This is a genomic window from Flavobacterium sp. FlaQc-52 (genome assembly GCF_044007495.1).
Classification (GTDB): domain Bacteria; phylum Bacteroidota; class Bacteroidia; order Flavobacteriales; family Flavobacteriaceae; genus Flavobacterium; species Flavobacterium cupriresistens.
The window spans coordinates 115343-173013 of record NZ_JBIPCV010000011.1; the positions used below are offsets into that span (position 1 = coordinate 115343).

Genomic DNA, 57671 nt, shown 5'->3' on the forward strand with positions numbered 1-57671 from the left:
AATACGATCTTCAGGATAATCCGGATCGATTGGCACATAAGCACCTCCTGATTTCAAGATTCCTAAAATACCAACCAACATCTCCAAACCACGCTCTATGCAGATCCCCACAAGGGTATCAGGCTGAACGCCTTGTTCTCTTAAATAAGATCCTAGTTGGTTCGACCTTTCATTTAATTCTTTATAACTTAATTTGGCTCCTTCATAAACCACCGCAATAGCATCAGGAGTATTTTTAACCTGCTCTTCAAATAAAGCAACTATAGTTTTATCCTTTGGATACTCAACTGCTGTATTATTGAAAACATTCAACAATTGGTATTCTTCCTTCGCAGTAAGCATTGAAAGACTATCTATTGACTGGTTGATATTATTCACAATACCTGCCAATAACTCTTGGTAATGCAACAACATATAATCAATTGTAACTTTATCAAACAAAGCAGTGCAATAATTAATATCAAGTGCAATACTATTATTATCTTCAACTACATTCAGCGTTAAATCAAATTGAGAAGTAACAGCGTCAAACTCATAACTTTTCAGTGTTATATTCTCTAAGGCCAATTCACGTGAGTCTTCCGGTGTATTCTGTAAGACGAACATTACCTGAAACAGAGGAGTCATACTCATATCCCGGGCAGTAACCACTTGGTCTACAACCCTCTCAAATGGAACCAACTGATGGTCATAACCATCCAGTGTAGTCTTCTTTATTCTGAATAAAAGCTCACTGAAACTTGGATTGCCTCCCAAATCACTGCGAAGGGCCAACGTATTGACAAAAAAGCCAATCATACCCTCTAACTCTGACTGGGTACGGTTTGCAATTGGTGTTCCCACACAAATATCGTCCTGACCACTATAACGAGATAACAATACTTTAAAAGCAGATAACAGCAACATAAACAAGGTAACACCTTCTTTTTGGCATAACGCTCTTAACGAAGCACTAAGCTCTTTATCCAAAACTAGTGAAACATTCGATCCTGCTGTACTTTGCACAGAAGGACGAGCATAATCTGTTGGTAAGGATAAGGTAGCTACTCCTTGCAGCTTCTCCTGCCAATACGTTAACTGGGACTTTAAAATAGCTCCTTCGAGATACTTTCGTTGCCAGATTGCATAATCCGAATATTGCAAAGTAAGTTCCGGTAAAACAGCAGTTCTTCCTGATTGTAAGGCATTGTAGATCTCCGTAAATTCATTGACCAAAATACCACTTGACCAACCATCGCTGGCAATGTGATGAAATACACAAGTCAATACATAGTTCTGATTCCCTAAATCAAACAGACCACTTCTTAGCTTATAGTCTTTTGACAAATCAAAAGGAATCTTTAAATAATCCTGCAGATTACTGTCTAATACACTTTTATTTGTTATTTCAAATTGATCCAGTCTCCAATCCTCAGGACTTATAATTTCCTGATAACCTTGACCGTCCTCTGACAACAGCATGGTACGAAGAACCTCATGACGAGATACAATAGTCTGCAGGGTTTGTTCTAAAATCAATACATCTAATTCTCCTTCCAAACGCAATGCAATAGAAATATGATATTCTGTACTACCTTGCAATTGATCTAAAAACCATAAACGTTCCTGACTGAAAGACAACGGAATTCGTTTTGGTCGATCCTCTACAACAACAGTTGCAAGCGTCAGCTCTGCTTCCTTTGATTGAGCTGAAACATAAGCCCCTAAAGCAGCTATGGTGGTACTCTCAAATACTTCTCTTATAGACACTTCTGTAGACAATTCTTTACGTATCATTGATACCAATCGGGTAGCCAGTAAACTATGACCGCCCAATTCGAAGAAATTATCATAAATCCCTACTTTTTCAATAGCCAGCAAATTCTGCCAGATGGCTGCCAATTGTCTCTCTGTGTCTGTGCGTGGCGCAACATACTTTTGCGTAGACAGATCTGAACTATCCGGATTCGGTAACGCTTTCTTGTCCAATTTACCATTAGAAGTTAAAGGCATTTTATCCAGTTCAATCCAAATCATCGGAACCATGTATTCCGGTAAACTTAATTTTAATTGTTCTTGTAGTATCTCTTTGTTCAATGAACCTTCCAACACTACATAACCAACCAAACGTTTATTACCTGCTGTATCTTCTTTGGCCAATACACAACATTGAGTAACTGTTTCTAATAAGGACAAAGCATTCTCGATCTCTCCCAATTCTATACGATAACCACGGATCTTAACCTGATTGTCTTTTCTTCCAATATATTCTATACTACCGTCAGCTAGCCAGCGTCCTAAGTCACCTGATCTATACAAGCGGTCTCCTGCTACAAAAGGATTCGCTATAAACTTCTCTTGCGTTAATTCTTCTCTGTTTAAATATCCTCTTGCAACTCCTGCTCCTCCAACACATAACTCTCCAATAACCCCTACCGGTACTAAATTTAGATTGGCATCTAAAATATAACATCCTAAAGTAGGAATCGCTGAACCAATAGCACTAACCGAACTTAACAGATCTGAACTTGTAAGTTCTTTATAGGTAACGTGAACCGTAGTCTCGGTAATACCATACATGTTTATCATTTTACAAGACGGATATAATGCTTTCCAATTTTGTAAATAAACAGGGTTTAATGCCTCTCCTCCAAAAATCACATATCTGATCGCATGATCAAAATTCTCGGATAAGAATGCTTCCTGAAGTGCATAAAAAGATCCCGGAGTTTGGTTTAAAACCGTTACCCCTTGACTGATCAATAATTCTTTAAAGGAAATAGCGTCTTTGGTTACTGCTTTTGGAACCACTACCAAACGGCCTCCATGAAGCAAGGCTCCATACATTTCCCATACCGAGAAATCAAAACAAAACGAATGAAACAGCGTCCAGACATCATGAGTTCCGAAATCAAACAAACAGGATTCATTTTTAAACAAACGAACAACATTACTATGGGTAATCAAAACTCCTTTTGGATTACCTGTACTTCCTGAAGTATAAATCACATAAGCCAGATGATCCGGTGCCACTACAACACTTAAGTTTTCTGTTAAATAGTTTGAAATCTTATTCCAATCTGTATCTAACAATACAACATTGATGTCTGCGTATTCCTCCAGTACTTTATGACTTGCTGCACTGCTCAATACTAAATTAATTCCGGCATCACCTATCATATAAGCAATACGATCCTCTGGATAATCCGGATCGATTGGCACATAAGCCCCTCCTGATTTTAAGATTCCCAAGATTCCAACCAGCATCTCCAAACCACGTTCTACGCAGATCCCCACAAGAGTGTCTGGCTGAACACCTTGTTCTCTTAAATAAGATCCTAGTTGGTTCGACTTTTCATTTAATTCTTTATAACTTAATTTGGCTCCCTCATAAACTACCGCAATGGCATCAGGAGTATTTTTAACTTGTTCTTCAAATAAGGTTACTATGGTTTTATCTTTTGGATAAGCAACTGCCACATTATTGAAAATATCCAATAATTGATGCTCTTCACCTTTTGATAAAATATTTAAGGTATTTATATTTAATTCTTCTCTTTTTAAACCTTCTAAAAGTTCCGTTAAAGCGTTTTCCATATAAACCAGGATACGCTTAGCACCTATACTCCCATCAACCTGAGCATTTAAACTAAAATCATCTCCATAATCATTTATACTCAATGTAAATGGATAATTAGTGCGCTCGTGACCTCCAAGAACAGTTATGCCGGAATCAAATTTATTGGTTTGATTGTCTTGTGATAAAGAAGATGTCGAGTGACGGTAATTTAATAAGGCACTAAAAAAAGCTTTATCATTACCTATACCACTCCAATCCTGAATATGCGATAAAGGCGTTTGCTCATAAGACAATAAATCCTGCAACAAAACTTTAACCTCATTCACATACGCTGACACACCACCTTTTAACGTTACTATTACCGGCAATGTATTGATAAACAACCCTAAGGAATCTGCTGCTCCTACAGCCCCTTGAAGTCTTCCGGAAAACAAGGATCCAAAAATCGCATAGTCCTTATTACTACACTTAGCCACTACCAATCCGTACGCGGCATGGAACAGAACTGCAGGGCTTATGGCGTGCAGTACACTTAATTTACGCAATTCTGTGCTTAAATCTTTGGAGAGCACTACATGAGATTCTTCAATTCCCTTACCATCTCCTAAAACATTCACTAAATCAAAAGGATAGGTAGGTTCTTCGATCGCTCCCAATAAAGACTTAAAATAAGATGCTCCGTTATTAACCGATTTCGCATGCAAAGTATGACCTATAAAATCACGGTACAAAACAGGAACTCCTAAACTATCGCCATTACCTGATAAATACGTCGTAATTTCAGATATGATTTTCTCCATACCATAAAAATCTGATATGAGGTGGTGTTGGTATACAATCAAATAATAACAGCCATTCTGAGTATCATCTGCTGATTTCAACTGCAGTAATGGTGCTTTTGTAACATCCATCCAATATCCTCCAGGGGCTATCAGAAGTTCTAATTGTGGTAAAACTGCTTTTGAATGATCCAATTCTAAATGCTCAATCCATAAAGGTGCTTCACGTAAAACAACCTGAACTGCGACTGGTAAACCCGAACTCAAAATACAGGTACGTAAAACATCATGACGGTTCACCACAAATTGTAAGGCCTCAATGAAAGAATTTCGTTTACTCTGATCTGAAAAAGAAAGCAAATTAGGTAAAACATATGGATCTCCCTCTTTAGAATCACTCATCAGATGATGAAAATGAATTCCCTCCTGTAACGGCGATAAAGGGTAGATATCCTCAATATTAGAGACACCTCCCCTTACAGTATCTATTATCTTGTCTAAATCACTTTGGCTCAAATCTACCAAAGGAACCATTGACGGAGTAATAACATCACTACCAACTGTTATACCATTGGTTGGGACACGATAGGCTAATGATAAAGAAGATAACTTCTCACTCATCGATACTATTGTAGGGCCTGCAAAAATATCTTTTACCTCAATATGAAAATCTAACTTCTGTAAACGAGAAATTAATTGAACAGCCAATAAACTATGACCACCCAACTCAAAGAAGTTATCATAAACTCCCACTTTTTCTATGCCTAATAAATTCTGCCAGATGGCTGCTAATTGTTCCTCAATCTCTGTACGAGGCGCAACATAGGCCTGACTAGATAAATCTGAATTATCCGGATCCGGTAACGCTTTCTTGTCCAATTTACCATTAGAAGTTAAAGGCATTTTATCCAGTTCAACCCAAATCATCGGAACCATATATTCCGGTAAACTTACCTTTAATTGATCCTGTAAAGCGGTTTTATTTAGCTTGCCTTCTGCCACTACATAAGCAACCAAACGTTTATTACCTCCTACATCTTCTTTAGCTAAAACACAACACTGAATCACAGCTTCTAATGAAGATAAAATGTTCTCTATCTCCCCCAGTTCAATACGATAACCACGAATCTTAACCTGATCGTCTTTTCTTCCGATATATTCTATGTTTCCGTCAGCTAACCAACGTACTAAATCTCCTGTTCTATAAATTCTGTCTCCTTCAACAAAAGGATTTCTGATAAACTTCTCCTGAGTTAACTCATCCTGGTTTAAATAACCACGAGCCACTCCTGAACCTCCTACACATAACTCTCCAATAACGCCAACCGGAACTAAATCTAACGAAGTATTTAAAATATAAATTCCCGTATTACCTATAGGTCGTCCTATGCTAATTTCTTTAGAAGCAAAACTACCTTTATTATAAAAAGATATCGTAGAAGTTACGGTTGTTTCTGTTGGTCCATATTCATTATAAAATGCATATCCCTTGTTCCAGTCCTCCATTAAATCTTTACTGCAAGTCTCTCCTCCAACCACTACTCTTCGCAATGATTTTAAATCTGTCCTTACAGCTAAAGTACTTAACATACTTGGAGTAGTATGAAAATGTGTTACATCTTGACTATCAATAAAATCAAGTAAATTTTCGGTATCTAGTATTGTTTCTTTGTTGATAAGAACCAACTTACTGCCACTGCACAAAGCCATAAAAATTTGTTCTACTGAAGCATCAAATACAAAGTTTGAAAACTGTAAAACAACATCGCTTGAATCAATACTAAATAGGGCAATTTGTGAAGCAACTAAATTTACAACATTAGTATGTTCAATCATCACTCCCTTAGGTCTGCCAGTACTTCCTGACGTATAAATAACATAAGCCAAATGACTTGATGCTACTTCAACACTTAAATTTTCTTTAGCATACCCAGAGATCAAATCCCAATCCCTATCTAACAGCAAAACATTAATACCAGTAGGGTTTCTCAATGCCTTATGACTCGCTGCACTACTTAGTACCAGCTCCATACCTGCATCACTCACCATATGAGCAATGCGATCTTCCGGATAATCAGGATCTATTGGAACATAAGCTGCTCCTGATTTCAAGATACCTAAGATTCCCACCAGCATCTCTAAACTACGCTCCAGACAAATCCCCACAAGGGTATCTGCCTCAACACCCTGTTCTTTTAAATAATGTCCTAATTGATTGGACTTTTCATTTACTTCTTTATAACTTAATTCTTTTCCTTCATAAACCACCGCAGTGGCATCAGGAGTTTTTTTAACCTGCTCTTCAAATAAATCAACTATTGTTTTATCCTTTGGATATTCAACCGTGGTGTTATTGAAAACATCCAATAACTGATACTCTTCCTGTGTGGTAAGAATAGACAGATCAGCAACAGATTGATCTAATCCAAACTCAAACTGTCTTATAATATGAAGTAGTCTTGTAACGAGTACTTCTATTTCATTACTATTAAAATATTCTTTTTGATAGTCGACATTTAATTCCATAGGAAGATCTTGCCCGTAATCACACCATCGAATAGACAGCGGATATTCAACCAAGCTACTGGATAAATGTTTTATCTCTATACTAAGATCCGGAGATAATGATTTTGGAAAAGGAAGAGGCTCATAGTTTACTGCCACATCAAAAACCTGCAATCGGTTTTCTGACAATAATTTTAAAGATCTGTTCAAAAACGAAATAGGATACAAACGATGTCTGTAATCATTTCGTTGCGTTTGACTAATCTCTGACAGAAGATCTGACAAGACTTGATCTTTAGCGTAATTTCCTTTATAAGGAAGCATTCCGGCAAACATTCCTAATGTTTTTCTTTCCTGTCTTCCTACTCTATTGTGAATAGGGATTCCAAAACTAAAACTTTCCTCATCTGTTGTTTTTCCGAAATACAACAACAAGGCTGCTATCGTAAGTTGTGGGATATTTGCCTTTGTTGACTCAGATAAACGATTAAACAATGCTTTATCTGAGTCTGAAACAGTAAGTGAAAATCGCCCACCTCCTACTTCGTTTATGTATTTTTCATTTACTGTTTTTTTAGGAACAGCGTTATATTTTTCTTCCCAATAAATCTTGTCTTTACTACATTGTTCTGAATTAATATACTCAAAACTTTTTTGTGTAGCATCAAGATAAGAAGGATACTGTACCTCAGATCCTTCTTCTCCTTTTATAAAATTTTCATATTGATTAATTACATAATCAACTTTTATTGCAAAACCAAATCCATCTGTTATTAAATGATGAAAACAAACAAACCACCAATATTCATCTTTTCCAATTTTGATCAGTGTGTATTTATATAATTTTTCTTCTTTTAAGTCAAAAGCAATGTTAAACTGGTTTTGCATCCATTCGCTTGCCTTTTTTCTTGGCTCCAATTCTGACGAAAAATCCAATTCATCGATAAAAACTTTCTCTGGAAAATCACTAATATAAAATGCCGGTTCATTTTCTGTAAAATCAAATTTGATATTAAAAACATCAAAAACATCAGACAAACCTTCTATTACTTGCTTAAATTGAGAGACATCAAAAGACCCTTTAAAAATTGTATAACCACCAATATTATATAATGGACTTTCCGGATTCATCAATTGCCCGTAATAGACTTCTTGCTGTGCTATATGTAATTTTGATTTTATATTCATTATAGTATTTAAAGGATTAAACCAGAGCTTGTGATAAATTCTTTTCTTCACAAACAACAAACGCCTCTTTCATTATTATTATGGCAGCGTCAACTATTTCTTTAGTTGTAATTAAAGGCGGAACTAATCGCAATACGTTGTTATAATGACCTCCTACCTCAAACAATAATCCTCTGTGAAAACATTCTGTTCTAAACTCTTTCAAATACTCCGGGAAAGGTTTTTTAGAAGTTTTATTTTTCACAAACTCTACCCCTATCATCATTCCTCTTCCACGTACTTCTCCTATAAACGGATGATCCAATGCCAACAAATTCAATTCCTCTTTCAAATAGTCCCCGATAAAGTTTGCATAATCTTCAATTTTATATTTTTCTATAAAATCAAACGCCCCTCTGGCTGCAGCTATACTCACTTGATTACCTCTAAAAGTTCCAATATGTTCTGCTGTTTCCCAAGCCTCAATATCTCTTTTATAAATTAGTCCGGAAATTGGAAATCCGATTCCTCCAAAACCTTTTGAGAATGTAATTATATCCGGAACTGCTTTTGTATTCATAAATTCCAAAAATTTTCCTGTTCTGTAGAAACCACTTTGAATCTCATCAAAAATTACAATTACGCCATGCTTATTTGCTATTTTGACGATACGCTCCAAAAATCCTTTTCTTGGAACAATATTTCCACCTTCTCCTTGTATTGGTTCTAATATAATCGCTGCAGGAAGTGTTATACCGGAATGTCCTGTTTCCAAGATCCATTCAAAATGATTTGCACAATCATAATTACAAGTACTCTCTTCTTTATTAAATGGACAACGATAGCAATAACTATAGGGTACAAAATGCACATTTGGAATAAGTGAGGATATTTTTTTTCTGAAAAAAGTATCTGAGGTCACCGCCAAAGCACCGGAAGTCATTCCGTGGTATCCACCTGAGAAAGCAATAATACCATCACGACCTGTTTTTATTTTCGCCAATTTTATTGCAGCTTCAACTGCATCAGAACCTGTTGGTCCACCAAAACTAACTTTGTAATCTTCGCGAATCTCTTCCGGTAAATTGTTTAATATTTTTTGAATTAAAAAAAGTTTGTTTTCTGTTGGAAAATCCAATGCATGAACTAATTCTTCCTGTTGTTCTTTAACATATTCCATTACAAAGGCATTACTGTGCCCTACATTTAATACGCCACAACCTCCAAAAAAATCAATAAATTGATTTCCGTCTACATCTTCTACAATACTACCTTTTGCACGTTTTAAAGCAATGGGCATTTTCTTAGGATATGAAACAACACTACCTTCAATGTTTTTCTGTAATTCTAATAAAACTTTTGATTTTTCTCCAGGTAATGAAGATGAAATGATTTTTGCCCCTTGAGACAAATGATAATCCTTAAGTAATTCCATAATAATAAGTGGTTGTAATAATGAGTGGTTGTATTTAAATTATAAACATAGAATTACATCCAATGATCTGGTGAATCATTGAACTAATTCTAAAAAAATTAAAGAATGATTTTAAAAACGAAATAATTAATTCAAAAATAAAAGTATAGTCCAAAAATAAAGAGAAACAAATATTATTTAATTGTAATGTTATGCCAGAACCGAAGAAAATAAAATTTCCTGATCTACTATTTTGCCATAATTAAATTTTACTAATCGATCACAAAATTTATAATAAGCATCGTCATGTGTAATCGCAATTACGGTTTTTCCCTTACTCTTAAGCTCCGGAATTATACTTTCATAAAAATATTTTCGGAACTCCGGATCTTGTTCAGCAGCCCATTCATCAAAAATAAAAATCTCTTTATCTTCTAATAATGAATAGATCAATGCCATCCTTTTCTTTTGACCGCTGGACAAATTTTGAAATATTTTATTATTCGCCACATCTACCCGAATCACTTCTTCCAGTTTCATTTTATTCAGGAGTTCTGTCAGGTTTTCATTAGACGGAAGCAAATCAAAACCATCATAATTTTCAGAAAACAAATAATTATCTGAAAAAATACATGATATCATATCTCTGTAATCAGATCGATTCTCTCGATCAATAAGATTGGTATTGTTCAACAATATCTCACCTGATTTAGGTATATAAAGTCCGGATAATAAGTTGATAAAAGTACTTTTTCCACTTCCGTTTCCTCCGGAAATAAAAATGACTTCGCCTTTTGTTATTTCCAGATTGATCGGTTGAAGTTCAAACGTAACTACACCGTTAGGATCAATGTGTTTATAACTCAAGTTTTTTATCACTAAATTTTCAAAAACAGGTAATGGATTAGTCGAACTTGTACTTAAATCCGAGTCTTTTATACTTCCACTGGTAATTTCATTAAATTCATTAATCCTGTCAAATGCAATTTTAAATCCAATAATGTTTTTCATAAGATTTATAAAAATAGTTATTGGCCCCATTAAAAATAGAAAAGCAACCATGAAACCGGAAATAACAATTTGATCTAACTCAAAAATCAAAGGCAGCACAAAAAGCACGACACCGATTATCACATAAAAAAAATACTGCCCTATTAATTCATTTCCAAACGCTGCCAACTCAGCCTTAATGCTTAATTTGATTGCATTGTTACGATTTTTAACAATGTGATTAAAATAGATCGAATGACTTCTCTTACTGCTCATCTTAATGCTATTAAAACCATGCAAAAAATCGTTATAATTAGCCATAAAACTATCATCAAGATCTCGTTCTTCAGTCATACTATTCTCAATGGCTTCATTTCTCTTAACATAAACTAAAGCTAAAGCTATAATAATAATTATCATCATTACAGCTCCTTTCGGATAAAGCCAAAACATATATCCTATCCCTGCAATTATCATGATTATTGCATTAAAAAAAACGATAAAAGATTCCGGTAACGCTTCTAATGTACCTACATCCTGCATCGCAGTTCTAACTCTTGCTTCTCCGATTCGCAAATAGGATTCATAATTACATAACCTAAGTTTGTCTATAATTTGAAGTACCATTTCTTTACCAAAATTCAAAGTAACCTTAATCATGTACCTTTTAAAATAATAAGTCAGGACAAACGAAACAATAACTAAAACCAAATAAATCAACCAATCATAATCACTTAAAAACGGTAAAGGAGTACCGGCAACTTTATTACTGACAAGCATTAACAAACTACTACTCCACAATCCGTTTATTAAAGCAAATAATCCTAACAGTGGCAGGGCTACATTTAATTTTAATTTTAATACTTTCAGCAAAGTTATTCTTTCCAATGTTTGAATTTTAAATGGTTAATCTGGGTTTTATGCGATATTCCTGATCACAAATATATATCATAAAACAAGAAAAAACTCAATAAAAAACCAAAAAACCTACATGTTTTGACAATAATTAAAAAATAAAGCCAAAATACTGAATAATATTAATTATTAATAAAAAACAATACGTATTTAATTAATAAAATTGTTAATTAAAACATATTTCATATTTTTTTTAACATAATAATTCTGATTAAAAATTATTTTTATACATAAAAAATTACAAATAACACACTATTCTTACATATTTTTAAAAAATAACTCATAAATCCGCAACGAGAAACATAACAAACTCGCAATCAACAAAATGATTATTATTACCCAATATTTCTTTCTTTTTGATACATAAAACTCCCGATTTTTTTCATTCGTACGACTACTTAAAAATAGTTAACAATTACTAAATCTTAATGAATTTGGCTTTTACTTAAACCCTATTTTAATGCTATTGATCTTAGAATTGAAGTACTAAAAAGTTTAAACATTGCAGGGAAAAAATCCGAACTTTTTACGACTATAACGTTTGTTCTAAACTAGCAAATGTGACTATATTTCTAAAGATAATAATACAAATACTATATTTGCAAAACTCTCCCTAAAACATTCTTTTTTTGATACATCTTTTTTTTACAAGATTTGACAAACCAATTTCTTCTGATAATTGGTCCCGTTTACAAGAATATCTATCGCCGGAATTACGTAAAAAAAGTAATTCATACCGAAAATGGGAAGACCAACATGCGTTTGTCCTTGGAAGACTGCTGCTAATGGAATGTTTAAACGAAATAGGTATAAGTAAAAACGCCATACTTGATATAAAATACAACGAATTTGGAAAGCCTTTTTTAAATAACGATATTGATTTTAATATCTCTCATTCAGGTAATTTTGTGATTTGCGCCATTGCACAAAAAGCAAAATTAGGCATTGACATTGAAGTGATAACTCCTATTGATTTTAAAGATTACAACTATATTTTGACAGCAGAAGAATGGCAAAAAATTCATCTATCAGAAGATCCTCTGAAATCCTTTTTCAGACTTTGGACTATGAAAGAGAGTTTGATCAAAGCAGTAGGAAACGGTCTGTCCATTCCATTATTAGATATCACTATACATAACAATAAAGTACTATACGATAACAAGTCATGGAATCTGACTGAGTTAGTCTTAAGCGAAAATAGTTGCGCTAGTGTAGCAACAACCATTGCAAACCCAAATTTCCTTTTTTTTGAGGTTGATTATTCTACCGGTTTTAAAGAGAAGAAAATAATACAGACCAACATTAAGAAAGTCGAGTCGCCATTTTAAGCCACTAAAAACACAAAACGCTCTAGAGCTATGTACTATTTAATTGTTTTTTTAGTTACCATTTTCAATAAAAAAACTTTTTTACAAGACCTGAATTATTTTAAAACAATTTTTTAAAAAAAAGCCACTTATTTTTCAATAAATGGCATTAGTGCTAAATCTTTTAAAGTACCATCAAATATTAGTACGCATTTATTCTGACACCATGAGCCATATGAGCTATTTTTTGTGCCATTACTTCCGGATGTTTAAGAATAAAAAAGTGATCGCCTTCCAGTAACTCAAACGTACAAGGCGAAGATGTTTCATCTTTCCATGCTTTCATGTCGGTTAAAGTTGTTTTTTCTTCTCCTTCGCCGATTTCCTCTTTTCCCATGCAGATATGAATAGGAAAGGTAAACGGCTCCTCCATCACTTTAAAATTATAATCTTCAATAGCTTGAAAATCTGATTTCATTATGGGATAATACAACTCTAAAAGCTCTTTACATTCTAAGATCTCTTTTGGTAATCCTCCAATTTTTTCAACTTCCTGCCAAAACTCCTCTTCTTGTAATAAAGATTTTTTATTAGTAAACCGATTAAAGCCCGGTGCTCCCCTACCTGTAAAGAAAAGACATGTTGGCTGTTTTAACCCCAGCAGAATTATTTTTTTTGCTAATTCATATCCCAATAACGTTCCCATACTATGTCCATAAATTACATAACTGCAATCTTCGATAAGCGGAATGATTTGTTTGATAAGATCGTCTACTAATTCATCAACATCCACTAATAAATTCTCTTTAAAACGACCACCTCTTCCTGGTAATTCCAAGGTTACCCAATTTAAACTTTTAGGTATGTGTTTTTCAATACTGCTAAAACTATATTTATTACCTCCGGCAAAAGGAAGTGCAATAATTTTATTTCTATTATCTTTCATAATTTACAAACAGATGGGAATTTATTAAAATGAAGTTGGAATTTTCCTTTTATTTCTGTTTCGCAAAAATATAGTAAAACTTACAAATTATCCAATACAATTTATAAGATTTTGAATCTGTCCTTAATTTAGATTTAGTTTTCCAGCACCAAAGACAAAAGCTGTGAAGCAGAACAAAATTGAATGTGGAAATTTAGTTTATTAAAAAAACGTACAAGACATTTTTCATTTGAAATGACAAAATTGCAAGAAACAGGACTTGATGAATTGATACTATAAATGCACACCACTTTTGGCCTTGATACTTTCTTATTTTGCCACAGATTTGCTTCGAATGTCCGCTATAACAAAATGTCATTAAATTAAGATATTTTTCACGCAGATTCTGCTGATTCTACGGATTTTTTTATTCTATTCCGCTAAAATCAATGTGAGACTTTTTTTGACATTCCATAACTTAATGGAATTACGCTATAGCTCGAAAAACAGATTTTCGAAGAAAACAACGAAAAAAACTGCTAAATCTACTTGAAATGAAAAGAATAAAATGATTTTAGCTTTATGATTTTAATTTCACAATCACCTCAACATCAATATATTTAAAAATAAATCTTAGCTTGAAATATACTACACGAAGAATAAACACTCAAGAAAAAAATCCTTTAGTATTCATTCACAGCACAATTCGAGAACTACTGAGAAATACCACACAGCCAAAATTTAAATCATTAATTACGATACTCCTTAATCATTAAACACAATTTTAAATATCGTCCCTACTCCTACCTTACTTTCTACCATAATCTTTCCATTCATAGACTCGATTTGGTTTTTTGTAATGTACAAGCCTAAACCGTTTGCTTTTTCGTTTTTATGAAATGTTTTATACATTCCGAAAATCAAATTTCCATATTTCTCCAGGTCGATTCCTAAACCATTGTCTTTTACTGTGAATGTTTTTTTTCCGTTTTCAATGAAAAAATTAAATTCAACGATTAGTGGTTTTTCAGGATCTGCATATTTAATAGCATTGGTACTCAAATTTTGCAATACACTTTCAAGATATGCCGGATTAAAACGGACAACTGCCTCGGGGGAAACGTTATTTAGTATCGTAACATTATTACTCTCGCTATAGGCATTAACAATATTGAGTACCCTGCTTAAATAACTGTTCAAATTCAGCGTCTCAACATTGATTTCGGTATTGTTCTGAACATTTACAATTTGAGACAAATCTTCAATTGTTTTACTAAGATCTCCCGAAACCGCACGCAGGTATTTTATGGTTTCAACTTTATCATCAAAACTTTCTTCGGAATCGATCAGGTCCAGAAGTACTTTAAAATTACCTGCGTGCGCATTTAGATTATGAGATACGATATGCGAAAAATTCAACAATCTGTTGTTTTTCTCCTTGTATACTTCCAGCTCTCTCTTCAACTCCAGCTCTTTTTCTTTTTGAAAAGAAACATCACTGTGAGTTCCTATTATTTTTAAGGATCTCCCGGCAGCATCACGTTCTACTACCATTCCTTTACTAAGAATCCATTTGTATTTTTGATCAGAAGTCAGTACGCGCATAAAGTTTTCGAAGAAAGGAGTTTTATTATTAAAATGATCCTTCAGTGCTTCAGTGTATGCTTCACGATCATCCGGATGCATTATTTTATTCCATCCCTCTTGTGTATTAGAAATATCGGAAGCTTTCCATTCTAATATATTCAATGACTGTGGTGAGTAGCAAAACCTGTTCGTTTTCAGATCCCAATCCCAAATACCGGCATTTGAAGTCTCTAACATAAACTTAAAACGTTCTTCAGTTCTTTTAAGTCTTAATTCTTGCTCTTTAAACTCTGTAATATCTCTTATTCGGCCGCAAAATTCTGAACTTCCATCTTTATTGACCATTCGTTTTGAGGTCACTTTAAACCAGCTTAATCCGTTCAAAGGCAATTCTGCCCGAAACTCCACACTCCATTTTCTTCTTTTTTTAATTGCGTCAAACAAAGAGTTCACAACTAGTTTTTTATCCTCTTTATGAATTCGGTCGTAAATAGAAAATACGGTATCGGTAAACATCACATTCGATAAGACTTCAAACATTTCATAAGTTACATCATTTATAAAAGGTATGTCATAGTCGTTATCTGCCGAAATCGTAAATACGAAAAGAGCGTCCTGAATCTCATCAAATACTTTAGATTTAAAAATATTTGTGTTTGCTTTTTTCTTTGTATTGTAAAAATCAAATTCCATAACTTTACTTCTTTACGTTCTCTTTTCTCTTTCTGTTGATTGTAGTTTTTGCTTATGCAAAATTAGTACCGGACTTTAAAATTGTTGCTCAGACGGACATCTTCCAAAAAAAAATAAAAAATGACATGGCGTGTATAACCTAGAAAAAACAAACTAAAAAAGCCGTCTGTAACAACAAAAGTAAATCTCATAATACAGGAAGCCAGATGCCGAAAAAAATAATCCATTCTGCTGCAAATCCATCCTTATCTATAAAGTTCCAGCAACTGCGTCTTCCTGACAGAACAAATATACATGCAATAAAATCAATACTTTATAGAACATTGGACAGGTTGTTGTAGAATTATTACTACTGAAAATTCCTCATAAATTTAAAAATCAGCTCCAAAAAAAACAGGAGACTATACGCTCCTGTTTTTTAATAAGTATCTCAAAACCTATCTCCGGTCTGTGGTTCCTAATTCCTTTTAGCAATTTGTTAATCAGAATACAAATGAAAAAAATTGATTAAATCGGCCAGATTATCTATTTCCAGTTTTTCAAAAATTCTGTTTTTATAGGTACTTACCGTTGTTTTTTTTATGTTTAAATGTTCTATTATTTCCAGATTACCATAACCTTTAATTAAAAGCTGCGCCACTTCAATTTCTCTATTGGACAATACATCTAACGGATTTGTTGGTTTTTTTGAAATATAAGAATCCAAAATCCTGTCTTTAAGATTCTGCGTAATATATTTTCCGGACAAGATCATCGAACTAATGGCATTTTTCATTTCTTCTTCAGAGGTTTCTTTGTTCAGATATCCTGAAGCGCCTGCATTCAAATACCGCATTGCGTAAACATTCTCATCATAAGCGGAGAAGATTAATATTTTTATTTCCGGCTGGATTGTTTTTATTTCTGTTATGATGTTGATGCTGTTTCCGTCGGGAAAATTCACATCTAATATCAGTAAATCTATCCTATGTTCTTTTAAAATATCAAGTGTATCCTTAAAATTCCCCGCCTTATAAATTAAAGCATTCGAAAATAACTCTTTTATCATCAAAGAAACGCCCTGTCGAACCACAGTATGGTCATCAGCGACTAAAAAACTATAGTTGTTGGATGGTGATTTCATTTTCATTTACCTAATTTAGAATTATTTAAGCGCTTTTCTCTAACAAATTATCTTTTTAACTTTATACATTTAAAGTATACTTATCGGACCTTATTTTAAACCAAACTTATAAGCAGGTTAAAAATAATCTTAGTCCCCTTTCCTTCCTCGCTTTGAACGTCTATTTTTCCGTTAAACAATTCTACTATTTCTTTACATAAATTAAGTCCTAAACCTACTCCCAGATTGTTTACTTTATCTGAAACCGTTCCCTGATAATAAAGCTCAAATATATTTTTAAGATCATTTTTAGCAATTCCAATTCCGCTGTCCTCAATTTCAACTTTTAAATTCACTTTCTTATCCGAGGTTCTTTCAAGGTCTATCTTTACCTTTATCAATCCGTTCTCAGTAAACTTATTCGCATTACCGATAATATTATAAAAAAGCTGATGAATTTTTGCTGCATCCGAATTGACATCAAGTTCTAAAATCAGATTCGAATTCACTTCTATTTTATTGCCTTTGCTTTCAACCAGTGAAGTCATCGAATTCACAATCTGATGAATTTCCTCTTTAAGGTGAAATTTCTTTTTGTTTAGTTTAGGCGCATAATTTTCATCTTTCGAATACTCCAAAATCTGATTGGCTAAAAGAAGCAATGAGTTCGTAGTAAATTGTATCGATTTAAAAGTATCTTTTATCTCGGGATCTTTTATAGAGGAGCCAATCATTTTACTGTAAATCGAGATGATGCTTAAAGGAGACCTTATTTCATGACTGACCATCCCCATAATTCTATTCTTAAAATTCAGACTTTCATGAATCTTCAGCTGAGCCATTGTAAGTCTCTTTTCATATTGAAAAGCCAACCTTGTAAAACCAAAAAGTACAAGCGATATGATAAACATCAGCAGAATCAAAATTGCGATGGTATAATTCCTTACTATTTTATTCGAATCGTACTGCTTCTGCAACTGTTTTTGGGTATTGTCCTGAAGTACTTTCAATGAATTGTTATAATGAGGCATCACCTCAGCCTCTAAGTTCAGTAGTTCGTTATTAAACCTCTTTAGTTTAGCTTCCTGATCTTTTAAATTGTCGAATGACTTTTTTAAGTTTATAAACTGATTTTCGTAATATTTGTTAGTAGTATTAAACAGATTTGCAAATTGTTCTTCGATACTCCCGGTCACTATCTTATTATTATATTTCATAGTAACGGTGATCTTCAACTGCTCTTTTTGTATGTCAACTTTTCCGGCTAAAGCAGCTCCCAATCTGGAGAATAATCCTTTTTTAGACACACTGTCTATCGTCATATAAGAATCCGTTTTGATACTGTCTAAGATTTTTTTGTACTCAAACTTATTTAGTTTAAACGGTCGGGACAAATTATTCTTATCCGGATTGACCTGTGATTCAATTATTGAATCGATACTGGATTTTAGAGACTCCACAGAATGTTCGGACTGGTTCTTTTCCTGCAGCACCTTCATGAACTCTTTATTGTCTTTTGTAATTAAGCTTAAACTGTCGATCAAACGACTGATATCGTTTAAGCTGGCGGTGTACGCATTGAGCGATTCTTTGTCTTTATAAATACTATAATTATTAAAGCTTTTTTGAGAATCAACAAAGGAGTTGTTTATGTTGTTCGTAAAATGTGTTATTCTATTCAATGAATCCATAGAATTCATCGTTTTTGACATTTCCGAATCATTAGACGATTCGTTGTACCAAATAACTATTGCAGTTATTTGTAAAAAAATAACACAAGCTATTAAAGTATAGTGCATTATTTTTCTGTGTTTGAACTTTAGTCTAAAGAAACTAAAGGGGCTATTTTGGGGCTGTTTTCTAATCAAAATTTATATTTTAAAATGAAAAATAAAATAAGGAGTCAAAGAATCAAATCAATAACTCACACAACTTTTTTAATTAGGTATCGGAAGAACATCCTGAATGATGTACTACATTTTAAATAAATATTGTTCTATAGTCAAAATTAGCAGTCACTAATTCAATTTTAATACGGATAACAGATTTTACTCTCTCTAAGATACTGTTTCTTTGTTTAAAGAACAACAATATTTATCAGCACTAACTACAACACAACAGCTATTAAAAGAGATTTGGGGGATCTTTTTAATTGAATAAATAAACTTTATAGGATAAACATATTCTTATTCCGTTTATAAATATTTACTTATTTCTATTTTCTTAATAAAAAACAAAAATAGCATGCTGGGATTAAACCGACTGTAGAACATTCTGCAACAGTCTGTAGAACTTGTTCTACAATTTAATCATTGCTTATACTACAGTTTTCTTACTACAAAGATATTAATTTTAAAAAAATACGCCGGATTATTTACGAAATCGTTTGATATGGAACAAATCTAATGCCCCAACACTTAGATTCCCTCACATCTGGTGAATCAAAAAAAATATAAACTAAAGATATGAAAATTATGTAGTCAATTTACAGCATAATTTGAACCTATTTGTTTCAGGATTAACCCTCTTATTCTTTCTTATTGTATGTACGATTTCGATTCCACTCAATCTTCGTTTGGCAGATTCAAAATTTTTGATGCCTAAGCCATTCTAAGTAGCTTAAAAAAGAATTAAGTTTAAAAGTTGTGGGTTTTCTTAGCATAAACAAAAGAGACTTCTTGAACATATAACAGTCTCACTTATAACTTATAACATATGAGGTATCTTAAGAGAAATCCTGTCAGATAATACCTTTTTCAATAGCCAATTTAATGAGTTCAGGCGAAGTTTTTACCTGTAGTTTGTGCATGATATTCCGACGGTGTGTTTTTACGGTATGTTCGCTGATAAAAAGGATACCGGATATGGCTTTGGTGTTCATTCCGTCGGCAACGCATTTTATGATTTCTTTTTCGCGTTCCGAAAGCTCCTGCATGTTGTTCTTATTTAAGTTTTTTCCACGGAAATAATTAAACAGTTGCTCGTTGATTTTACTGTGAAAATAATTCTTGCGCTGACTAGTATCAATAATCGCCTGTACAAGCTCGGCTTTCGAAGCATCTTTTAGAATATAACCCTGGGCGCCTTTTTCGAGTGCGCTCTTAATTTGTTTCATGGATTGGTGCATGGTCAGCATTAATATTGGCACATCATACCCCTTACTTTTTAATAATTCCATGCTGGCAATTCCATCCAGTATTGGCATGTCTATATCCATCAGGATAGTGTCAATTGTAATCGTATCCAGGATAGACGGAATGGTATTTCCGTTTTTTGTATGCTCGACTATTTCAATACCATCTTCCGGTTTGAACATCGATTTTACGCCTTCGGCAAACAGATGGTGGTCGTCTACTATCAATACTTTTATCATAATCCGTAATTGTTCAGTTAGGTGATACTAAAAAGGCAAATCAATATTTACAGTAGTTCCGCTTGCCGGATTGCTGTCAAATTTAATGTCTCCCTGTAAATTGAAAATTATTTCTTTAAGGGTTTTGAGTCCCATTCCGGAAATTTCTTTTGATTTTTCGGTTACATTAAATCCTTTTCCATTGTCTTGTACAAGTATATTAATCAGGTTTTCATCATCGAAACAAGTCAGTAATATCGATAGTTTTGTGGCTCCTGCATGTTTCAATACATTACTAACGAGTTCCTGCACAATACGATATACAATTATTTCATTTTCAGAACTCATTTGTTCCTGACACATGGCAGCTTTAAACTCTACTTCAAGACCATTGACTTGTTGTAAATGCGCGGTCAATTCTTTTAAGGCCGGTACCAATCCGAAATTATCCGATATGCCCATATTGAGTTCATGCGACAAATTTCGGATATCGGTGCAGGCCTGATCTACCAATATAGTCAGCGTCTGATGGTTGGAAATACTCTTTTCATCGATTGCATTCAGGTTTACTTTTATGGTAGCCAGCAAACTTCCAAAATGATTGTGCAGCTCCCTTGCAATGCGTTTGCGTTCATTTTCCTGTCCCTGTACCATCGACTGGAGCGTCTTGGTCTCTTGTGTATTTAGCAGTTTTTTTATTTTTTCATCATGCTGATTGCGCTCATTATGGGCCATCAGCCTAGTGTTTTTAAACCGTTGTCGGAAATACAGTAACAACAATATGGCAAAAAGCAACAGAAAAACAGTCACAATAATATAAATCCGGTTGCTAAGTTGTCTTTTTTCCAGCAGTGCGATTTCTTTTTCCTTTTGAGTTACTTCAAAATCGGTACGAAGATTGGCAAGTTGTTTTGTTGCTTCGGTATTTTCGATGCTGTCTTTGTAAGCAATATATTGGGATTGATATGTGAACGCTTTCGGATAATCTTTCTCGACCTCATATAGTTCTGACAAAAGCAAAGCCGCATCTCTGATTTGCTCTTTCAGATCAAGAACTTTCGCCATATTGAGCGCCTTAAGCGTATGATTAATGGCTTTTTCAGTCTGTTTCAGTTCAGAATAAATGCGTCCCAACTGGTTGTGATAATCGGCCATACCAAATGTATCACCAAGTAAATCAAGCATTGTAATAGCTCTGAGAAGATCTTTTTCGGCAATAGCATATTTTCCTTGTTTCCAGTAAACCAATGCACGATTCCCTATGGTATAGGCCTTACCAATTTCAAGATCAATTTCATCAAAAATAGGTGCTGCTTCGTTATAAAGCGACAAAGCAGAATCGAGTTCGTTGAGCCTGTAATAACTAAATCCTGTATTGAGCAGGTTGATCGCCAATTGTTCTTTATTACCGTGGAGTCGTATGACGGCAATGGCTTTCTTATTATAGACAATTGCATTTTTGAAATCATTATTGGACATATAGGTATTGGCTATTTCCAGATAATCACTCGTTAGAAGCTTGTCGTTCTTATACTGTATTGCAAGATCAGCGCTTTTAAAAAGATTTTTTAAAGCCATTTTTAAATTACCCTTTAACCTGTATGCAACACCTATAGATTGATAGGCTTCAATTACATAAGTGAACTGCTTATCAATTGAAGCCATCTCCAACAATTTATTGGCATACAATAATACTTCGTCCGGCGAAGAAGAATGCGCAGCTATCTTAGCATAAATCCCCATTTTGGCCTTCGACGAAAGCGTATCTGTTTTAACCAACAGTAATTTAAGGCTGTCAGCTCTGGCCTGGTTTTGCGCCATGACTCCGTAGCTGATGCCAAACAATAAAAAACAAAAGATAGTCACTATCCTGCCTTTATTCATTTGAATGAAATTTAATAATTATCAGTTGCCTTGGTTCGCTCTCAATACAGGATCAATTAGTATCGGAAGACTCACTGTTTCACCCAAAACATTCTTAAACTCTATAACCGCCAAAAGATCAAAGGCCACGTTGCTATTTTGATTCGCTTTTTTAATATATACATCAAAACTTACCTGCTTATCAGTCAGTGAAGATGTAGTAATTATTTCATTATTATCATTAAGTATCTTAAATTCAGTAAAGTATATTTTGTGGTAAGAATAAAGACGAAGTGGTACAATCGTAAAAAAAATAGTTTCGCCTGTTTCAGTATCGATGCAAAAACTTTTTTCAGCATCACCCATTGCCATTAATCCCTGTTCACAAATAAATGAACTCTCACTGACATTCACTGGTGGAATAGACAAATCAAAATTAAATTCTTTAAAATTAGAACCCGATTCTTTAATAACACGATCTGTATCGATCTGAATAAAAATGTTTCTTGTTTTTTTCATGGCTGATTTATTTTGTAGGTTTATTTTTAACAAATCTAACTAGAAATTTCTTAGGTGTGATACCCCAAAAGAGGTATTTGCCAAAATATAGTACTTATTCGGTAATCTCCGTTACGAAAGCTTTTTTGCTTCACAAATAACGATACTGCTTTTGGTAATCTATTCCGTATTGTATTACTATAAAAAAGTAGCACTTAATTGCCCCGCTACCTACTATGGGGTATTAAAAAAAATCACTCTTTTGGCTTACAAATCAGGCTCATAACTTTCACAACTTTGTCATGTCTTCAAATCACATATATCGATAACTAAGACAAGGCGTAATCTGAAAAGCCTTCAACAGAGTAGGAAAACAAACCATATAAATTACAAAATCATGGGATTAATTAACATTTTAGTAGCAGTAGACGGAACGCAACTGGCAGAACAAGTTGCTAATGGCAAAATCAAGCCAGGGACCAAAACCTCACCAACTTCATTAGGAGCTTGGTCACAATCAGATGTGTATATTGCAATGATTTCACAACACAATAATGTTGTAAACAACGAAGGACAGTCTGAATTAAAAATTTCGGCGAATTCCGGCGATACCGTTCAGTGGGCAATGACCACATTTGGAAATAACGTAGATAATACCGCATTTTTGTATGCAGGATCATTTAGTCCTTCAGGTGCAATTCTTCCAAGCGGATTACTTTACTTTAATTCACAGACAGCAGAACATCTTCCAAATAACAGCGGTACTTTGCAAGAGTTTACCAACAATGTATATCTTGCTCAAGGTACAGTTATACAGGTTGGTGTAAAAATCCAGTATACCCTCTCATTTCAGTTGGTAAACAATGCTAATGGAAATGTAATAGGTTACTTTTCATGGGATCCATTCATCGATGTAAATCAGGGATAAGAATGCCCCTGAATCAAACCTTTATTACACAAAAAAACTTCAATTAGCACTAGCCAATTGAAGTTTTTGGTATTTAGAACGGGACTTCAACCCGTGCCACATAGTATTGTTTATTGAATTTTAAACCCGTCTGTCTATCCTTTTTTCCATCAAATACAATTTCTACTAGTAGCCTCTTAATAAATAGTTGTGCTCGATCTGACTTCGGGTTTTTGAAAACGGATACGGAATATTCATACTAAGCTGTTACAAAACCTTATAACTTTTGCAAGAAATTCACATTATTCTAATTCCGAAAATAAGGCAGAACTAGTTTGATTTTAGGTTAATAAAATCAGCCATTTGAATTAATTATTTTTCTCAGAAGTACTTTCACTAACCAAACAATCTATTACATCCATCAAATTATCTCTGGCAAAACTTACATCATTGTAGTTATTTGCTTTTCCATTATCAGATTTGATCTGCTCTAAACGCTCTTTTATGATCTTCAAAATTTCCCAGGTCGAAAATTCTTTAGTATTAGCGCGTCCTTTTAATGTTAGTTTAATCGTTATTTCTTCCTGTTCTGTTCCTCCAAAACCAACAACGTTTTTTCTCTCTATTAATTCTGCTGTTTCTGTGAAAAATTTCATATTTTTTTGCTTTTAGTTGTTATCCTTTTTTTATGTACACTATAAATTTAGCCTTTATTTTCAACACTATAATTGATAACCCGTTTTTTATCAAAACATTAGCATTAAATTTTAAAACAAAAAAAATCCAAATCCCAATAAATAAAATTGGAATTTGGATTTTAAAATATTGAAATTTAATCTGATTTAGTCCAGAATAAAACTAACCGTTACGTTTGCTGTAATTTCGATTTCACCAATTGCAAGAGTTTCATTTGAAGCTCCTCCCATTGCATCTGCAGACTCTGACTTTCTCATCGCTGCATACATGGGCTGTGGACGGTAGATTTGTGAATTATCAGAAATTGTAATTGCCTTACCAACTTTTTGACCCAAAACAGACACATAATCTTCTGCTTTTGCTTTAGCATCTTTAATCGCCAATTTTCTAGCTTCTGATTCGTGTTGCGCTAATTTAGAAGATTCAAAAGAAACATTATCCAAACGATTAATTCCTTGTTGAACCAAACCTTCCATTAACTCATCGTACTTAGATAAATCTTTTAATACAATTTCTACAGTCTGATTGGCATTGTAACTTGTTTTCTTTTTCTCGTAATCGTATTGTGGATTAAGAGCTACTTGTTTTGTTTTGAAATCTGCTGTTGGAATATTCATTTTTTTAATGAATTTTAAAACCGCGTCCATTTTTTCGTCATTTTGCTTTTTGACATCCTTAGCATTATTCCCTTTTGTTTCAACCGTAGCTGAAATACAAACCTGATCGGGTGCTACTTTTACTTTTCCTTCCCCATTTACATTGATTTGAGGAATTTGTTTGGTTTCTTGGCCGTAAGACATAGTCATAAACATAATTGTTAATAATAATACTAGTTTCTTCATTTTCGTGATTTTTAAATTATTTGTTAATTGCTTTTCAAAAGTTGTGCCAGCTTTACAGCTTTCCTAATTTCGCCATTCCAAAAAGTATTATAATCGGAATTGCCAACAAAATAACCATTACAGTATGATCTACTAATAAAGCAGGTTCTTTTATTAAAGTGATTAAATAACCTCCTACCGCACCTCCAAAATGAGCCGTATGTCCGATGTTATCATTCTTGGCCTTCATTCCATAAATTGAATATAATAAATATAAAATTCCAAAAAGATAAGCCGGTACAGGAATCACAAAAAAGATTCCCAACATCATATCCGGCTGTAATAAAATTGCAGAGTACAAAACACCCGTTACTGCTCCCGAGGCGCCAACGGCACGGTAACTGTAATCGTTTTTATGAAACAACATGGTAAGTAAACTTCCGAAAATTAAACTTCCAAAATAAACTAAGATAAAAGAAAAATTGCCTAACCAATTTAAAACTACAGGAGCGAAAAACCAAAGTGTAAGCATGTTAAAAATCAAATGCATCATATCGGCATGCAAAAAACCTGATGAAAGCATTCTGATTTGCTCTCCGGAACGAATACTTCCGACGTGAAATTCGTACTTTCTAAAAAATGCAAAATCATTAAACCCCTTGTAACTTATTAGTACGTTGGCAACTATTATCCCAATCAAAATGGTATTCATAAAAAATGTTTATTGTGAAATGTAAATATAATCATTCTTCAACACAAGTGAGTAAGAAACCAAAATATCGGTCGTTATTCATTTTTCTTTTATATTTGTAAAAAAAAATACATGCAATTCCTCGTTTATATTTTAGCCTATCCTATTCTCTGGCTTATCTCTATACTTCCTTTTCGAATCTTTTATTGGTTTTCTGATTTTGTATTCTTTCTGGTATATTATGTTTTAGGATACAGAAGGAAAGTGGTTCGCGAGAATCTGGCTTTAGCATTACCCCATTTAAGTGATGCGGAAAGAAAAGTAATCGAAAAGAAATTTTATCAGCACATGTGCGATATGTTTCTTGAAATGATCAAAACGATGAGCATTTCCCCTGAAGAAATGGAGAAAAGGTTTACCGTAACCAATATGGAAGTTATTAGAGAATATGAAAAAAAGGGCAAAAGTGCCATTTTGGTCACGTCACATTATGCCAGTTTTGAATGGATTCTGACGATTAACAAAAAATTACTCTTTAAAGGAGTTGGTGTTTATAAAAAAATCGCCAATCCTTATTTTGATAAACTGGTTCGAAAAATCAGATCTAAATACGATACTGAATTAGTAGAAACCCGAAAAACAATTCCGCTTATGGCGCAAAATCAAAGAGACGGAATTCTGAGTCTTTACGGTTTGGCAAGCGATCAGTCACCAAAATTGGATCGTATTTTTCACTCGAGTTCTTTTATGGGAATCGAGGTTCCTGTTCACACCGGATCAGAAATGCTGGCTAAAAAATACGATTTAAGCGTTATTTTCTTCAAAGTAAAAAAGATAAAACGTGGGTATTATGAAGGTACTTTCATTCCGATCTGCGACAATCCAAGGGATTATGAAGACTTCAAGGTCACAGAAATGTATCTGGAAGAAGTAGAAAAACAAATTCTTGAAGCTCCGGAATATTATTTGTGGACACATAAAAGATGGAAACATAAGGTTGAGAAATAATCTTTTCTAAAGTAAAAAATCCAAAAAACGACATTTGTTTTTTGGATTTTTTTTTGAAATTTACTGATAGCGCAGAATTTAGATTTAGGAAAAACATTGAAGTCTTTGGTCAATAATTTTCTTCACCATATAAGTAATGTAAGCACATTTGAGTTTTTTCTTTGGCTAGTCCATCCTAAACAACGGAAAGTTTATTGTTTCGATATCTCCACTATTTTTACATGAACCTTTTGCACACAACACTAAAAAAAGTAACAAAAGTTTGATTTTCAATACTAATAGAAGTAAAAACTCTAAACACATGAAAAAACCACTGTTCATTTTACTAGCCATTTTTGGAACCTTTGTTCAACTTCATAGCCAAGAAAAGCCTCTAAGTCCATTAAATAATCCCGCCAACAAAAGTCTTCTCAAGTCTGAAACTTCAGAAATGAATTGGTTTATGCTTAAGGACACTCTTAAAGTACAAATAGGAAAGGTACAAACCCAAATTCAGAAAAAGAAAGAGAAAATCTACATTATCACAACAGTAGATATGAAACAATCAACTACAAAATGGGTTGACAGCACCATTGTTGAAACACAAAACTTTAAACCCGTCTATCATTCCTCCTTTAATCAACAAAGAGACATGGTATTGAAATTTGGAGAAAAAATCACGGGTTATTACTTAGACAAAAAAACAGGAACTAAAACAAACATTTCCGAAGAAGTACATAAGCCTTTTTTTGACAGTAATTTCTATCCACAATTGATACGATTACTTCCTTTGAAAGAAGGTTATTCAAACACCATTTCGATTTTTGATTATAATCCTGCAGCTAAAATTGGAGCTATTACCGCAACAATTAAAAATACCCAAGAGACAACTATCACTTTTAAAGGACAGAAAAAACAGGTCTGGAAAGTTGAAACCACTGATGATATTTCAAATAACACGGCTATAAGCACCTATTATATTGACAAATCGACAAGAAAAATATTGAAACAGGAAATTGATTTTGGCGGTAGAAAAATGTTAATGGAATTGGTAGATTAGGCCTTACTGATTAAAAGGCTTAAACGCAAAGTTAGCAAGGGACACAAAGATTTGTTCTCTTTAAAAAAAAGACTTATGAATCTATCGATGAAAATAAAAAACTATACGAACGCTTAGTTCAAGTGGAAAAAGATAAAGTTGAATATTTAGAGAAATTACTAAAAGCCAAATAAACTTTTATAAAAGATATTAATTCAAACTAAAAAGGCTGCCCTTTCGGACAGCCTTTTTGTTGTTTTATTGGGTTTTGTCACAAGGATAAAACTCAAAATTCACACAGATTTTCAGATTTATGTACGTTTATTGTCTTCAAAATCTTATCTCTAAATCTTCAAAAAAGAAATTAAATCCCTGCAATAGCCTTAATCTCATCAATAATTCGAAGGGCTAAAACGTCTGCTTTTTCCTGAGACGGCGCTTCGGTATAAATGCGAATAATAGGTTCTGTATTTGATTTTCTTAAATGTACCCATTCGGTAGCAAAATCAATTTTCACACCGTCGATTGTTGAGATATCTTCGCTTTTGTATTTTTCTGTCATAGCGACTAAAATCGCATCAACATCAATTTGTGGTGTTAATTCGATTTTATTTTTACTCATATAATACTCCGGGTACGACGCTCTCAATGCTGAAACTGACATCTTTTTATTTGCCAAATGCGTTAAAAATAAAGCCACACCAACCAAGCTGTCACGCCCGTAATGTGATTCCGGATAGATAATTCCACCGTTACCTTCACCACCGATAATAGCATTGTTTTTCTTCATCAATTCAACCACATTCACCTCACCTACTGCGCTCGCTTCGTAGTTTCCTTCGTGTCCTACTGTTACATCACGCAAAGCACGTGAAGAAGACATATTTGACACTGTATTTCCGGGAGTTTTACTCAATACATAATCTGCACAAGCTACCAATGTATATTCTTCTCCAAACATTTCTCCGTCCTCACAAATAAATGCCAGACGATCCACATCTGGATCAACTACAACTCCTAAATGTGCTTTTTCTTTTACAACCAATTCTGAAATATCGGTTAAATGTTCTTTTAAAGGTTCCGGATTATGAGGGAAATGTCCGTTTGGTTCACAGTATAATTTTACCACTTCAACGCCCATTAATTCTAATAATTTAGGAATAATAATTCCCCCTGACGAATTTACTCCATCAACAACTACTTTAAATTTTGCCGCTTTTACTGCTTCAACATCAACCAAAGGCAAATTTAAAACCTCGTCGATATGAATATCCATATAAGCATCATTGATCGTAATTTCTCCCAGATTATCCACATCTGAAAAATCGAAAGCTTCAGCCTCGGCAATTTCCAAAATTTTAGCTCCTTCCGCTCCGCTTAAGAATTCTCCTTTTTCATTCAATAATTTTAAAGCATTCCATTGTTTTGGATTGTGAGAAGCCGTCAGGATAATCCCACCGTCTGCTTTTTCCAAAGGCACAGCAACTTCTACAGTTGGCGTGGTGGAAAGTCCAAGGTCAATTACATTAATTCCTAAACCAATTAAGGTATTTACTACGAGATTATGAATCATTGGACCAGAAATTCTGGCGTCACGACCAATTACAACTGTTAATTTTTCTTTTGAAGTATTATTTTTAAGAAAGGTTCCGTAAGCCGAAGCAAACTTTACCGCATCAACAGGAGTCAGGTTGTCTCCCACTTTTCCTCCAATGGTTCCACGTATACCTGAGATAGATTTTATTAAAGTCATTTTTTTGAGATATGGTTATTTATTACAAATATAAAAAAGTTGCCGAGTAACTAAGATGCTTAAGTGCTAAGATTTTAAAATAATATTAAAGCATCCTTACTATTACATACTAAGTTTTATAACAAAATGATTTAAAAAGTTTTTATACATTTACTAAAATAAACGTATCGCTTTCGAAACATCGAAATGATACTAACTCCAAAAAACATGAATTTCCTAGCACACATTTATCTGTCAGGAGACAATGATTTAATAAAAATCGGCAATTTTATGGCCGATGGAATTCGTGGAAAACAATTTGAACATTTTCCGGAGGATGTCCAAAAAGGAATTATCCTGCACCGATCGATTGATACTTATACCGATTCACATACTGTTTTCAGACAGAGTACCAAACGGTTACATGACAAATACCACCATTACTCGGGTGTGATTGTAGACATCGTTTACGATCATTTTTTAGCCAAAAACTGGACAAAATATTCAGATGAAAAACTGGAAACTTTCATTAACCGATTCTATAGGTCATTACACGAAAACTATGCTATTCTCACTGAAAAAACGCAGGGTCTAATGCCTTATATGATTCAGAGAAACTGGCTTTTAAGTTATCAGACGGTTGAAGGAATCCATCAGATTTTAACCCAAATGGACCGAAGGTCAAAAAACGAATCAAAAATGCAGTATGCCAGTGCCGAATTAAAAGAATTTTATACTGAATTCGAGCAGGAATTTACGCTCTTTTTTGAAGATATAAAAGAACATTCAAAACAAAAATTACTCTTATTATGAGAAAAGTTACACTACTGTTTACCTTATTATATATTAGCTGCTCAGCACAACAGACTCCAGCAAAACCAACCGGATTAGTCGTTACCAAAGCAATGGTGGTTTCTGCCCGTGAGGAAGCATCCAAAATAGGTGTTGAAATCATGAAAAAAGGCGGTAATGCTTTTGATGCCATGGTTGGTACTGAATTAGCGCTTGCCGTTGCTTTTCCGTTTGCCGGAAATATCGGCGGCGGCGGGTTTATGGTTTACCGAAAAGCAAATGGCGAAGTCGGATCGTTAGATTATCGTGAAAAAGCGCCATTAGCAGCCACAAAAGATATGTTTCTCGATAAAGACGGAAATGTAATTAAAGGAAAAAGTACGGAAACTGCTCTTGCTATTGGAGTACCGGGTACGGTTGCCGGTGTTTTTGCTGTTCATAAAAAGCTAGGGACACTGCCTATGTCCGAAATTCTAAAACTCGTAATTGCTCTTGCTGAAAAAGGCGTAGTTGTAACTCAAAAACAAGAAAAAAACTTAAAAAATTATCATGAAAGTATTGTCAAAATAAACGGAGAGCAAACACTACTCGCGGGAAATTTCAAGGAGAATGATACTATTAAATATTCCGCTTTGGCGAAAACTTTGAAAAGGATTCAAAAAAATGGAAGAAATGAATTCTATAAAGGAGAAACTGCCAAAATTCTTGTCGATTATCTTCAGAAAAAAGGTGGAATAATCACACTTGAGGATTTGGCGAAATATGAAGCAAAATGGAGAAAACCGCTTCAGTTTACTTACAAGGATTTAAAGATCACTTCTATGGCACCACCCAGCAGTGGCGGAATTTGTCTGGCACAAATTTTAAAAATGATCGAACCTTATGATTTATCTAAATTAGGACATAATTCTGATGCATCTATTCAAATCATTGTTGAAGCCGAAAGAAGAGCTTATGCAGACAGAAGTCAATACTTGGGTGATCCGGATTTTGTTAAAGTACCGACAAAGGCTTTAATGGATGGTTCTTATTTAAAAGACAGAATGTCAACTTTTAATCCGGAAAAAGCCAGTTTATCTTCCGAAATAAAAGAGGGGAAAATTACCTATAATGAAAGTACCGAAACGACACATTATTCGATTGTAGATCAATTTGGAAATGCTGTTGCTGCGACTACAACCCTTAACGATGCTTATGGTTCTAAATACTATTGCGATGAATTAGGTTTCTTTTTGAATAATGAAATGGATGATTTCAGTGCTAAACCAGGTTCTCCGAACATGTTTGGTTTGGTGGGAAATGAAGCCAACAGTATTGCACCTCAAAAGCGCATGTTAAGTTCTATGACTCCAACAATTGTTGAGAAAGATGGTAAACTATTTATGGTAGTAGGTACACCGGGCGGGTCTACGATAATAACTTCTGTTTTACAAACCATTCTAAATGTTTACGAATACAACTTAAGCATGCAGGAAGCTGTAAATGCACCTCGTTTTCATCATCAATGGTTACCTGATCTTATTACTTTTGAGCCTGATACTTTTGATACTAAGACCATCGAAAAACTAAAAGCTAAAAACTATCTGATCAACGAAAAATCTACTCCAATTATCGGAAAAGTGGATGCTATTTTGGTATTGCCAAATAAAAATTTAGAGGGTGGCGCTGACTTCCGTGGTGACGATAAAGCAGCCGGGTTTTAATTTAGTTCCCTTTTTTTACTGGTTTTTTAAAGATTATAACTTAAATTTGTAGTATCCATAATTTTTAAAACAGAATGCTAAAAAAATATTTCAGAAGACTAGAAAGCATAATTGCTTTGGGGCAATCGCTAATGACACCAAAGCAATTTATTTTTTTATCAAGTGTTTTAATTGGTATTTCTTGTGCTCTTGCGGTAATTGTTTTAAAAACATTTGCCCATAGCGTATTTTCATTTGCTACCTATATCAATGGGATTCTTAAATTGAGTTTCATCAATAGTTTACTTCCTATTATCGGAATTTTGTTAACCGTTTTGGTTGTCAAAAAAGTACTAAGCGGAACCATACAAAAAGGAACTTCTCAAATCCTTTATGCAGTGGCCAAAAAAGCAAGTATTATCCCTAAGAAACAAATGTACGCTCAAATTATAACCAGTTCCCTGACTGTTGGTTTGGGAGGTTCTGCAGGTTTGGAGAGTCCGATTGTAATTACAGGTGCTGCTTTTGGGTCTAATTTTGCTCAAAATTATAAACTTCCTTATAAAGACAGAACTTTACTTATTGGCTGCGGAGTAGCTGCCGGGATTTCGGCTGCATTTAACGCACCTATTGCCGGGGTTCTTTTTGCTATTGAAGTCTTGTTGGTAGATGTAAGTATTTCTGCTTTTACCCCTATTATGATTTCTGCTGCAACAGGGGCAATTGTTTCCGCTATTTTATTGGATGAAAGCATCTTATTATCTTTCAAACAACAACAAACATTTAATTATCACAATACTCCTTTTTATGTAATTTTAGGAGTACTTACCGGTCTTGCTGCTATTTATTATTCTCGAAATTTTCAGAGAGTTGAACATTACTTTTCAAAACTGGAAATGGGGCCCTATAAAAAAGCATTAATCGGATCTTCTATGTTGGCAGTTCTGATTTTTATTTTCCCTACCCTTTTTGGAGAAGGTTATGAAAGTATAAAAACACTATCAGAAAGTGATCCCGGAAAATTACTGGACAATACCCTTTTTAGTGAGTACCGAGACAATAATTGGGTGCTGCTCATCTTTGTTGGATGTACCTTAATGATAAAAGTTTTAGCCTCCGGTTTAACTATCGGAAGCGGTGGAAATGGAGGTAATTTTGCTCCTGCCCTCTTTTTAGGTTCTTATCTTGGTTATTTTTTCTCCAAATTAGTTAACATGACCGGGCTTACAAACTTACCAGTCAGTAATTTTACAATGGTCGGAATGGCCGGAATCCTAAGCGGTTTGTTTCATGCGCCACTAACAGCCATTTTCTTAATCGCCGAAATAACAGGAGGCTACGGATTAATGATTCCCTTGATGATTATATCCTCCATTAGCTTTGCTATCTCCAAGCGATTCGAAAAGCATTCCCTCGATGTAAAAGGCTTAGCCAAAAAAGGACATGCTTTTACCAGCAATAAAGATTCAAACATATTATCGACTCTTGATATTGATTCTATTATCCAGACAGATTATTTAACCGTACATCCTGATGAGAATTTAACCAAACTCGTCGATCTTATTTCCCACTCTAATCAAGTTGTTTTTGCCGTTGTGAATAACGAAAAAGATCTTGTTGGTGTGGTTCACTTTAATGATATTCGAGAAATCATCTTTAATAGTTACCGTGTAAAATACACCTTGATAAAAGACGTCATGAAAACTCCACTTGCTACCATATCCTCTTATGACAGCATGGAAATTGTTATGAGTAAATTTGAAAAAACTAAAACAGCTTTTATTCCAGTCGTACGAAATGAAAAATATTACGGCTTTATTTCCAAATCTATAGCACTTGAAGCCTATCGAACTAAGCTAAGAGCTATGACCATCGAGTAAGCTTAATATCGGATAGGTTAAAAATTTTTATTATCCGATAATAAGAAGTACCTTTGTGGTTATGTGGAATATAGACCTAATATATAGAAACGAATTTCAATCAACCTTTGAACGATTGTATCAGAAAAGGCAGGATTTGCAAACCAGCAGACCCTTGCCAAACATCGCTTTGCATAAAATTCGTGAAAGCCTTTCTTTAGAATGGACCTATAACTCCAATAGTATAGAAGGAAATACTATGAGTTTGCGAGAAACCCAAATGGTTATTCAGGAAGGGATTACCATAAAAGGCAAATCTTTACGAGAACACTTTGAGACACATAATCATGACAAAGCTATTGACTATCTGTACTCTATTGTTGATGATACTTACAAACTTAGAAGTATTGATATACTCTCTATACATGGTTTGGTTTTACGCTCTATTGAAGACGATTTTGCAGGACGTTTACGCAATGGGGGGGTCCGTATTTCCGGTGCCAATTTTATGCCTCCAAATGCAAACAAGGTTTCTGACTATCTAGACGAACTAATTGATTTTATTAATACAAACCCTTTAGGACTTAATGATATAGAACTGGCTACTATTTACCATCATAAATTAGTCTGGATTCATCCTTTCTTTGATGGTAATGGGCGTACTGTGCGTTTAAGCATGAATTTACTATTGATGCGTTGTGGGTTTCCACCTGCAATTATTCTTAAAAATGACAGGAAAAAGTATTACGAAGCCTTAAATCAGGCCAATACAGGAAACTATCAAAAACTAATACTTTTGATGTGTCAGGCTTTAGAACGTACGCTCAATATTTATCTAAATGCAATGCCGGACAGTGATACCAACTTTCAAAAAATAGCTGATATTGTTAGCGAGCCAGAGACACCTTATGGTCAGGAATATGTAAGTTTACTTGCCAGAACAGGCAAAATAGACGCTTACAAAGAAGGCCGAAACTGGTATACTACCAAAGAAGCTATAGAAGAATATATGGCTACCCGAAAAAGAAAACGCTAATTTTTATTAGCGTTTTTTGTTACAATTTATAACATAAACTTCTGCAGCGTAGTATAAAAAGAATAAATCAAAATGGTAACTTTGCTTTTTGCTCAAAATATATGTTAGAAAAAGACAATACTATTGAAGTTCTTGGTGCAAGAGTTCATAATCTAAAAAATATAGATATTTCGATTCCGCGTGAAAAACTGGTTGTTATTACCGGTTTATCTGGTTCGGGAAAATCTTCTTTGGCATTTGACACTATTTATGCCGAAGGTCAGCGTCGTTATGTAGAAACTTTTTCTGCCTATGCGAGACAATTTCTTGGCGGTTTAGAACGTCCTGATGTGGATAAAATCGACGGACTTTCTCCTGTAATTGCTATCGAACAAAAAACAACCAGTAAAAGCCCTCGTTCAACTGTTGGGACCATTACTGAAATATACGATTTCTTAAGATTACTTTTCGCACGTGGAGCAGATGCTTACAGCTATAATACGGGCGAAAAAATGGTTTCGTATTCTGATGAACAAATCAAGGATTTAATTATTCAGGATTTTACAGGAAAACGAATCAATATCCTTGCTCCGGTTATTAAAGCCAGAAAAGGACATTATGCCGAATTGTTCCAACAAATTACAAAACAAGGTTTTCTAAAAGTTCGAGTAAATGGCGAAGTACAGGATTTAGTTTCGGGAATGAAATTAGACCGATACAAAACCCATGATATTGAAATTGTAGTAGACCGAATGCTAATTGAAGACACTGCCGACAATCAGAAACGATTGGCAGAAAGCATTAATACTGCAATGCACCATGGTGAAGATGTATTGATGATTCTGGATCAAGACACCAATGAAGTACGTTATTTCAGTAGGAATTTGATGTGTCCCTCAACAGGTATTTCTTATCAAAATCCGGAGCCTAATTTATTTTCTTTTAACTCCCCAAAAGGAGCTTGTCCGCATTGTAATGGTTTAGGAACAGTACATGAAATCAATGTCAAAAAGATTATTCCGAATCCTAAATTGTCTATTAAAGCCGGTGGTTTTGCACCACTTGGAGAATACAAATCCTCTTGGATCTTTAAGCAATTAGAAGTCATTGGAGAAAAATTCAGTTTTAAGATAACAGATCCAATCGAAAAGATTCCGGAAGAAGCCATGACTATGATTTTACATGGCGGAAAAGATAAATTTACCATAAACTCAAAAGATTTAGGTGTTACTCGCGATTATAAAATTGATTTTGAAGGTATTTCAAATTTTATCAAAAATCAATACGACGAGAGTCCATCTACAACCATAAAACGTTGGGCCAAAGATTTCATGGACGAAGTAAACTGTCCGGTTTGTGAAGGTTCACGTTTGAAAAAAGAAGCTTTATTCTTTAAAATCAATACCAAAAACATCACCGAATTGTGTGATATGGACATCTCTGATTTAACAGCCTGGTTCTTAGATTTAGAAAACCATTTATCAGATAAACAACTGTTGATTGCTTCTGAAGTGGTAAAAGAAATCAAAGATCGTCTGAATTTTTTAATGAATGTTGGTTTAAACTATCTGGCTTTAAGTCGAAGTTCAAAATCACTTTCGGGTGGTGAAGCGCAACGCATTCGACTGGCAACACAAATTGGCTCACAACTAGTAGGTGTTTTGTATATATTAGACGAGCCAAGTATTGGTCTTCATCAGAGAGACAACGAAAAATTGATTCGTTCATTAGAACAATTACGTGATATTGGAAATTCGGTTATTGTGGTCGAACATGACAAAGACATGATCGAAACAGCCGATTATGTAATTGATATTGGTCCAAAAGCCGGAAAATACGGTGGCGAAATTATCAGTATCGGAACTCCGAAAGAAACTTTGGCATCTGACACGATTACCGCTCAATATCTGAATGGTAAAATGAAGTTGGAGATTCCAAAAGAAAGACGCAAAGGAAACGGTAAGTTTTTGAAACTTTCGGGAGCGACTGGAAATAATTTAAAAAATGTGACCATTGAAGTCCCTTTAGGCCAACTAATTTGTGTTACAGGAGTTTCCGGAAGTGGAAAATCGACTTTGATAAACGAAACCCTCTACCCGATTCTGAATGCCTATTATTTTAATGGCGTAAAAAAACCACAGCCTTATAAAAAGATAGAAGGTCTTGAACATATTGACAAAGTAATTGATATTGACCAGAGTCCGATTGGGAGAACACCACGTTCGAATCCAGCGACTTACACCGAGGTTTTTACAGAAATCAGAAATCTGTTTACTATGACTTCCGAAAGTATGATTCGCGGTTATAAAGCCGGACGTTTTAGTTTTAATGTAAAGGGCGGACGTTGTGAAACTTGTGAAGGTTCCGGTGTAAGAACGATTGAGATGAACTTTTTACCGGATGTTTATGTGGAATGTGAAACCTGTCAGGGAAAACGTTTTAACCGTGAAACTTTAGAAATTCGATACAAAGGAAAATCTATATCGGATGTATTGAATATGACAGTGGATGAGGCGGTACCATTCTTTGAAAACATTCCAAAGATTTACCGAAAAGTAAAAACAATTCAGGACGTCGGCTTAGGTTATATTACACTTGGACAGCAAAGCACAACGCTTTCAGGTGGTGAGGCACAACGTATAAAGCTAGCTGGGGAATTGTCTAAAAAAGATACCGGAAATACTTTTTATATACTCGACGAGCCTACAACAGGTTTACATTTTGAAGACATCAGAGTTTTGATGGATGTAATCAATAAACTGGTTGATAAAGGAAACACCATACTGGTAATCGAACATAATATGGACGTTATTAAACTGGCGGATTACATTATAGACATTGGCCCCGAAGGCGGAAAAGGTGGTGGAGAACTTATCGCAAAAGGGACACCTGAAGAAGTAGTGAAAAGTAAAAAAAGCTTTACGGCTAAGTTTTTGAAAAAAGAACTTATCTAACATTCTAAATTAAAATTATAGTACACACCCCACAATAACGATTACTTTAATTAATTGATAATGAGAAACAAAATTTTAAAAACTTGTTTCCATCGCTATATTTTGGTTAATAAATAAGTTTTTTTGCACCAACTCTCGAAAAAAGAGTTAATTTAGTATCCCTTTTTAATCAAAAAAAATCAACTTTAATCGATAAAAAGATAAAGCTGAATCAAAAACTGATGCCTTAGCTCCAGTGAAAGAGGAAATCTTATTGCTTTGATCCCTATAACTATTGGGGACCACAAAAGATTAGAATGTACAGCAGGAACGAGCTCCTGAAAAATAAATTAATAATACACAAAAAATGAGATTAGAAGATTTTGACAACGATGAGGATAAAATTATCCAAGATCGTTTGAAGCAAAAAACGTGGAATGAAATCAGAACAAACGACAGCTGGGCGATTTTTAAAATCATGGCTGAATTTGTAAATGGATATGAAAGCATGGGACGTATTGGTCCGTGTGTATCGATTTTTGGATCTGCAAGAACAAAGCCGGATGATAAATATTATTTACTGGCAGAAAAAATTGCTTTTAAAATTAGTAAAGCGGGTTATGGTGTAATCACAGGAGGTGGTCCCGGAATAATGGAAGCTGGAAACAAAGGCGCGCATTTGGGCGGAGGAACTTCAGTTGGTCTGAATATCGAATTGCCTTTTGAGCAACACTTTAACCCTTATATTGATCACGACAAAAACCTTAATTTTGACTACTTTTTTGTTAGAAAGGTAATGTTTGTAAAATATTCTCAAGGTTTCGTAGTAATGCCTGGAGGTTTTGGAACTTTAGACGAAATGTTTGAAGCTATCACCTTAATACAAACTAAAAAAATTGGAAAATTCCCAATTATATTAGTTGGAGTTGAATTCTGGTCAGGATTAATCGAATGGGTAAAAACGGTACTTGTAGAAAAAATGCAAACAGTGAGCCCTGAAGATTTAAACTTATTCAAAATTGTAGATACTGAAGACGAAGTAGTAGATGTTCTGGACAAATTCTATAAGAAATACGATTTGAGTCCGAATTTCTAAACTTTTTCTTAACCACATAAGTAATGTAAGCACATTTGAGAAACAAGCTTAACAAAGATTAATTTATTATGAATTTACATCGCTTTTATGGTTAAAATTTATTACGAAATGCAAAAAAAATGAAGCTGTTTTCTTAAACAGCTTTTTTTTATACTATTTTTACAAAAGTCAAAAAAAAATCTACGCTCGTAAATTAAAGAAACAGCTAAAAAAATTTAAGCCAACTTGAGATCATTTTATAAAAGAATTTTCTTCGTTTTAGTTTTATTCAATTCAGTAAAACAATATGCGCAACATCAATCTAAGATGGAAGTGGCTGTAAACCTTGAACTAAAAACTTTAAATGTAAAACAGGATATTGTTTTTTACAATACTTCTAATGATACTTTAGATTCAATTGTTTTAAATGATTGGAATAATGCTTTTTCTAATAAAAACACGCCACTTGCCAGGCGATTTTCTGATGAATTTTATCGTGGTTTTCATCTGGCCAACGACCAAGAAAGAGGAAATACTACAATTCTGAATTTACTCGATGCAAATGACATGGCTTTTGAATGGGAAAGAACCGAGAGAAATCCTGACTTTATAGTGGTAAAACTAAAGCAAAAACTTCTCCCGAATCAAAAAGTTGAGCTTCATATTAGCTATATTTCTAAAGTTCCAAGCGATAAATTCACTCATTATGGTTTTGATCAAAATGGTGGAATGAACCTTAAAAACTGGTTTTTGAGTCCCGCCCGATATGAAAATCACACTTTTATAAAATACAATAATTTTAATCTGGATGATATTGTAAATGCTGCCAGTGCTTATGAAATTGCAATAAAAATTCCGAATACGTATTCGATTACAACCGATCTAAATTCGATTACTACAGATCTTACAAATCCACAATCGACTACCTATACTTTTTCCGGAACCAACAGAACTGATTTTAATTTATTTATCGAAAAGCAAAATAGTTTCAAAAGCTATGAGAATGGCTCCATTGAAATTCTTTCTAATCTAAAAAACAAAAAACTTAACGATATCCAAAAAGCGATTGTCATAAACAAGGTAGTCACTTTTGCAAACAACTTTATTGGCACCTATCCACATCAAAAAATCACCGTTTCTCAAACCGATTATGACCGAAATCCTTTTTACGGGTTAAATCAGTTACCGTCTTTTATAAGTCCGTTTTCAGATGAATTTATCTTCGAGATCACCTTCTTAAAGACTTATTTGAACAATTATCTCAAGAATAGCCTCCGTTTAGACTCCAGAAAAGACAACTGGATTCAGGATGGTATTCAGATCTATGCCATGATGAAATACATGGACGAAAACCATCTGGATCAAAAGATGCTTGGAAGTCTTTCGAACATGAGACTTTTTAAGAGTTACAATATTGCCAATCTGACTTTTAACGAGCAATACAGTTATTATTATATGTTGATGGCTCGTAAAAATCTCGATCAGCCACTTGGAGACCCAAAAAATACATTGATAAAATTCAACGAGCAGATTGCTAGTAAATATCGAGCGGGTTTAAGCTTAAGTTATTTAGACAACTATCTAAATCATGACATTGTCCCTAAAAGTGTTCAGGAGTTTTATGATTTAAATAAAAACCAACAAGTTAACAGATTTGATTTCGAAAAAATATTAACTCAAAACAGTCCTAAAAAAATCGATTGGTTTTTCAAAACCATTATTGATTCCCGTGATATTATTGATTACAAATTTTCGAATGTCACCAGAACCAAAGACAGCATACAATTTTCGATAAGAAACCGAACTGGCAACTTTGTCCCAATTCCGGTTTATGGAATTAAAAAAAACGAAGTTGTTTTCAAAAAATGGATCGAGCCTTCAAGTAACGACTCTATTTATCATTTTAACAGAAACAAAGCCGACAAAATAGTTCTGAATTATGACAATGAGGTTCCAGAATACAACTTAAGAAACAACTGGAAATCTCTAAAAAGTCTGGTGATCACCAACCGTCCAATAAAATTTAATTTCGCAAAAGATCTTGAAGATCCGTATTACAATCAAATTTTATATGTTCCAACGCTTACCTATAATTATTATGACGGTCTTACGCCCGGAATGCGTTTTCACAACAAAACCATTTTAGACAAACCGTTTACCTTCGACATTAATCCGGCTTATTCTATTAATGCCGGTACTATATCCGGTTCTTCTGCTTTTTCGCTAAATCATTATTATCGAAACAGTACGCTTTATAATGTTAGATATTCCATTAGCCAAAATTATTTTCATTACGCTCCGGATGCCACTTATTTCAGATTAAATCCGATGGTGCAACTTAGAATTCGTGAAGAAAATTTCAGAGACAACCGAAAACAACTTATCCTGGTTCGTCAGGTTATTGTAAATCGCGAAGCAAGTAAATACATTACTGATAATTCAAATCCGAATTATTCTGTTTTTAACGCTCGTTATATGAATACCAAAACAGAATTGGTCGATCATTTTAGTTTTATGACTGATGTTCAATTTTCAAGCGGATTCGGAAAACTGGCCGGAGAAATCGAATACAGAAGATTATTTGAAAATAATCGAAAGCTAAACTTACGTGTATATGCGGGAAGCTTCTTATACAACAGGACTGATTCTGATTATTTTAGTTTTGGATTAGACCGACCAACCGATTATATGTTTGATTATAATTTTTTAGGCCGTTCTGAAAGTACCGGAATTTTCAGCCAACAATACGTAATAGCCGAAGGTGGTTTTAAATCTAAAATAGAACCGCGATACGCAAATCAATGGATGGCGACGCTAAATGCAAGTTATTCGATTTGGAATTGGATTGAGGCTTACGGTGACATCGGTTTCATGCAAAACAAACATCAAACCACAGACTTTGCATATGATAGTGGAATCCGCTTAAATCTGGTTCCGGATTACTTCGAATTGTATTTTCCGATCTATTCTAATAATGGTTGGGAGGTTGCGCAAAAAAATTATGACGAAAAAATACGATTTGTTGTTACTTTTTCTCCCAAAACATTAGTCAATCTTTTTACCCGAAAATGGTTTTAATTGAATAAATTTTAAATAAAAACATAAATTATTACCACTTAAATCACAAATTCATTAAACATTCAATAAAAAAACCCTAGTGTTTTAGCAATTTAATTGTTAATAATTAAATTATATTTACTTTAATGAATTATGATTATTGATACTTTTTAAGTAATTTTGTCGCCTAACATGACCCATTCCAGATTATGATTAAAGAAAAAAACAATTCTACATTGACTTTCGAAGATTTCAAAACTGAGGTGTTAAACGATTACAAAATTGCTGTAACCAGCCGCGAATGTAGTCTTTTAGGGCGTAAAGAAGTATTGACAGGAAAGGCCAAATTCGGAATATTTGGTGACGGAAAAGAGGTTCCACAGCTTGCTATGGCCAAAGCTTTTAAAAACGGTGATTTCCGTTCCGGATACTATCGCGATCAAACCTTTATGATGGCTATTGGAGAATTAACTCCAAAACAATTTTTTGCCGGTTTATACGGTCATACTGATATAGATTTTGATCCAATGTCTGCGGGCAGGCAAATGGGTGGTCACTTTGTAACGCACAGTTTAAACGAAGACGGCTCTTGGAAAGATTTAACAAAACAAAAAAATTCAAGTTCAGATATATCTCCTACTGCAGGACAAATGCCAAGATTACTTGGTTTGGCACAAGCATCAAAAATTTACAGAAACGTTGACGGAATCACTGTCAAAGACAAATTCTCTGTTAATGGTAATGAAGTAGCCTGGGGAACAATTGGAAATGCAAGTACTTCTGAAGGTTTATTTTTTGAAACTATAAATGCTGCCGGAGTTTTACAAGTTCCGATGGTTATGAGTGTTTGGGATGATGAATACGGAATTTCGGTTCACGCAAGACATCAAACCACTAAAGAAAATATCTCTGAGATCTTAAAAGGATACCAACGTGATGAAGATGCAAAAGGATATGAAATTTTCAGAGTAAAAGGCTGGGATTATGCCGAATTGGTTTCGACATATGAAAGAGCCGCAGCAATTGCACGTGAAGAACATGTACCGGTTTTAATTCACGTAAATGAATTAACACAACCTCAAGGACACTCTACTTCAGGATCACACGAGCGTTACAAAAACGCCGAAAGACTGGCATGGGAAAGAGATTTCGATTGTATTCGTCAAATGCGTTTATGGATGATTGCTGTCAATGTTGCTTCTCCTGAAGAATTAGCTGAAATTGATTTTGAAATTAAAAAAGAAATCCTTGACGCTAAAAAAGATGCTTGGAATTCTTTTATTAATCCAATTATTGAAGATCAAAAAAATCTTTTGGTTTTATTGGAACAAATTTCAAGTGCCAGTATCAATCATAAAGATAAAATTCAGAAATACATCTCTGAATTAAGTGCTATAAAATCTCCTTTGAAAAAGGAAATGCTGGTAATCGCCAGAAAAATTCTGCGTTTTATTGAGATTCCAAACAGTAAAGTTTTATTATCTGACTGGATTACCAATTATATCAAAACCACACAAGTAAAATTCAGCAGTAATTTACATTCTGATTCTGCCGAAAATGTATTTTCAGTACAGAAAGTACTTCCTGAATATGATGAGAATTCAAAAGCGGACTTAGATGGCCGAATGATTCTTCGTGATAACTTCGATGCTATATTCAGTAAATATCCGGAAACATTGATCTTTGGTGAAGATGTTGGAAACATTGGTGACGTAAACCAAGGTTTAGAAGGTATGCAGGAAAAATACGGTGAACTTCGTGTTGCCGATGTTGGTATCAGAGAAGCAACCATTATTGGTCAGGGAATTGGAATGGCCTTAAGAGGTTTACGTCCGATTGCTGAGATTCAATATTTAGATTACTTATTGTACGCTATTCAGATCATGAGTGATGATTTAGCAACTTTACAATACAGAACGGTTGGAAAACAAAAAGCTCCATTAATTATCAGAACTCGTGGACACCGTTTAGAAGGTATCTGGCACTCTGGTTCTCCGATGGGAATGATTATCAACGCAATTCGTGGAATTCACGTTTTGGTTCCAAGAAACATGACTCAGGCAGCCGGTTTCTATAACGCTCTTTTAGAATGTGACGAACCTGCTTTAGTGATCGAATGTTTAAACGGATACCGTTTAAAAGAAAAAACACCACTTAATTTTGGAGAATTCAAAACACCAATCGGAGTAGTTGAAACTCTGAAAGAAGGGGCTGATATTACTTTAGTTTCTTACGGATCTACCTTGAGATTGGTAGAGCAAGCAGCAATTGAATTATTAGAATTAGGTATTGATTGTGAAGTAATTGATATCCAGTCTTTACTTCCGTTTGATATTAATAAAGATATTGTAAAAAGTATTGCCAAAACAAATCGTCTTTTAGTAATCGATGAAGATGTTCCGGGTGGTGCTTCAGCATTTATTTTACAGCAAATTCTGGAAGAGCAGGATGCCTACAAATATCTGGACAGCAAACCACAGACTTTAGCTTCAAAAGCACACAGACCTGCTTACGGAACAGATGGGGATTATTTCTCTAAACCTTCTGCCGAAGATATTTTCGAAAAGGTATATACGATGATGAATGAAGTTAATCCTTCTAAATATCCTAACTTATACTAGGACCTATAATTAAAAAAATACCCGACAAGTTTTAAAAAACCAGTCGGGTATTTTTTTATCTTTTTCTGAGTATCTTACTCTCCTATCTACTGCTTACCAAAAGCTCAATCAGTCAAGAATAGACCAACTTTTTACCAGTAACTAAAAACGCATTTTTTTCTTCGCATTTTTTCCAATGAAAATATTACCTTATATTTTCAAATATTTTTCTGTTATTTAATGGCTGTAGGACACGGAAATTTTCTTTACTGTAATTTCCTTGATAGTTCTTAAATTGATCATTTGTCATTTCAATCTGGTTTTTAAACACAAACCAAGTTAAAGGGCCTTCATTTAAAGTAAAATCTAAATGAGGAGTTGTCAATGAACCACTGTAAGCAAAATATTTATTCGTATCAGCAGGCAATATCGTATTCAAATTTAACAGATTAGACAACGCATTAGTCCCTTTAAGTTTCGGAGAACCATCAAATAAAGTTTGAAGCGAAGTATTTGCTTTTCCGTTTTTAACAAGTACTCCTAAAACTGCGTAAGCACCTTTTGAAGATTTGTGAACAAAATGAATTTCCATTACACCATATTCTCCATTAATACTGTGTTCGCTATGATAATGAAAGTGAAATTGCTGCAGTTCATATTTATTCCCCTTAATGGTTATAAAATTATCTGTTTTATCTGCCTGTGATAAATTTACTTTTAAATTATCTTCTGTATTCTCTATATTGCTTAAAGTTATTGCGCCATAATGAATAACAGGATCTAATGTACTTATCTTCTCGGTAAAAGATGCATTTATATTAATGGGAGTTTGTCCATCGATATTAGTTGTACCTAATGGCTTATCCTGATTTACTAAACTCTCCGGAAACTCTTTAACAGAATTCTCCGAATGATCGTCACTCTTGCTGCAAGAAACAAAAGTAATTGTTACTAATAAAAGTAAGGCTGTTTTTTTCATATCTAAATATTTGTATTTATTTGACACGAAAAAAAACAAAATGCTTCATTAAGCTTAACAAAAATATACAACTGTTTATATCTAATTAACAGCTGTTTTTATGTTTTTTATATTTCTATTCTTTAAGTTTTTAAATTTCAAAAAGATTATGAGAGATATTCTTAAGATTGAGGAGGCAAAACTGAAGAGGTACAGAATTGCAGAAGTTAGTAAAAGCAGAAAAAGTCTTGCGATTCTTCTACTTTACCTTCTGAATATTTATTGCTGTATAATAGAATGAGTATCACACTCAAAACTACATTTTCAGCTTTCCTTATTTTTAATTTAGTTTCTTACAACAAAAAACTATTTGGCACTCAAAATAGCTCTGGCTTTTTCTAAATCTTCGGCTGTATCGATTCCGATTCCCACATGAGTCGTCTCTACCATTTTGATTCGTTTTCCGAATTCCAGATAACGGAGTTGTTCTAGTTTCTCAGAAGCTTCTAAAGATTTCATTGGCAGATTATAAAAATCCAACAGAGCCTGCTTTCTAAACGCATAAATTCCGATATGCTGAAAATAACGAACACCAACATCTTTATCTCTTGGATACGGAATCACAGAACGCGAAAAATACAAGGCAAATTGCGATTGATCTACCACCACTTTTACATTATTCGGGTTATTGATCTCTTCCTCATCTGTAATTTCACGCATTAATGAAGCCAAATCAACTTTACGATCGGGATCATTTTTAAAAGCATTTAAAACCTGCTCTAAAGGCCCTGCTTCCGTAAAAGGCTCATCCCCCTGCACATTCACCACAATATCTACATCCAGATTAGCTACCGCTTCTGCAATTCGGTCGCTTCCTGATTCGTGTTCTTTGATGCTCATAATGGCTTTCCCACCGTTAGAAACAATTTCATCAAAGATCAAATCCGAATCGGTCACCACAAAAACATCTTCAAATAATTGAGTGGCAACTGCGGCTTCATAAGTTCTTAAAATAACGGTTTTACCTCCCAAATCCTGCATTAGTTTGGCTGGAAATCGTGTAGAAGCGTAACGTGCCGGAATAACTGCTATTATTTTCATTTTTGATCTTGTAATTAGGTTGAAATCTCAAAAACAAATATACCTATTCGACAGCAGGTTTTAAAAATATATTTATAACATATTGTTCAAAAAAATATAACAAATCCCTTAAACCACTATCGTTTAATATTTTACAAAACATTCTTTCGTGTGCAAAAAATAATTATTTTTATGCAAAAAAAAATTATGTCACAAACATTCCGTTTTCTTTTATTTTCTTTCTTCCTGATTACCAGTAGTGTTTTTTCACAAAAAACAAATTCATCAATCTTAAATTCATTTTCAGATCGTGTCTTTAAAGGCGAAGGCTATCAGCCCATTGGTGATCTCAAATGGAAATTTAAAACGAAAGGCAAAATTTTCTCTTCTCCAATTACAAAAAACGGAACTGTATACATCGGTAGTGAAGATGGCTATTTTTATGCGCTTGATGAAAAAACCGGAAAAGAAAAATGGAAGTTTAAAACCAATGGCGCTGTTCATAGTTCACCAAGTATTTATGAAAACACGCTATACTTTGGAAGTTTTGACGGTTATTATTATGCCGTAAATCTAACGACCGGAAAACAACTTTGGAAATTTAAAACAGGAGGTGAACATTGGTACCAGGAAGCGGGAATCTTGGGTTTGAAACCACACGATATACTAATGGATGAATTATGGGATTTTTATTTGTCATCTCCGGTTGTCTACAGAAACAATAAATCAATTCTGGTTATATTCGGAAGCAGCGACGGAAATGTTTATGCTGTTGATGCCAAAAAAGGAAATTTAACTTGGAAATTCAAAACCAATGCTGCTGTTCACAGTACGCCGGTTATAAACAAAAACACTTTATATATTGGGAGTTGGGACGCTGATTTGTATGCCCTAAATTGTGATACCGGAAAAGAAAAATGGAAATTCGAAACACAAAAAAAAGTAGGTTTCAAAGGCATCCAATCTTCTGTTGCTGTTGCCAATGGCATGGTTTATCTTAGTGCCAGAGACCCTTACATTTTTGCTGTCGATGCCGAAACCGGAAAATTAGAATGGAAATATGACGCGGAGAACTCCTGGATATTAAGTACGGCTGTGATTCTAAACAACATTCTTTACGTAGGAACGTCTGACACCTATGCTTTACTGGCTTTAGACTCAAAAACAGGAAAAGAATTATCACGTTTTGATACTAGCGGATATGTGTATGGAACACCTGCAATAGCGGGCAACACGGCCTATTTCGGGGATTTCACGGGGAATTTCTTTTCGCTTAACCTACTTTCTTCCGGAAAAGAATTCAACTCTATAAGTACCGAGAGCAGAAAAGAAAACGCTGCCAAAATTTTAAAAGACGATAAATTAGATGCTGTGTATGCCGCTAAGGGTGCCGATTTATCTCTTTACAGCGAAAACAAAAAAGTAATGGATGAATTTTACAAACTTGGCTCCATCGTTTCATCACCGTTTATCAGCAATAAAACCGTTTACTTTGGCAGTGCTGATGGTTATTTATATGCGTATCATTTACAGAAAAGTAAATAAATTTTAAATAATTATAATTATTGACCTGACAGGTTTTAAAAACCTGTCAGGTATGATTTTGAAAAATAAATTAAACTATTCTACAAAACTTTCGTCTTTAAAACCAATTAAATAGAGCTTATTTTTAGCACGTGTCATAGCAGTATACAACCATCTGATATAATCGCGATCGATTCCGTTTGGCAAATAGGGCTGCTCTATAAAAACCGTATCCCACTGCCCTCCTTGTGATTTGTGACAAGTAATGGCGTACGAGAATTTCACCTGTAAACCATTAAAATATTCGTTGTTTTTTACCTTTTGAAATTTCTTGTACTTGGTGGTTTCTTCCTCATAATCTTTCATCACTTCTTCGTACAAACGATTTGAATCTTCATAGGTTAATGAAGGAGATTCACTTTTAATAGTATCCAAAATTAAAACGGTTTCAAAAGGTTTTTGATCCGGATAATCGACCATCCTAATTTTTACTTTCGCAAAATTGAATCCGTATAACTCTCGGATTCCAAAAAGCTCCAGTACTTCAATAATATCACCATTGGCAATAAACCCGGCTTCATCGGTTTCTTTGAGCCAGAAATAATTGTTCTTTACCACCATCAGGAAATCTCCAACCGAAAGTTCGCTTTCTTTAAACAAAATTCGGGTTCTAATCTGTTCATTGTACTGATTCGCCCTTTTATTGGAACGCACTATAAAAGCCGTATCCTCAATACTATAATTGCTGTACGCCGTATTGATAGCATCCTGAATATCGTAACCATCCGTAAGTCTGACGATATCTTTGAATTTTTTTACGTTGAATTTAAATTCGGTCAAAAATGATTCTTTTAATAATTCACGTAATTCGGTAGCATTGTATAAAATCCCTGAACTTTCTTCCTGACGCATTACTTCATCAAGTTCGATATGTTCAATTTCTTTGTCGTAATGAGCACCCAAAGTATGTATATCAAGCGCAGGACTAATATCTAAGTTTACCGGAGGCAATTGAGCGGTATCTCCAAGAAGAATCATTTTACAATTGGTCCCCGAATATACATAAGAGATTAAATCGTCTAATAACGATCCATTATCATACAATTTCGAATCCGAATTGCTGTCTGAGATCATCGAGGCCTCATCGACAATAAAAATAGTATTTTTATGCTTGTTGATTTGTTTGGTGAATGCTACTCCCCCACCTGAAGCCTTTTTAGGAAAATAGATTTTTTTATGAATCGTGAAAGCAGGTGTATTCGAATAATTTGCAATAACCTTTGCCGCACGCCCGGTTGGCGCCAATAAAACATATTTTTTATTGATATCTCCCAAGTTGTTTACAATCGTTGAGATCACGGTTGTCTTTCCTGTTCCGGCATATCCTTTTAATACAAAAATGGTATCATTGGCCGGTTCTGTTAGGAAAATAGCGATTTTTTGAAAAAATATATCTTGTTTATAAGTTGGAGCAAACGGAAATCTTTTTTGCAAAACACCGTAAAACTGTGCTGAATTCATAGGAAAAATTTGAACTACAAAGTACGGTTTTTTTACCGTCAATGCCAATGTCTAAACTCGATTTCGGTCATAAAGTTTTCAAAAAGAGCAAAACAAAAAACAAGGCTTAATTAAAATATAACAAGGCCGTAACTTTAACAAAATGTTGTTTTTTGAAATTGCAATTATTATTGTTGCTTTTTAATTTGTAAGTTTGTCTTTTAATTAAATTCTTTCTTGACACTACAACTGGTAACGAATTGTAAATCAGATTATGCCATTTCAAAACACTAATATAACATCAAAAAAATACAAAAAACTTTCTATTCAGGTTTCTCTGAACGGATTTTCATTTTGTTGTTTTGATACGCTTAATAATACCATTACTTCGTTTAATGAAGTCGAATTTACGCCTACGCAAAAAGGATCCAAAATAGAAGAATTATATGGCGATGCTTTTAAGAAACACACGGAACTAAAAGACGCCTATGATGATATTGTGGTGATACACAACAACAATCTTTCTACTTTTGTGCCTACTGCTTTGTTTGACGAAAATTATCTGGGTAGTTATTTACAATACAACACCAAGGTTTTTGAAACTGATTTTTTTACCTATGATCAGATTTCAAATTACGAGATGAATACCATTTATATCCCGTATGTCAACATCAATAACTTTTTGATCGATCAGATTGGTTCTTTTGATTACAAACATTCGAACAGCATTCTAATCGAAAAAATACTGGAAGCTTCTAAAAATAACGATGATAAAAAAATGATCGTTAATTTTAATCCCGATCACTTTGAACTGATCGTGGTACAAAACCAGAGATTACTACTATTCAATTCTTTCGAGTATCAGACTCCGGAAGATTTTATATACTATTTGCTTTTTACAGCAGAACAATTGAGCTTAAATCCCGAAAGTTTTCACCTTGAATTATTAGGAACGATAACTAAAAATGATCCTTTTTATACCATTGCGTATAAATACATTCGTAATGTTGCCTTTTTAGATGTAAGCACATTACAAGAGAGAAACAGCTTTTCTACCACTCAGAATCAAAAACATTATATTCTATTTCAATCATGAGAATCATATCAGGAAAATACAAAGGACGCCGCATTTTTCCACCAAAAAACCTTCCGGTAAGACCTACAACTGACATGAGTAAAGAAGCATTATTTAATGTTTTAAACAATCATTTTAGTTTTGAGGGCTTAAAGGTGCTGGATTTATTTTCAGGAACGGGCAATATTAGTTTCGAGTTCGCTTCACGCGGAAGTGCTCCAATTACCTCTGTTGACGGAGATTTTGGTTGTGTAAAATTCATCAAACAAGTTTCATCGGAATACGATTTTGAGATTGCAGCAACAAAAAGTGATGTTTTTAAATTCCTTGAAAACTGCAAAACCTCTTACGATATTATTTTTGCTGATCCCCCTTACGGTTTAGATCAGGCTACTTTTGAAAAAATAGTACTAACGGTTTTCGAAAGAGATTTACTTCACGACGACGGAATGATGATTATTGAACATTCTAAGTATACCAAATTAGAGCATTTGAGCAATTTCTCTTTTCAGAAAAGTTACGGAGGTTCTTTTTTCACCTTCTTCGAATTGAATTCTACGGATGATGACGAAGAACTCGTTGATGATTCCTCCAATAAAATTACAGAAGAAGACGAAGGATAGTCGAGAACAAAACATTTGATTTTTGTTTTTTGCATTTTACATTTTACAAGAGAAATTCAAGCTCATTTTAGTTTCATAAGCCTTCGACTTCGCTCAGGGTGACACTCGTGGGATAATTTAATTTTGAGTAAGTACGACAACAAAAGAATTGATCGTTGATTTTTTCAAATCTCACATTTCACATTCAACTTTTTAAACATAAAAAAGCCCTTGACTCACAAGGGCTTTTCTTTTATCTAATCCTATCTGAATTTTCATTAACGATTTTTTCCTTGAATTCTGATTCTTTTATTTTTCCAAAAGAATATTTAAGTGTAATCGAAACTTCATTAGCATCAACTAAATACCGTGCTCTCGAACTTATATTATTAATCGTAAATCTTTCTGTATAAATCGTGTTTCTAAAAATATCATTATAATTTAAAGTACAATTCCAGTTTTTACCAAACGCTTTTGCGAGTGACATATCAAAAATTAAATTTGCCCCTCGCTCAAAAACGCCCTCTTTTTGTTTTGTTGCACCCCAAAAAGACAGAACGAATGTAAAATCTTTTGGAAGTTTAAAAGTATTATTCGAGTAATAATACAAATAGGTTTTTGTAGAATTAAACACTGCCGCAGGGTCTTCTATTTTATTTGTCGCGAAAATTAAAGAATTTGTATTTGTCCAAATTTTATAGGTAAATGGTACTGTAAATTCAATAGTATAACCTGATTCTTTTTGAAAATTTTTCTCCGTAAAAGTCAAAACATTGTTTTGATTATCAAAAATAAAATCAGCATAAATTGGATTTTTGTTTTGGTATAAAGTCAATTTTACAGATTTATCATGATACTGAAAAACCGTCGAAATTACATCGATAAAAGTTGGTCCTAAATTGATATTATTGCTATAAATAAAATACGGGTTAATATAGGTTGCAATCATACTCAAAGAAGAATAATTGGGTCTCGAAATACTTTTAGAATAATCTACACTTATACTTTTTGTACTGTCTATTGAAAAAGAAAACAGCGCTTTCGGGAAAAAATTTGTGTAGTTTTTATTTATTAACGATGAATTGTCTGTGCTGTATTTACTTTTGACATTTGTGTTTTCCATTCGCAATCCAATCGAAAAATCGATTTTTTTAATTTTTCCTGAAAGCTGTGAATAAGCACCTGAATTGATTTCTTTAAAATTATAATCGAAAGTCGTAGTTTTATTTTCATCATAATCAAATACATCATAATTAGATTTCGATTTTGCTGCAGAATAAAGTCCACCGTATTCCCAAGTCATTTCATTTTTAAACTTTTTTTCTAAATTAATACGCCCCGAAAAAACATCAACATTAAATCTCTGATTCCTATTTTGCGATAATTCCAGTTCCGAATCATTAAAATTATTTTCGACTAAACTCCATAAATGCTGATTAAAATTGGAGCCCTGAATACCAACAAATAACTTTGTATCAATCGCTTTAAGTCTTTTTGAATAATTCATAAATGAGTTAATAAAATTCTTTTCGCTGGAATTATCACTAAGTGTAAAAACATTATTTTGCTGATCAAAATTTTGGTTAAAAGTAAACGTATTGATATCAAAAGCATCTGCTTTCATTTTTCCATTTATATTCATTGAGAAATAATCCTCTTCATTTATTTTATAAAACAAACCGGTCCCAAAAATATATTCCTTCACACGAGATATTGCTGTAACATCATAATTAGAAACAATAGCTGCCTGCGGAATTTGATAAGCAATGCTATGATTCTCCCACGGATTTCGTCGGTTGTAATTGAAGTTGGCTTTCCATTCTAACTTATTCTTTTTGAAACTGGAATTAAAACCGATATAATTATTGTAATTCTTTTTAAAAGAAGCTGTTTCAGAAATATCCGTTTTAAACCCCTCTTTTCTGCTTAGTTTACGAGTAATTAAAATTACGGCTCGCCCCTCAGCTTCATACTTCGAAGAAGGATTTTTAATAATTTCAATTGTTTTGATATCGTCGACAGCCAAAGCATTCAAATCATTCATTCCTACTCTTTGATTGTCAATATAAATAAGCGGCGTTCCTTTACCAACAATCGAAATACTTTCTCGATCAGCACTTACTTGAACTGTTGGAAGTTTTGAAAGCAAATCAACAGGATTTGGAATCGAATTGTAAACCGAATTGGCAACGTCTACTTTTATATTTCCGTTTGCATTAGTAAACGTTTTTTTGTTTTGTGCGATAACAACTTCATCTAATTTGTTAGAAATAGTATCCTTCGGAGTTTCCGTTTGCGCATATCCGGCCATCGAAAGGCAAAAAAGCAATAGCAATAAAATAATTTTTAAGAACAGGTACATTTTCATTCGTTAACAAGATTTTGGTTTAAGAGCTACAAAAGTGGTTCTAATACGGCGTTCTGAAAGTTAATTGGAGGTTAATGCGGCGTTAATGCTGAAATTGTAGCACAAAAGCTTTATTTTTGATTCGAATTCCTTTCTGTATGAAACAAAGAATCAATTTATTAATCACACTTTCTGTTGTCGCCCTGCTCGTTTTATCGGCGGTACAATGTTATTTGGTCAAAACAACTTACGATTTTAAAGTAGCGCAGTTTCACACCGAAATCAAGAATGAGATTGCTCGGATTTCAAATAATTACAGTGATATTGACTCCGTTATTGTCAGTAAAAAAGAAGCACTTTACAAAGGATTAGCTCAAAATTATATTCAAGGAAAAAAGACCAAATTTGAAATCAAAAACGGTATTCTTGGAAATGAATATCAAGACGCCTTAACACAGAAAATTCAACGCAAATTCGAAAGAGAATTACCCAATCTAAAAATTGATTTTGCGATTGTACTCAATAAATTTATACTGTATCAGAACACCAAAAAAGCGGATACTATTTTCTCGGAAAAGCCTTTTATCCAAAACAAATTATACGGTAATCTAGCTTCGTTAAACCATGCTTTTTTAGTTCGGAGTTATGTCGGGACAACAAACGGATTGTACAAAAATCAGGATTATAAATTACTGACCGAAGATTCGATGTACATTTCGGTAATCGACTGGGAAATGATTATTTTAAAACGAATGATCGGTGTGTTACTATTGTCGTTGTTTTCTATTCTTACCCTGATTACCCTTTTTGTCATTGCCATTAAAGCTTTAATTAAACAGAAAAAAGTAAACGAAGTTAAAACTGATTTTATCAATAATATTACACACGAACTCAAAACTCCATTGGCGACTTTGAGTATTTCGACCAAAATTTTAGAACAGAAAAACATTCGGGAAAACGATGAGAATTTCAATGCAATTGTCAATACGATTTCGCGTCAGAACAATCGTTTGCAAAGTTTGATCGATCAGGTTTTGGCAAATTCTCTGGCAGAAAATGAAATCGAATTACAAAAAGAAAAAATAAATACCGAAGAATTTCTGCTTTCGATTATTGAAGATTTTAAAATCGGATATCCAAAAATTACGATCGAAACTGATTTTCAAACGCAAAAAACAGTTTTAGTTTTAGATAAATTTCATTTGACAACCGCAATTTTAAATGTTTTAGAAAATGCTGTAAAATACGGTTCCAGCCATATTTTGGTAAAAACCGGAAATATAGAAAATGAGTTTTCGTTAAGTATTCAAGATGATGGAATTGGGATTTCTAAAAACAAACAAGCGTTGCTTTTTGAGAAGTTTTACAGAGTCGAACAAGGAAATTTGCACAACGCAAAAGGCCTCGGATTGGGTTTGTATTATGTAGATCAGATTATAAAAGCGCATCAGGGCTCTGTTAACGTTATTAGCGATTTAGGAAAAGGCGCTGTGTTTACTATTTTATTAAAAGCTTAATTACCATATTTTGAAAAAACTACTTTTAGCTGAAGACGATTTTGATTTTGCTGCGATTCTAAAACAATATTTAGAACTGCATCAATTTGAAGTAACCTGGGCAGAAAATGGCGAAATAGCATTAAGCTATTTTAAAAACCAAACTTTTGACATTTGTATTCTGGATGTAATGATGCCAAAATTGGACGGATTTTCTCTGGCAGAAAAAATAGTTACAATCAATCCCGAAACTCCATTTATTTTTTTAACAGCAAGAAAGTTAACAGAAGACAAAATTATTGGATTGAAATTAGGCGCAGACGACTACATCGCGAAACCTTTCGAAGTAGACGAATTGATCTTGCGTTTGCAGAATATATTGAAGAGGATCGAACAAAAGAGAAGTCTGGACGGAAATAATGTTATTGAAATTGGCTCGTATATTTTTGATAACGAGCGCTTAACTCTCAATAATAAAAATCATGTTCAACAGCTTACAGAGAAAGAAGCATCTCTTATTGAATATTTATATCTAAACCACAACCAGTTATTAAAGAGAGATCAAATTTTAATGTCTGTATGGAAAAAAGACGATTATTTCTCCGGTCGAAGCATGGATGTTTTTATTAGCAGACTAAGAAAATATTTTAATTCAGATCCAAAAATCAAAATTGAAAGTGTTCGTAATATTGGTTTGGAATTTAAAATAGAAAAATCTTAATTTAAACGCTATTTAAGTCAATTTACACCAAAATACAAATGAATTAAAAGTCTGTATATGCCTGTGATATCGACATCTTTAAGCTCTCGAATAAGCTACTTCATAAAAGTTAATTCTGCTTCTTTTTTTTAATTCATTAGATTGGATAATTTATCTAAAACCAATTGATAGGTTGGTGTTTCAACTTCATATTTCAAACCCTCATCTACTACAAATTGAGTCAATGAAGCCAATTCTATATTTCTTCCGGCAAGCAAATCACGATGCATAGAGGAAGTAGTATCTGGTGGTGTTTTTTCGAGTTTCAGAATGGTTTGCATGATAATGTCATCCGGCAGATTTAGTCCTTTTACCGCTGCTATCATTGTAATTTCATTCATCAGGGAGACATATATATTTCTTGCTTCGCGGTTTTCTAAAATCTGTCCAATATTGTAATCTAAATAACAGGTTGCCGAAGCCAATACCGAAATAAACACAAACTTCTCCCAAACGGCATCTTCAATATTTTCAACCAAATGACTGTCTATCGACGCGTTTTTAAAGATCGTCTGTAAAGCCTTCATTTTAGAAACAGAAACACTGTAAGAACCAAAAAGCAATCTTTGCAGAGAACCCACATTCTGAACAACACCAGGTGAAACAATCATCGAAAAAATATAAACACAGCCTTCCAAAACTTCATTGTCCGGAAAAAGAGCACTAATGCGTTCCGGAGCATCAACACCATTATACAAGGGAAGAATAACGGTATTTTTAGTAATACACTTTTTTAAAGCCAGAAGACTTTCTTCAATATCATAAGTCTTTGTAGCGCAAATTAAATAATCCAGTTTGCCAATAAGCTCAGGATCATTGGAAACCACTTTCGGAAAAACAACCGTTTCAGACTCCTTCGTAATAATTTTCAATCCCGATTCCGCCACTACTCTAAGTGTTTCTCCACGGGCAATAAACACAATTTCTATTTCTTCAGAGTCCTGATACGCTTTCGCTAAAAGTCCGCCGAAATAACCTCCTACACCACCTAGTCCTAAAATTCCAATTCTTGTTTTCATTATTGTTTGTTTTTATGCCATGAATTGCACTAATTAAACGAATTAAATATCAAATAACACCTTGCGTTTACTGTGAACTTCCATTGTCAAAATTAAGAGAGCAAAAAAAAATCCGTACTAAATCCGCGTTTTCGCATCAGCGAATCAGCCTCATCCGCGTCCCATCATCATTCCTCCAAAACAGGCTCCAAATTCAACTCTGTAAAATCACGTTCGCTCTTAGAAATCACTATTGTTGCTACCGTATTCCCGATTAAATTAGTAATCGCTCTGGCTTCACTCATAAATTTATCAACTCCCAGTAAAAAAGCCAGTCCTTCCACCGGAATTTTATGAATCGCTGTCAACGTCGATGCTAAAACGATAAAACCACTTCCGGTCACTCCGGCAGCACCTTTAGACGTAATCATCAGGATACCGATAACGCTCAGAATCTCAAAGAAACTCAAATGAACATCGTACAACTGCGCCAAAAAAATCACAGACATCGACAAATAAATCGAAGTCCCATCCAGATTAAAAGAATACCCCGTCGGAATCACCAATCCTACCACCGATTTACTGCAACCCATTCGTTCCAGTTTAACCATAATACTAGGCAAAGCAGCCTCCGAAGATGAAGTTCCAAGAACCAATAAAAGTTCCTCTTTAATGTATTTTAAAATTGATAAAATACTGATTTTATAATATTTCAATATACTCCCCAAAATCAAAAACACAAATAAAAACATAGTCGTATAAACACACAACATCAACTTCCCAAGCGGG

General features: G+C 33.9%; 36 protein-coding genes and 2 pseudogenes (2 of these 38 running past the window's edge). 18 read left to right on the plus strand and 20 right to left on the minus strand.

What is annotated here, in order from left to right:
• The 3 genes from ACHRV5_RS17515 to ACHRV5_RS17525 all read right to left on the minus strand — a co-directional run.
• A protein-coding gene (locus tag ACHRV5_RS17515) for a non-ribosomal peptide synthase/polyketide synthase (protein WP_395427627.1) crosses the window boundary here: on the minus strand, nucleotides 1–8031 show its start. Its footprint begins 14301 nt before the window's first position; the window shows 8031 of its 22332 coding nt (coding positions 1–8031); the start codon lies at nucleotides 8029–8031; its stop codon lies beyond the left edge, outside the window.
• Nucleotides 8032–8047: 16 nt separating this feature from the next.
• Nucleotides 8048–9445, minus strand: coding sequence for an aspartate aminotransferase family protein (locus ACHRV5_RS17520; protein ID WP_047779051.1), 1398 nt, complete (start codon nucleotides 9443–9445; stop codon nucleotides 8048–8050).
• 189 nt (nucleotides 9446–9634) lie between these two features.
• Nucleotides 9635–11302: a cyclic peptide export ABC transporter gene (locus ACHRV5_RS17525; protein WP_230002381.1), complete on the minus strand. Its 1668-nt coding sequence runs from the start codon at nucleotides 11300–11302 to the stop codon at nucleotides 9635–9637.
• 656 nt (nucleotides 11303–11958) lie between these two features.
• On the opposite strand from ACHRV5_RS17525, the gene ACHRV5_RS17530 reads away from it, so the two are divergent.
• Nucleotides 11959–12657: a 4'-phosphopantetheinyl transferase family protein gene (locus ACHRV5_RS17530; RefSeq protein WP_395427628.1), complete on the plus strand. Its 699-nt coding sequence runs from the start codon at nucleotides 11959–11961 to the stop codon at nucleotides 12655–12657.
• Nucleotides 12658–12838: 181 nt separating this feature from the next.
• Here ACHRV5_RS17530 and ACHRV5_RS17535 read toward each other — a convergent pair whose 3' ends face one another.
• The 7 genes from ACHRV5_RS17535 to ACHRV5_RS17565 form a co-directional block, all read right to left on the minus strand.
• On the minus strand, nucleotides 12839–13582 hold the full coding sequence (locus tag ACHRV5_RS17535; RefSeq protein ID WP_395427629.1) for a thioesterase II family protein: 744 nt from the start codon (nucleotides 13580–13582) through the stop codon (nucleotides 12839–12841).
• Nucleotides 13583–14326: 744 nt separating this feature from the next.
• On the minus strand, nucleotides 14327–15841 hold the full coding sequence (locus tag ACHRV5_RS17540) for a PAS domain-containing protein (protein ID WP_395427630.1): 1515 nt from the start codon (nucleotides 15839–15841) through the stop codon (nucleotides 14327–14329).
• A 478-nt stretch (nucleotides 15842–16319) separates the two neighbouring features.
• Nucleotides 16320–16970: a response regulator transcription factor gene (locus tag ACHRV5_RS17545; protein WP_047779047.1), complete on the minus strand. Its 651-nt coding sequence runs from the start codon at nucleotides 16968–16970 to the stop codon at nucleotides 16320–16322.
• Nucleotides 16971–17059: 89 nt separating this feature from the next.
• Entirely contained in the window at nucleotides 17060–18742 is a 1683-nt protein-coding gene (locus tag ACHRV5_RS17550) for an ATP-binding protein (RefSeq protein WP_395427631.1), read from the minus strand.
• Between the two features lie 941 nt (nucleotides 18743–19683).
• On the minus strand, nucleotides 19684–20316 hold the full coding sequence (locus ACHRV5_RS17555) for a response regulator (RefSeq protein ID WP_395427632.1): 633 nt from the start codon (nucleotides 20314–20316) through the stop codon (nucleotides 19684–19686).
• Nucleotides 20317–20343: 27 nt separating this feature from the next.
• Complete coding sequence (locus ACHRV5_RS17560; RefSeq protein ID WP_395427633.1) at nucleotides 20344–22179, minus strand: tetratricopeptide repeat protein; 1836 nt, start codon at nucleotides 22177–22179, stop codon at nucleotides 20344–20346.
• Between the two features lie 21 nt (nucleotides 22180–22200).
• A complete protein-coding gene (locus tag ACHRV5_RS17565; protein WP_230002386.1) occupies nucleotides 22201–22677 on the minus strand; it encodes a hypothetical protein in 477 nt (158 codons plus the stop codon).
• A gap of 376 nt (nucleotides 22678–23053) precedes the next feature.
• Between ACHRV5_RS17565 and ACHRV5_RS17570 the strand changes: the two genes are divergently transcribed.
• Nucleotides 23054–23584 (plus strand): AidA/PixA family protein, encoded by a 531-nt coding sequence (locus tag ACHRV5_RS17570; RefSeq protein WP_047779042.1) that lies wholly within the window; start codon nucleotides 23054–23056, stop codon nucleotides 23582–23584.
• A gap of 347 nt (nucleotides 23585–23931) precedes the next feature.
• Here ACHRV5_RS17570 and ACHRV5_RS17575 read toward each other — a convergent pair whose 3' ends face one another.
• The 3 genes from ACHRV5_RS17575 to ACHRV5_RS17585 all read right to left on the minus strand — a co-directional run bounded on the left by ACHRV5_RS17575 (nucleotide 23932) and on the right by ACHRV5_RS17585 (nucleotide 25792).
• On the minus strand, nucleotides 23932–24219 hold the full coding sequence (locus ACHRV5_RS17575; RefSeq protein WP_230002387.1) for a hypothetical protein: 288 nt from the start codon (nucleotides 24217–24219) through the stop codon (nucleotides 23932–23934).
• Between the two features lie 186 nt (nucleotides 24220–24405).
• The gene (locus ACHRV5_RS17580; protein ID WP_047779040.1) at nucleotides 24406–25101 is read right to left on the minus strand and encodes an SIMPL domain-containing protein; all 696 of its coding nucleotides are present in this window, start codon (nucleotides 25099–25101) and stop codon (nucleotides 24406–24408) included.
• Between the two features lie 52 nt (nucleotides 25102–25153).
• Nucleotides 25154–25792, minus strand: a complete 639-nt coding sequence (locus tag ACHRV5_RS17585) for a rhomboid family intramembrane serine protease (RefSeq protein WP_395427634.1) — start codon at nucleotides 25790–25792, stop codon at nucleotides 25154–25156.
• A gap of 111 nt (nucleotides 25793–25903) precedes the next feature.
• Between ACHRV5_RS17585 and ACHRV5_RS17590 the strand changes: the two genes are divergently transcribed.
• The 3 genes and pseudogenes from ACHRV5_RS17590 to ACHRV5_RS17600 all read left to right on the plus strand — a co-directional run.
• Nucleotides 25904–26779, plus strand: coding sequence for a lysophospholipid acyltransferase family protein (locus ACHRV5_RS17590; RefSeq protein ID WP_395427635.1), 876 nt, complete (start codon nucleotides 25904–25906; stop codon nucleotides 26777–26779).
• A gap of 301 nt (nucleotides 26780–27080) precedes the next feature.
• The gene (locus ACHRV5_RS17595) at nucleotides 27081–27818 is read left to right on the plus strand and encodes a hypothetical protein (protein WP_395427636.1); all 738 of its coding nucleotides are present in this window, start codon (nucleotides 27081–27083) and stop codon (nucleotides 27816–27818) included.
• A gap of 83 nt (nucleotides 27819–27901) precedes the next feature.
• Nucleotides 27902–27991, plus strand: a pseudogene (locus tag ACHRV5_RS17600) (transcriptional regulator); the annotation flags it as partial.
• A 170-nt stretch (nucleotides 27992–28161) separates the two neighbouring features.
• On the opposite strand, the gene glmM reads toward ACHRV5_RS17600, so the two are convergent.
• A complete protein-coding gene (gene glmM / locus ACHRV5_RS17605; protein WP_395427637.1) occupies nucleotides 28162–29550 on the minus strand; it encodes a phosphoglucosamine mutase in 1389 nt (462 codons plus the stop codon).
• 207 nt (nucleotides 29551–29757) lie between these two features.
• On the opposite strand from glmM, the gene ACHRV5_RS17610 reads away from it, so the two are divergent.
• From ACHRV5_RS17610 to ACHRV5_RS17645, 8 genes are all read left to right on the plus strand, one after another.
• Complete coding sequence (locus ACHRV5_RS17610; protein WP_395427638.1) at nucleotides 29758–30342, plus strand: ACP phosphodiesterase; 585 nt, start codon at nucleotides 29758–29760, stop codon at nucleotides 30340–30342.
• The gene (ggt, locus tag ACHRV5_RS17615; RefSeq protein WP_395427639.1) at nucleotides 30339–32024 is read left to right on the plus strand and encodes a gamma-glutamyltransferase; all 1686 of its coding nucleotides are present in this window, start codon (nucleotides 30339–30341) and stop codon (nucleotides 32022–32024) included. Before ACHRV5_RS17610 ends, ggt begins: the two co-directional genes overlap by 4 nt.
• 74 nt (nucleotides 32025–32098) lie before the next feature.
• Nucleotides 32099–33883: a chloride channel protein gene (locus ACHRV5_RS17620; protein ID WP_230002394.1), complete on the plus strand. Its 1785-nt coding sequence runs from the start codon at nucleotides 32099–32101 to the stop codon at nucleotides 33881–33883.
• A 61-nt stretch (nucleotides 33884–33944) separates the two neighbouring features.
• Nucleotides 33945–34898 (plus strand): Fic family protein, encoded by a 954-nt coding sequence (locus tag ACHRV5_RS17625; protein WP_230002395.1) that lies wholly within the window; start codon nucleotides 33945–33947, stop codon nucleotides 34896–34898.
• 101 nt (nucleotides 34899–34999) lie between these two features.
• Nucleotides 35000–37831: an excinuclease ABC subunit UvrA gene (gene uvrA, locus ACHRV5_RS17630; RefSeq protein ID WP_230002396.1), complete on the plus strand. Its 2832-nt coding sequence runs from the start codon at nucleotides 35000–35002 to the stop codon at nucleotides 37829–37831.
• A 346-nt stretch (nucleotides 37832–38177) separates the two neighbouring features.
• The gene (locus ACHRV5_RS17635; RefSeq protein ID WP_047779031.1) at nucleotides 38178–38906 is read left to right on the plus strand and encodes a TIGR00730 family Rossman fold protein; all 729 of its coding nucleotides are present in this window, start codon (nucleotides 38178–38180) and stop codon (nucleotides 38904–38906) included.
• Between the two features lie 306 nt (nucleotides 38907–39212).
• On the plus strand, nucleotides 39213–41963 hold the full coding sequence (locus ACHRV5_RS17640; protein ID WP_395427659.1) for an aminopeptidase: 2751 nt from the start codon (nucleotides 39213–39215) through the stop codon (nucleotides 41961–41963).
• A gap of 188 nt (nucleotides 41964–42151) precedes the next feature.
• Nucleotides 42152–44563, plus strand: coding sequence for a thiamine pyrophosphate-dependent enzyme (locus ACHRV5_RS17645; protein WP_047779029.1), 2412 nt, complete (start codon nucleotides 42152–42154; stop codon nucleotides 44561–44563).
• 184 nt (nucleotides 44564–44747) lie between these two features.
• On the opposite strand, the gene ACHRV5_RS17650 is transcribed toward ACHRV5_RS17645, so the two are convergent.
• Both ACHRV5_RS17650 and kdsB read right to left on the minus strand, forming a co-directional pair.
• Complete coding sequence (locus tag ACHRV5_RS17650; protein WP_395427640.1) at nucleotides 44748–45521, minus strand: carbonic anhydrase family protein; 774 nt, start codon at nucleotides 45519–45521, stop codon at nucleotides 44748–44750.
• Nucleotides 45522–45866: 345 nt separating this feature from the next.
• On the minus strand, nucleotides 45867–46601 hold the full coding sequence (kdsB, locus tag ACHRV5_RS17655; RefSeq protein ID WP_395427641.1) for a 3-deoxy-manno-octulosonate cytidylyltransferase: 735 nt from the start codon (nucleotides 46599–46601) through the stop codon (nucleotides 45867–45869).
• A 171-nt stretch (nucleotides 46602–46772) separates the two neighbouring features.
• On the opposite strand from kdsB, the gene ACHRV5_RS17660 reads away from it, so the two are divergent.
• Nucleotides 46773–48125 (plus strand): PQQ-binding-like beta-propeller repeat protein, encoded by a 1353-nt coding sequence (locus ACHRV5_RS17660; RefSeq protein ID WP_395427642.1) that lies wholly within the window; start codon nucleotides 46773–46775, stop codon nucleotides 48123–48125.
• Between the two features lie 75 nt (nucleotides 48126–48200).
• On the opposite strand, the gene ACHRV5_RS17665 is transcribed toward ACHRV5_RS17660, so the two are convergent.
• Entirely contained in the window at nucleotides 48201–49625 is a 1425-nt protein-coding gene (locus tag ACHRV5_RS17665) for an ATP-dependent RecD-like DNA helicase (protein ID WP_230002400.1), read from the minus strand.
• 253 nt (nucleotides 49626–49878) lie between these two features.
• On the opposite strand from ACHRV5_RS17665, the gene ACHRV5_RS17670 reads away from it, so the two are divergent.
• Nucleotides 49879–50700 carry a DUF3822 family protein gene (locus ACHRV5_RS17670; RefSeq protein ID WP_047779024.1) on the plus strand — a complete coding sequence of 274 codons (822 nt, stop codon included), beginning with the start codon at nucleotides 49879–49881 and terminating at the stop codon, nucleotides 50698–50700.
• Nucleotides 50697–51302, plus strand: coding sequence for an RsmD family RNA methyltransferase (locus tag ACHRV5_RS17675; RefSeq protein WP_230002401.1), 606 nt, complete (start codon nucleotides 50697–50699; stop codon nucleotides 51300–51302). The genes ACHRV5_RS17670 and ACHRV5_RS17675 overlap by 4 nt, the downstream gene beginning before the upstream one ends.
• Before the next feature lie 232 nt (nucleotides 51303–51534).
• On the opposite strand, the gene ACHRV5_RS17680 is transcribed toward ACHRV5_RS17675, so the two are convergent.
• On the minus strand, nucleotides 51535–53649 hold the full coding sequence (locus tag ACHRV5_RS17680; RefSeq protein WP_395427643.1) for a TonB-dependent receptor domain-containing protein: 2115 nt from the start codon (nucleotides 53647–53649) through the stop codon (nucleotides 51535–51537).
• 137 nt (nucleotides 53650–53786) lie between these two features.
• On the opposite strand from ACHRV5_RS17680, the gene ACHRV5_RS17685 reads away from it, so the two are divergent.
• Together ACHRV5_RS17685 and ACHRV5_RS17690 are read left to right on the plus strand one after the other, a co-directional pair.
• A complete protein-coding gene (locus ACHRV5_RS17685) occupies nucleotides 53787–55145 on the plus strand; it encodes a sensor histidine kinase (protein ID WP_395427644.1) in 1359 nt (452 codons plus the stop codon).
• Between the two features lie 10 nt (nucleotides 55146–55155).
• Nucleotides 55156–55845, plus strand: a complete 690-nt coding sequence (locus ACHRV5_RS17690) for a response regulator transcription factor (protein ID WP_395427645.1) — start codon at nucleotides 55156–55158, stop codon at nucleotides 55843–55845.
• 128 nt (nucleotides 55846–55973) lie between these two features.
• Here the strand turns inward: ACHRV5_RS17690 and ACHRV5_RS17695 are convergent, their stop codons facing one another.
• Both ACHRV5_RS17695 and ACHRV5_RS17700 read right to left on the minus strand, forming a co-directional pair.
• Nucleotides 55974–56903, minus strand: coding sequence for a ketopantoate reductase family protein (locus ACHRV5_RS17695; RefSeq protein WP_395427646.1), 930 nt, complete (start codon nucleotides 56901–56903; stop codon nucleotides 55974–55976).
• 167 nt (nucleotides 56904–57070) lie between these two features.
• Nucleotides 57071–57671: pseudogene (locus tag ACHRV5_RS17700) on the minus strand (cation:dicarboxylate symporter family transporter) (it continues 650 nt past the right edge of the window).

What these genes read in the sequence shown, in the direction of transcription:
- ACHRV5_RS17660 (WP_395427642.1), top strand. Translation starts at nt 46,773, where the DNA reads ATGCAAAAAAAAATTATGTCACAAACATTCCGTTTTCTTTTATTTTCT.
- kdsB (WP_395427641.1), bottom strand. Translation starts at nt 46,601, where the DNA reads ATGAAAATAATAGCAGTTATTCCGGCACGTTACGCTTCTACACGATTT.
- ACHRV5_RS17535 (WP_395427629.1), bottom strand. Translation starts at nt 13,582, where the DNA reads ATGAAAGATAATAGAAATAAAATTATTGCACTTCCTTTTGCCGGAGGT.
- ACHRV5_RS17560 (WP_395427633.1), bottom strand. Translation starts at nt 22,179, where the DNA reads ATGAATAAAGGCAGGATAGTGACTATCTTTTGTTTTTTATTGTTTGGC.
- ACHRV5_RS17670 (WP_047779024.1), top strand. Translation starts at nt 49,879, where the DNA reads ATGCCATTTCAAAACACTAATATAACATCAAAAAAATACAAAAAACTT.
- ACHRV5_RS17625 (WP_230002395.1), top strand. Translation starts at nt 33,945, where the DNA reads ATGTGGAATATAGACCTAATATATAGAAACGAATTTCAATCAACCTTT.
- ACHRV5_RS17540 (WP_395427630.1), bottom strand. Translation starts at nt 15,841, where the DNA reads ATGGAATTTGATTTTTACAATACAAAGAAAAAAGCAAACACAAATATT.
- ggt (WP_395427639.1), top strand. Translation starts at nt 30,339, where the DNA reads ATGAGAAAAGTTACACTACTGTTTACCTTATTATATATTAGCTGCTCA.
- ACHRV5_RS17680 (WP_395427643.1), bottom strand. Translation starts at nt 53,649, where the DNA reads ATGAAAATGTACCTGTTCTTAAAAATTATTTTATTGCTATTGCTTTTT.
- ACHRV5_RS17565 (WP_230002386.1), bottom strand. Translation starts at nt 22,677, where the DNA reads ATGAAAAAAACAAGAAACATTTTTATTCAGATCGATACAGATCGTGTT.
- uvrA (WP_230002396.1), top strand. Translation starts at nt 35,000, where the DNA reads ATGTTAGAAAAAGACAATACTATTGAAGTTCTTGGTGCAAGAGTTCAT.
- ACHRV5_RS17610 (WP_395427638.1), top strand. Translation starts at nt 29,758, where the DNA reads ATGAATTTCCTAGCACACATTTATCTGTCAGGAGACAATGATTTAATA.
- ACHRV5_RS17620 (WP_230002394.1), top strand. Translation starts at nt 32,099, where the DNA reads ATGCTAAAAAAATATTTCAGAAGACTAGAAAGCATAATTGCTTTGGGG.
- ACHRV5_RS17650 (WP_395427640.1), bottom strand. Translation starts at nt 45,521, where the DNA reads ATGAAAAAAACAGCCTTACTTTTATTAGTAACAATTACTTTTGTTTCT.
- ACHRV5_RS17570 (WP_047779042.1), top strand. Translation starts at nt 23,054, where the DNA reads ATGGGATTAATTAACATTTTAGTAGCAGTAGACGGAACGCAACTGGCA.
- ACHRV5_RS17520 (WP_047779051.1), bottom strand. Translation starts at nt 9,445, where the DNA reads ATGGAATTACTTAAGGATTATCATTTGTCTCAAGGGGCAAAAATCATT.
- ACHRV5_RS17635 (WP_047779031.1), top strand. Translation starts at nt 38,178, where the DNA reads ATGAGATTAGAAGATTTTGACAACGATGAGGATAAAATTATCCAAGAT.
- ACHRV5_RS17590 (WP_395427635.1), top strand. Translation starts at nt 25,904, where the DNA reads ATGCAATTCCTCGTTTATATTTTAGCCTATCCTATTCTCTGGCTTATC.
- ACHRV5_RS17640 (WP_395427659.1), top strand. Translation starts at nt 39,213, where the DNA reads ATGGAAGTGGCTGTAAACCTTGAACTAAAAACTTTAAATGTAAAACAG.
- ACHRV5_RS17695 (WP_395427646.1), bottom strand. Translation starts at nt 56,903, where the DNA reads ATGAAAACAAGAATTGGAATTTTAGGACTAGGTGGTGTAGGAGGTTAT.
- ACHRV5_RS17555 (WP_395427632.1), bottom strand. Translation starts at nt 20,316, where the DNA reads ATGATAAAAGTATTGATAGTAGACGACCACCATCTGTTTGCCGAAGGC.
- ACHRV5_RS17675 (WP_230002401.1), top strand. Translation starts at nt 50,697, where the DNA reads ATGAGAATCATATCAGGAAAATACAAAGGACGCCGCATTTTTCCACCA.
- ACHRV5_RS17575 (WP_230002387.1), bottom strand. Translation starts at nt 24,219, where the DNA reads ATGAAATTTTTCACAGAAACAGCAGAATTAATAGAGAGAAAAAACGTT.
- ACHRV5_RS17585 (WP_395427634.1), bottom strand. Translation starts at nt 25,792, where the DNA reads ATGAATACCATTTTGATTGGGATAATAGTTGCCAACGTACTAATAAGT.
- ACHRV5_RS17645 (WP_047779029.1), top strand. Translation starts at nt 42,152, where the DNA reads ATGATTAAAGAAAAAAACAATTCTACATTGACTTTCGAAGATTTCAAA.
- ACHRV5_RS17550 (WP_395427631.1), bottom strand. Translation starts at nt 18,742, where the DNA reads ATGCACTATACTTTAATAGCTTGTGTTATTTTTTTACAAATAACTGCA.
- ACHRV5_RS17665 (WP_230002400.1), bottom strand. Translation starts at nt 49,625, where the DNA reads ATGAATTCAGCACAGTTTTACGGTGTTTTGCAAAAAAGATTTCCGTTT.
- ACHRV5_RS17685 (WP_395427644.1), top strand. Translation starts at nt 53,787, where the DNA reads ATGAAACAAAGAATCAATTTATTAATCACACTTTCTGTTGTCGCCCTG.
- ACHRV5_RS17595 (WP_395427636.1), top strand. Translation starts at nt 27,081, where the DNA reads ATGAAAAAACCACTGTTCATTTTACTAGCCATTTTTGGAACCTTTGTT.
- glmM (WP_395427637.1), bottom strand. Translation starts at nt 29,550, where the DNA reads ATGACTTTAATAAAATCTATCTCAGGTATACGTGGAACCATTGGAGGA.
- ACHRV5_RS17545 (WP_047779047.1), bottom strand. Translation starts at nt 16,970, where the DNA reads ATGAAAATGAAATCACCATCCAACAACTATAGTTTTTTAGTCGCTGAT.
- ACHRV5_RS17580 (WP_047779040.1), bottom strand. Translation starts at nt 25,101, where the DNA reads ATGAAGAAACTAGTATTATTATTAACAATTATGTTTATGACTATGTCT.